We start from the raw sequence: 57023 nt of genomic DNA, 5'->3' as shown, positions 1-57023 counted from the left end.
TGCCGACCGCGTCGCGGGGCTGGCGCAGCCCGAGGTCGCGGGACCGCGGATCGTGCCGTTCCGCGGCGAGTACCTCACCGTCGCCGCGGCCAAGCAGGACCTGGTGCGGGGACTCGTCTACCCGGTGCCCGACCCTCGCTATCCCTTCCTCGGGGTCCACTTCACCCGCCGCGTCGACGGCGGCCTGGAGGTCGGGCCCAACGCCGTGCTGGCGACCCGGCGCGAGGGCTACCGGCGTCGCGACGTCAGCCCCCGCGACCTCGCCGACCTCGCCACCTCGCCGGGCTTCTGGCGCATGGCGCGGCAGCACTGGCGCACCGGCGTCACCGAGGTGCGCGGATCACTCTCGACGCGTGCCTACCTGGCCGCGGCGCAGCGCTACGTGCCCGACATCGGGCCGGCCGACGTCGCCCGCGACCGTGCCGGCGTACGCGCCCAGGCGGTGGACCGCGACGGCTCGCTGGTCGACGACTTCCGCATCACCACCGAGGACGCCGTCACCTGCGTCCGCAACGCGCCCTCGCCGGCGGCCACCTCCAGCCTCGCGATCGCCGAGCACGTCCTGGACCGCCTCGAGTGAGCGGGCCCCCGGCCGAGGGGCCGCTGGGGCCGGTGTGCCCATACTGGACGACATGGCACACGCACCGCAGCCGGGAGCCGAGGTCCTCGCCGAGCCCATGCGCTCGCGGTGGAGCCCCAGCGTCTACGACGGCGACCACCAGCTCGAGCCGGACCAGATCCGCACCCTGCTCACCGCTGCCCAGTGGTCGCCCAGCGCCGGCAACGCCCAGCCGTGGCGGTTCTTCGTCGCCGAGCGCGGCGACACCACCCACAAGGTGCTCGTGCCGCACCTGACCGAGGGCAACTCCTGGGTGCCGTACGCCTCGGTCGTCTTCCTGACCTGCGCCAAGATCGACTCCTTCGGCCGCGACGACTGGGGCGATGAGACCTACGGCTGCTACGACCTCGGCCAGGCCGCCGCCCACCTGACGCTGCAGGCCCGGGCCATGGACCTGCACGCCCACCAGTTCATGGGCTTCGACCGGGAGGCCGTGGCCGAGGAGCTCGGCCTGCCCGACCACTTCCGGATGGTCAGCGGCATCGCCGTCGGCGTCCGGGGCAACGTCGCGGACGCCTCGGAGCGCATCCGCGGCAAGGAGGAGAAGGAGCGCAAGCGCCGTCCGCTCGCCGACACCGCCTTCAGCCGCACCTGGGGCGAGGCCTGGCACGGCGTCAGCGAGCAGTAGCGGCCCGCAGCACGACGGGGTCCTCGCACGCGCGGGCCCACGCCGCGATGCGGGTGCGGATCTCGCGACCGAGCAGCCACTGCCCGATCGGCTCGGCCACCGGCCGCAGCCACCCGGGACGGATCGCGTAGGTGTACTTCCACACCGCGCGGGTGCCGGCGACGCCGTCGCGGTCCTCCGGCGTGAAGCGCCAGCCGCCGCCGAAGGAGTCGAAGAACCACGGTCCCTCGACCATCGTCATCCCCACCGAGGTCGGCGGCCGGTACGACGCGTACTGGCTGACCATTCGTGGCCCCAGTCGGGCCCGGGTGACGGTCCGGACGCCCTTCGCCGGCACCTCGGCGTCGACCAGGTGCTGGGCGCGGACGAAGGGATCCCAGCGCAGCCGCACCTCGCCGGTGGTCTGCGAGACGGCGAACGCCACCTCCGGCGCGACCGGCACCCACGCCTCTGCGACCACACGGGGCATGGGGCCGAGCCTGTCACACTGGGGCCATGACGACGCTCCACGACTTCAACGCCACCTCGATCGACGGTCAGGAGGTCGACCTGTCGGCGTACGACGGCAAGGTCGTCCTGGTCGTCAACACCGCCTCGCAGTGCGGCTTCACCCCGCAGTACGCCGGCCTGCAGGACCTCCACGAGAAGTACGCCGACCAGGGCCTGGTCGTCGTTGGCTTCCCGTGCGACCAGTTCGCCAACCAGGAGCCGGGCGGCGAGGACGAGATCGCGTCCTTCTGCGAGCGCAACTACGGCGTGACCTTCCCGATGATGGCCAAGGTCGACGTCAACGGCGACGACGCCCACCCGGTCTTCGACTGGCTGCGCAAGGAGCAGCGGGGCCTGCTCGGCGGCAAGATCAAGTGGAACTTCACCAAGTTCCTCGTCGGCCGCGACGGCACCGTGCTCAAGCGCTTCGCCCCGCAGACCAAGCCGGAGAACCTGGGCAAGGACATCGAGAAGGCCCTCGCCTGACCCACCCGGAGTGCCGAGTCGGCGTGAACTCGTCGAGTTCACGCCGACTCGGCGTCGTCTTTCCCCGAGTTGGCGCCGACTCGGCGCTCCCGGGTACGCCGGCCCTCAGGCGTGGGCGGGCTCGGACTCCCGGTCGATCACCTTGCCGGGGATCGAGTCGCGCTCCAGCGCCTCGCCCTCGACGTCGACGTTGGGCAGCAGGCGGTCCAGCCACTTCGGCAGCCACCAGGCCTTCTCGCCCATCAGGTCCAGCAAGGCCGGGATGAGCACCATCCGCACGATGAAGGCGTCGAAGATGATCGACACCGCCAGCGCGAAGCCCATCGACTTGATGATGGCGTCGTCCTCGAGGATGAAGCCGGCGAACACGGCGGTCATGATCGCCGCGGCGGCGGTCACCACGCGGGCGCTGTTGCGGAACCCGTCGACGACGGCCTCCTTGGTGGACAGGCCGTGGACGTGCGCCTCCCGCATCCGGGTCACCAGGAAGACCTGGTAGTCCATCGCGAGGCCGAAGACCACGCCGATCAGGAAGATCGGCATGAAGCTCACGATCGGCTGGCCCTCGAAGATGCCGAACGCACCCTCCTGGAAGACCGCGACCGTCGCGCCCAGGGTGGCCAGCACCGAGAGCAGGAAGCCCAGCGTCGCGGTGAGCGGCACCAGGATCGAGCGGAACACCAGCATCAGCAGGATGAACGCCAGCCCGATCACCACCGAGAGGTAGATCGGCAGTGCGCCGTTGAGCCGGTCCGACACGTCGGTGGTGATGGCGGTGAGGCCGGTGACGCCGACGTTGGTGCCGGTGGACTCCTCGACGCCCTCCTGGGTGTCGCGCAGCTCGTTGAGCAGGTCCAGCGTCGCCTCGGACTCGGGCCCGTTCTCGGGCGTGATCATCACCAGCGCGCCGGTCGCGGGACCGGTGGGCTGGCCCTGGTCGTCCAGCGGCGCGTTGGTGCCGGCGAGCTGGGCGTTGGCCACGCCCTCCTGACCCGCGGCCCACGCGACGACCTCGCCGAAGGCGGCCTGGCGGTCGTCCTCGGCCACGTCACGGGCGTCGACGACGGTCAGCATCGGCGCCTCGCGTCCCGGGCCGAAGGCCTCCGAGACCAGGTCCGAGGCCTGTCGCTGCGTGGTGTCGCTGGGTGCGGTCGAGTCGGTCGGGAACGCGAGGTACATGTCCTTCATCGGGATGGCCAGCGCACCGAGGCCGATCACCACGAGGACGACCGCGACCGCGGGGGCGCGCCCGAGCGTGCGCGCCCACCGGACACCGTTGTTGACGATGAGGCCCTGCTCGTCCCGCTTCGGGCGGTAGCGCCGGAAGCTCAGCCCGAACGCCTTGGACTTGGTCAGGCCCAGCAGGGCGGGCAGCAGCGTCAGCGCGACCATGACGGCGATGAAGACCGTCGCGGCGGCCGCGAGACCCATCGCGGTCAGGAACGGGATCTGCACCACGGCGAGCGCGGACAGCGCGATGAGCACCGTCAGGCCGGCGAAGACCACGGCCGAGCCCGCCGTACCGACGGCGATGCCGGCGGCGTGCCGGCGGTCGTCGGTGTGCTGGAGCTCGCTGCGGTAGCGAGCGAGGATGAACAGCGTGTAGTCGATGCCGACCGCGAGACCGATCATCGTGGCGAGCATCGGCGTACTGGTGCCGATGTTCATGAACGCCGTCATGGCGGTGATGCCGCCCATGCCCAGGCCGACACCGAAGATCGCGTTGAGGATCGGCATGCCGCCGGCCACCAGCGACCCGAAGGTCACCAGCAGTACGACGAGTGCCAGGCCCAGGCCGATCAGCTCGGCCGTGCCGCCGGGAGCGGTCATGGCGGTCATGCCCTGGCCGTTGGCCTCGACGACGAGCTCGTCGGAGTCCTGCTCGGCGATGAGCTCCTCCATCGCCTCGATGGTGGAGGTCTCCACGTCGGTGACGGTGTCGACGTCCCACTCGAACTCCATGAGTCCCACGCGGCCGTCCTCCGACAGCGGCGAGACCGCGGCGGCGTTGGCCTCGGCCTGCGCGACGTCGCCGCCGGACTGCTGGGCGCCCTGCACCAGCTGCTGCTCCTGGGCCGCAGCGCGCTCGACGGGGTCGGCGAGGCCCGGGTTGGCGGCCGGGTCGTCGGCCATCTGCGGCAGCTGGTTGATCTCGCCGATCAGGGCGTCGATCTCCTGCTGGACCGCGGGGTCGCTGAGCTGCTGGCCCTCGGGGGCCGCGACGACGACCTTCACCGTCGCGTCGTCGAAGGCGTCGCCGGACTGCGGGAAGAGCTCGGACTGCAGGTCCGCGGCCTCCTCCGACGGGATGCCGGGGATGGTGAACTCGTCCTGCATCGGCTTGGAGAAGGCGGCGGCGACGGCGCCGATGAGCACGGCGAGCAGCAGCCAGCCGGCGACGAAGTAGGGCCACCGCCGGTAGGCGGTCGAGCCGAGGCGGTACAAGAGGCGGGCCATGGGATCTCCTGGGTCCTGGTGGTGCCGGGTCGGGCGTGGGTGGGTCAGTCGGTGAGCACCGAGCGCGCGTCGTCGACGGCCTCGGCGAAGAGCTCGGAGAACGGGCGGGTGGGCTCGGTGCGGAGCCGGTCGACGGCGGTGTCGAAGACGCTCATCAGGAGCCGGATCAACAGCCGCGCCCGGTCGGCGTCGTACGACGTGCCCTCGCGTTGCTGGACGTAGTCGACGAACCGCTCGGTGACGGACTCGAACCGGTCGTGGACGAGCGTGACCAGCTGCGGGTCCTGGATGATCACCCGGCGGTGCAGCGCCACCGTGTCCGGGTCGGGTGCGTGGTCGGCGAAGACCTCGTCGGCGAGCACCAGGATGTCGGAGAGCAGGCGGCCGGTCGGTCCCTGCGCGACGAAGGTGTCGCGGGCGGCGTCACTGACGTCGGGCTCGGGACCGAGCACGACGGCGGCCTTGCCGTCGAAGTAGTTGAACACGGTGCGGCGCGAGACCTCGGCGCGTTCGGCGAGGTCGTCGAGCGTCCAGCCGTCGAAGCCGTGCTCGTCGCACAGCTCCAGGGCGCACCGCATCAGTCGCCGGGAGGTCTCCAGGCGCCGTGAGGCACGGGTCGGCTTGCAGGTCAACACAGGTGAATGATTGCACTATGAAGCAAGAAAGTGCAAAAATGTGATGCCGGTCACGACCGCGTGAGGCCGTGGTCGTAGGCGTAGACGATCGCCGCGGCACGGTCGCGCAGGTCGAGCTTGGTGAAGATGCGGCCGATGTGGCTCTTCACGGTGAGCTCGGAGATGACCAGGTGGTCGGCGATCTCGCCGTTGGTCAGGCCGGCCGCGACCGCCTGCAGCACCTCGAGCTCGCGCGCGGTCAGTGCTGCGACCGCGGCAGCGCCGTCGCCGGCCGGGGCGCCGGCTGCCGACCGGTAGGTCGCCAGCACCCGGCCCGTCACCCCCGGGTCGAGCCAGCTGTGCCCGGCCGCGACCGTGCGCACCGCCCGGATCAGGTCGTCGGCGGGGGAGTCCTTGAGCAGGAACCCCGCCGCTCCGGCACGCAGCGCGCCGGAGAGCAGCTCGTCGTCGTCGAACGTCGTCAGCACCAGCACCGGCGGCGGGTCGCACCGGCGCGCGACCTCCGCTGTGGCGGCGATGCCGTCCACCCGCCGCATCCGCAGGTCCATCAGCACCACGTCGACCAGCGGGCCGTGCTCGTCGAGCACCGCGGCCACCTCGTCGCCGTCGCCGCACTCGGCGAGGATCTCGAAGCCGTCGCGGCGCCGCAGGATGCGCCGCAGCCCCGACCGCACCAGCTCCTGGTCGTCCACCAGCACCACGCGCACCGGCTCGCGGTCGCTCATCGGCGTACCTCCGGACGGGCCGGGGCGGGCGCGACGGTGCGGGCCGGCAGTCGCAGGTCGACGACCCAGTCGCGTCCCTCGGGGCCGCTGGTGAGGGTGCCCCCGAGCTGCCGGGCGCGCGTGGCCATGCCCGCGAGGCCCGAGCCCTCGCCCACCGAGATGCGTCCCAGCAGCGGGTCGGCGCCCACGAGCTCGTTGCGCACGACCATGCGGGCGCCGCGGCCGGTGACGCGCACCTCGACCGAGGCGGCGGCCGTGGCGGCGTGCTTGGCGACGTTGGCCAGTGACTCCTGCGCGATGCGGTAGAGGCCGAGCCCGGCGACCGGGGGCAGCGAGCCCACCGGCCCGGATCCGTCGTAGGTCACGCGCATCCCGGCATCGCGCATCTGCTGCACCAGGCCCTCGATGCCCTCGGCGCCGGGCAGCGGGTGGGTCTCGGCCGGCCCGTCGGCCAGGGCGCCCACGGTGCGGCGGATGTCGGCGATCGCCTGGCGGCCGATCTGCTCGGCGTCGCCGAGGGCCGCGTCGACCTCCGCCACCGTCCCGTCCCCGTCACCGGCCCCGGGACTGGCTCCGTCACCGGCACCGGCGAGGTCGCGCAGCGCGTGGCGGGCCCCGGTGAGGTGGAGCAGGGTGACCGATAGCGAGTGGGCGACGAGGTCGTGGATCTCGCGCGCGATGCGCTGCCGCTCCGCCAGCGTCGCCTGCTGCCACGCCCGCTCGCGCGCCGCCCGTTCGGCCGCCAGCGCGCGCATCTGCCACAGCAGCATCGCGCCGACGACGTGGCCGAGCAGCACCGTCAGGAGGTGGACCCCGACGCCCGCGAGGTCGCCGTACGCCGCGGCGACGGCGAGCAGCGCCGCCGACACCGCGCCGACCACGCCGCCCTGGCGGATCCCGTCGCGCGCGGTGGACTCGGCGGTGGCGAACATCAGCAGTGCCGGCGCGGCGTCGAGCGCGCTCAGCTCCCCGGCGACGGGCGTCGCGAGCAGCAGCCCGGCGGCCAGCAGCGACCCGAGCGGGTCGAGGTACCACGGCAGCCACCGGCCGAAGCCGAGCTGCACCACCGGCGTCACCGCCACCAGCAGCAACGTCAGGTGCAGCGGACCCAGCGGCCACAGCGCGTCGCGCAGCCCGAGCGCGAGCAGCACGCACACGACCTGGGCGATGAACGAGATGAGCGGCACCCACCACGGATAGAGCAGGCCGCGTCCCGCGCACTCCTCGTCGATGCGTCGCCGCAGCCGGGCCATCATGGCGATCAGCCTAGGCAGCGGCGCCGACCGCGTCATCCGACCTCGGTCGCGGGCCGTCTCCTACTACAGTCGCAGGCGAAGTGGGTGCCGTGGCCCGATGGCTCCGTGCGTCGTGGTGCCTAGCGTCGGGACCACCGACACCGAGGATGTGATGGCGATGGGGTGGACCGACACCCGACGACGTTGGCAGGTGCTGCGCGAGGTCGAGGCCGAGCTCGCGGACGGCGCGACCACCCTGCCGTGGCACGAGGAGTACGCCGCCCTGTTCGGCGACCGTGACGGACTGCTGGCGATGCTGCGCTACCGCGAGCGGCTCAGCTACGACGCGCAGGTCGACCCGACGCTCACCGAGCCGGTGCTGGAGGAGCAGCGCCGGCGGCTGGACCGTCGCTTCGCCGGCGTACGCCGCCTGCTCGCCGGGACTCGCGGGGGCGGTGCCGATGTCGCCGCGTGAGCAGGTGCTCGAGCCGCCGCGGGCGTGGCTGACCTGGCTGCTGAGCTACGGCGTGCAGCGGCAGTCGCTGCGGCTGGCCGCCCGGCGGGGCGACCTGATCGCCCGGCTCTCGACCGACCCGGAGCTGGTCGCGGACCCGTTCGCGGGCTATGAGGAGCTGCGCGCCCGCGGCACCTTCGCCAGCAACGGCCTGGTGCGGGCGACGGTGGACCACGCGGCGTGCAACGAGATCCTGCGCAGTGACGACTTCGGCACCGCGGCCGGCCACGCCGAGCTGCCGCCGGTGCTGCGCGGCCTGCTCGGCCGGCTCCAGGACCCCGACTCGCTGGGGCCGGTCGACCCGCCGTCGATGCTGGTCGTCGACCCGCCCGAGCACACCCGCTACCGCAAGCAGGTGGCGCGGGCCTTCACCGCCCGCAAGGTGGGGCGGATGGCCGACCGGGTGGAGTCGGTCGCGGAGCGGCTGCTGGACGACCTCGCCGACTCCGGCCGGGCCGGCGGTGGCGACCCCGTGGACCTGGTCGACCGCTACGCCGCCCAGCTGCCCGTCGCCGTCATCGCCGACCTGCTCGGCGTGCCCGAGGACGAGCGCGACCAGGTGCTGGCGTGGGGCAACGAGGCGGCGGTGACGCTGGACCCAGACCTGTCGTGGCGGCGCTACCGGCAGGCGGACCGGGCGCTGCGGGAGATGCACCGCTGGTTCCATGGCCACGTGCAGCGGCTGCGGCGCGACCCGGGCGAGGACCTGCTCAGCCAGGTCATCCTCGCCGACGGGGACGGCGACGACCCGCTCACCGACACCGAGCTGCACCAGGTGGGACTGCTGGTCCTGGGCGCGGGTTTCGAGACCACGGTCAACCTGATCGGCAACGGCGTGGCCCAGCTCGATGCGCACCCTGACCAGCTCCGGTGGCTGCAGCAGCACCCCGACGGCTGGGGCAACGCGGTCGAGGAGGTGCTGCGCTACGACTCGCCGGTCCAGCTCACGCTGCGGGCGGCCCACCGCGACGTCGAGGTGGCCGGCGTACCCATCGCCGCGGGGGACGGCATCCTCACCATGCTCGGCGGGGCCAACCGTGACCCGGCGGTGTTCGCCGATGCCCAGTCCTTCGACGTGACGCGGTCCAACGCCGCCGACCACGTCGCCTTCTCCGCCGGCGCGCACTACTGCCTGGGGGCGAGCCTGGCGCGACTGGAGGCGACGGTCGCGCTGCGCCAGCTCTACGAGCGGTTCCCCGACCTCAGCGTCGCGGGGCGGCCCGAGCGCCGCGACACCCGGGTGCTGCGCGGCTACGAGCACCTCCCGGTCGCCACCGGGGCCCGCGCGGCTGCCTGAACCGGGGGCCGGGGGAGCGCCCAGCGCCTACGATCAAGCCATGTGCTCCCGCCTGCTGGCCACGGCGCTGGCTGCGCTGCTGCTCGCCACCGGATGCGGTGGGGGGCAGGAGGCGTCCGCCCCGACACCGGCCGAGCCGAGTTCGACGACCGCCTCCGCCTCGGCACCGAGCGAGCTGGACTCGGCCGCGGCCGAGGACCTGGGTGACCGGGCGGAGGAGATCGCCGGTGGCGAGGCGTCCGGTACGCCGTCGACCTCGGCGCCCGGCCGGTCGGCCAGCCCGACGCGCGAGCCCGAGCGGGCGCCGCAGGTGGTGGCGATCTCGATCGACGGCCTGCGCGCGTCCGCGATCGACGACCGGACGACGCCGACGCTGCGGCGACTCCTCGCCCGCGGCGCGGGCACGCTCAACGCCCGCACCGCGGTCGAGCAGACCGAGACCATGCCCAACCACGTCTGCATGGTCACCGGCCGCCCCATCGGCGGTCCCGCTGGCCACGGCGTGACGTGGAACGTCGACACCGAGCAGACCGTGCGCGACGGGGTGCAGTCGGTCTTCAACGTCGTCGCCGGCAACGGCGGCTCCAGTGCGGTCGTGGTGGGCAAGTCCAAGCTCGACATCCTGCGTGACTCCTGGCCCCCGGCGGTGGCCGACTTCCGGATCGAGGCACGCCCCGACGCCGCGGCCTCGGCGGTGCTGGACCGGGTGCGGTCCGGACGAGACCTGGTGTTCTGGCACCTGCCGGGGCCCGACAAGGCCGGCCACGCGGCGGGCTTCGGGTCGGGCAGCTACCGCACCGCGGTCGCCCGTGCCGACGCCGCGGTCGGTGCCCTGGTCGACGCGATCACGGGCACACCCGCGCTCGCCCGCAGCGTGTCGCTGGTGCTGACCAGTGACCACGGCGGCACGGCGGGCGCACGCGGCCACAACGCCGCCGACTCGGCCCAGAACTTCACCGTCCCGTTCGTGGTCTGGGGTCCCGACGTGGCCGCGGGTGACCTCTACGGCCTCAACCCGGCCTACGCCGACCCGGCGGGCGGGCGGCCGTCGTACGCCGGGGCGCAGCCGGTGCGCAACTGCGACCTGGCCAACGCCGTGACCGGCCTGCTGGGACTCCCCGACGTCCCGGGCAGCCGCATCGGCGCCGGCGGCCGACTCCGCACCGCCGACGACTGATCGGGCACTCACCCAACTTTACAACTACTGGCCTCTTGTCAAACGGATTGACAGATCCTATGGTTCTGTCAACCGCACGGAGGTGAGTTCGATGACTGCCGAGACCAACTCGCAGGAGCAGATCCCGAACAGCACGGTGCCCGAAGGGTCCACCGCGACCTGGCAGGACAAGAAGCGCTACCTGTGGATGCTGGGCCTGGTGATCCCCAGCCTGGGGGTGCTGATGACCGGCACCTACCTGATCCTGGGCTGGAGCTGGGCGCTGTGGGGCGGCCCGATCCTGATCCTGGGCATCATCCCCGCGATCGACCTCATCGCCGGCCTGGACCGGTCCAACCCGCCCGACGACGTGATCGAGGCGTTGGAGGAGGACCGCTACTACCGCTGGATCACCTACCTCTACCTGCCGATCCAGTACGTCGGCTTCGTCGCGGCGTTCGCGATGATCGCCGACATCAACCCCTTCGCCGTCGTGGCTGACGCCGCCGGCATCCAGGTGTGGGTGGCCGACAACGTCAGCTCCGGCCTCGTCGCCGACCTCTCGATGCCGTGGTGGGACAAGCTCGCCATCGCCGTCTCCATCGGCTGCATCGGCGGCATCGGCATCAACACCGCCCACGAGCTCGGCCACAAGCGGGAGGCCAACGAGCGCTGGTTGTCCAAGATCGCGCTCGCGCAGAGCTTCTACGGCCACTTCTACATCGAGCACAACCGCGGCCACCACGTCCGCGTCGCCACGCCCGAGGACCCCGCGAGCTCGCGACTGGGTGAGAACTTCTACCAGTTCTGGCCCCGCACCGTCTGGGGCTCGCTGAAGAGCGCCTGGGCGCTGGAGAAGAAGCGCTACGCCCGCAAGAAGACCCACCCGTTCCACCTGGGCAACGACGTGCTCAACGCCTGGCTGATGTCGGCGGTGCTGTTCGGCGCGGTCATCGCGATCTTCGGGTGGCAGGTGACGCCGTACCTCCTCGTGCAGGCCGTCGTCGGCTTCTCGCTGCTCGAGGTCGTCAACTACATGGAGCACTACGGGATGCTGCGCGAGCAGGTCGGTGGCGCCAAGAAGGTGCGCTACGAGCGGGTCAACCCGTCGCACTCGTGGAACTCCAACAACATCGCCACCAACGTGCTGCTCTACCACCTGCAGCGCCACAGCGACCACCACGCCAACCCGACCCGGCGCTACCAGGCGCTGCGCGACTTCAAGGAGTCGCCGGTGCTGCCGACCGGGTACGCCGGGATGATCGTGCTGGCGATCGTGCCCGCGATCTGGCGGCGGGTCATGGACCGCCGGGTGCTCGAGCACTTCGACGGCGACATCAGCCGCGCCAACATCATGCCGCGCAAGCGCGACAAGTACATCGCGAAGTACGCCGCCTACCAGCGTGCGACCGAGGAGGCCGCCGTCGCCGAGGCCGCCAACGAGGCCGCCGCGGCCGCCGCCCGGCAGGACGACCAGCCCGGCAAGGTCCACGAGGACGAGGTCCTCGCCGCCCGGTGCCCGGGCTGCGGCTACACCTACGAGGTCGAGGCCGGCAACGAGCTCGAGGGCTTCGCCGCCGGCACCGCGTGGTCGGAGATCCCCGACGACTGGTGCTGCCCCGACTGCGGCGTGCGGGAGAAGGTCGACTTCGTCCCCGTCGAGACCATCGACGCCTGAGCACGCCGCCCGTGACGCCACCGGCTCCCGGTCGGCCCCCCAAACCGGGGGCCGGTGGTCCCACTCCCCCGACCAGGAGGTCGCCATGAAGATCGTCGTGGACTACGACAAGTGCGAGGGACTCGGCATGTGCGAGTCCATGGCCGATGACTACTTCGAGGTCGACGACGACACCGACCAGGTCGTCGTCCACGACGACTCCCCGGAGGAGTCCGACCGCGGCCACGTGTACGCCGCCGTCCAGGCCTGCCCGGTGCTGGCCCTGGAGCTGCGGGACTGAGGATGGGCTCGCGCGGTCATGCCTTGGCTACCCTCGAGGCCATGACAGTTCCCTCCGCCGCGTCCACGGCACCGGTCGCCATCCGCGACCGCGTCCTGGACGCCGCCGAGTCGGTGCTGACCCAGCAGGGATGGGGTGCGGTCACCATGGCGCGGATGGCCGCGGCCGCCGGCGTGAGTCGGCAGACCGTCTACAACGAGATCGGCACCAAGAACGACCTCGCCGAGGCGATGATCCTGCGCGAGCTCGACCGCTTCCTCGCCGGCGTGGTGCGCTCCTTCGACGAGAACCCCGACGACCTGATCGGCGCGATCCGCGACTCGGTCCGGCGGGTGCTGAAGTACGCCGAGAACAACGCGCTGCTGCACGCCGTCGTCTCCGCGACCCACGGCGCCGACACCGAGCTGCTGCCGCTGCTGACGACCCACTCGGAGTCGCTCATCGCCGGCGCGCGACTGGTCCTCGGCGAGCGGGTCGCGGCGTACGGCCTCGGGCTGGAGCGCAGCCGGCTCGACGCCGTCATCGACATGGTCGTCCGGGTCGTGCTCAGCCACGTCATGCAGCCCTCCGCCTCCCCGGCCGAGACCGCTGACGACATCGCCTGGGTCGCCGAGCACGTCCTTTCCCGAGACTCCGCTGCGACGGCTTAGGTCGGCGTCTACCCTCTGAGGTGGAGGGAGTTCGCGTGATGGATGCTGCCCGTGTGCGTGGCCTGGTGATGGCGGCGATGGCCGCCTCACTGCTGCTCGCTGCCTGCGGCTCCTCCGAGACCGGCACCGACGGTCCTGCGGCCGACGGCACCACCGCCGCCTCCGCGCCGGCCTCGCCCAGCGGTGACGCGACCGCGGACACGGCGAGTGACCAGCCGTCCTACGATGTACCGACCGTGGACGAGCCGCCGAAGGACCCGGGGCGACTGGTCGGCGACGACATGCTCGTCGTCGGGCGCGAGACGCTCGCCGACGACCTGGTGGCCGAGCTGGAGCAGATCACCGTCAAGGGCAAGAAGGCCGTCGACGCCACCGAGCGGATGAGCATCGGCCAGATCTCCGCCGAGGGCGAGGTGTACGACGTCGCCGCGGTCGACCTCGCCGGCTACCGCCGCTTCACCCAGCGCGAGACGGTGCAGTTCACCGACCAGTGGCAACGGCTCGCGGGCGGTGAGTTCGCCGCTGCTGCCGACCTCGAGGGGCAGCTGCCGCTGGACGAGAAGGGCTACCTGGCGGCCGGCTCGGGCGAGGACGTCCACCAGATCCACGCGGGCGCGTGGGCGCCGCAGGCCGCGGGCGTGGACATCGTGGTCAACGAGGGGTGGGGCGAGGAACTCGGCCTCGTCCCCGACAACGCAGTCCTGATCTCCACCGGCGCGCTGGCACCCCAGGCGGTGCGGCAGAAGGTCAAGAAGGTCGTCGGCAAGGGCTACTCGATCCAGGACCTCGACATCGTCAAGGAGGCCGGGCTCGACCCCGACGCCGCGCAGATCGCGAACGTCGTCGGCACCTTCGGCGACGCGGTCGGGACGTTCCGCTACCGCCCCATCGGCGGCGGCCGGATCGCCCCCGACCCGGCCTGGGTGAGCGCCAACATCGTGACCGAACAGGTCCCGATCCTGGGCAAGCTCACCTGCAACAAGTCGATGATGCCCCAGCTCAAGGCCGCACTCCGCGAGGTCATCGAGAGCGACCTCGCCGACGAGATCAACTACCACGTGGGCTGCTACTACCCGCGCTTCATCGCCGGCTCCACGAAGCTGTCCAACCACTCCTTCGGGCTGGCGATCGACATCAACTCCCGGGAGAACCAGCGCGGCACCGTCGGCCAGATGCACCGCGGCGTGGTGGCGATCTTCAAGCGCTGGGGGTTCGCCTGGGGCGGCGACTGGAGCTACACCGACCCGATGCACTTCGAGCTGTCCCAGATCAAGCAGCCGGGCTGACGCCGTACGCCGCGGACCGTGACAGCAGTGGTGTCACGGTTGTGCGATGATCGGCGCCATGACGTACGCACTCGGACACGGCACCGGTCCGCTGGCCGGCATCAAGGTCGTCGAGATCGCGGGCATCGGCCCGTCGCCGCACGCCTGCACGATCCTCGCCGACCTGGGCGCGGACGTGGTCCGCATCGAGCGGCCCGGCGGCCAGATGCTCACCGGCGGGTCGCACGACCTGCTCAACCGCGGACGTCCGAGCGTGGCGCTCAACCTCAAGGACCCCGAGGCCGTCGCGACCGTGCTCGACCTGGTCGAGGGCGCCAACGTACTCGTCGAGGGCATGCGCCCCGGCGTCGCCGAGCGGCTCGGGTTCGGCCCCGAGGACTGCAAGGCCCGCAACCCCAAGCTGGTCTACGGCCGCATGACCGGGTGGGGCCAGGACGGCCCGTGGGCGCAGGCCGCCGGCCACGACATGAACTACATCGCCATCACGGGCACGCTGCACGGGCTCGGGCAGGTCAAGGAGAAGCCGCAGTTCCCGGCCAACCTCGTCGGTGACTTCGGCGGCGGGTCGACCTACCTGGTCATCGGCATCCTCTCCGCGCTCCTGGAGGCGCAGCGCTCCGGCGAGGGCCAGGTCGTCGACGCCGCCATCGTCGACGGCACCGCCCACCTCAACGTGATGACGTCGGCCTTCCTCGCCGGCGGCGGCTTCGTCGAGGAGCGCGCCAGCAACATGCTCGACGGCGGGGCGCCCTACTACGACGTCTACGAGACCGCCGACGGCGAGCACATGTCGGTCGGCCCGCTCGAGCCGCAGTTCTACGAGGAGTTCCTCACCCTGCTCGGCATCAAGGACACCGCGCCGGACCGCTTCGACCCGAGCAGGGCCGACGAGCTGCGCGCACAGATCACCGACGCCTTCAGGGCCCGCACCCGGGACGAGTGGTGCGAGGTCTTCGACGCCACCGACGCCTGCGTCGCCCCCATCCTGCGGATGACCGAGGCCCCCGACCACCCCCACCTCAAGGCCCGCGAGACCTTCGTCGAGCACGAGGGCATCGTCCAGCCGCAGCCCGCCCCCCGCTTCTCCCGCACCCGCGCCACCCTCGGCATGCCGCCCGCCCCCGGCGCCGGTGCCCACACCCGCGAGGCCCTCACCGCCTGGGGCATCGCCGACGTCGACGGCCTCATCGAGCGGGGCGCGGCGGTGCAGGCCGACTGACGGGGGGAGCGATCCCCGGCCGACCGGGGATCGCCCACCTTGTCGGGCACTGCAATGCCCGACAACGTAGGTGAACACCGGACAACCCCCGGCCCCGACGCGCATCACACCCCCGCCGATGCGGCGGACGTCGTACGCCGCCACTAGACTGAACATCAACGGTCCGGCCGGTCTTGCCCCGGGCCACGCGGCGTACGCCGCGCCCCTCGTTGCGGAGTCACCGAGGCCTGCTTCCACTTCCCGTCGCCGACGGGACAGCACGGCGAGACGCCGACCAGGCCCGCGTGCGCGGGCCGAGAGAGACCACCTGTGACCACCACCTTCGCCGACCTCGGCGTGCCCACCGACCTGCTCGCCGTCCTCGACGCCGACCAGATCACCGTCCCCACCCCGATCCAGGCCGCGACGCTGCCCGACTCGCTCGCCGGCCGCGACGTGCTCGGCCGCGGCCGCACCGGCTCGGGCAAGACCTACGCCTTCGGGCTGCCACTCGTCGCGCGGCTGCAAGCCTCCGGCACTCGTCCGGCTGCGCGCCGCCCCCGCGCCCTCGTCCTCGCGCCGACGCGCGAGCTCGCCACCCAGATCAACGCGACCGTGGCGCCGCTGGCGCAGGCCGCCGGACTGCGCACCGCGACCGTCTTCGGCGGCGTCGGCCAGAACCCCCAGGTCACCGCGCTGCGCAAGGGCGTCGACGTACTCATCGCCTGCCCCGGTCGGCTGGAGGACCTCATCGGCCAGGGGCACTGCAGCCTCGCTGACGTCGAGGTCACCGTACTGGACGAGGCCGACCACATGGCCGACCTCGGCTTCCTCCCCTCGGTGCGCCGTCTGCTGGACCAGACCCCGAAGGGCGGCCAGCGGATGCTGTTCTCGGCGACCCTGGACAACGCGATCGACGTGCTCGTACGCCGCTACCTCGACCGCCCCGCCGTCCACGAGGCCGACTCCGCGCAGTCGCCGGTGACCCAGATGGACCACCACGTGCTGCAGATCGAGCGCGACCTGCGGCTGGCGGTGCTGGTCGACCTGGCCAGCGCACCGGGACGCACGGTCGTCTTCACCCGCACCAAGCACGGCGCGAAGGCACTCGCGCGCCAGCTCAACCGCAACGGCGTACCCAGCGTCGACCTGCACGGCAACCTCAGCCAGAACGCCCGCACCCGCAACATGGACGCCTTCCACAGCGGGCGCGCCACCACCCTGGTCGCCACCGACATCGCCGCGCGCGGCATCCACGTCGACGAGGTGGCGCTGGTCGTGCACGCCGACCCGCCGGCCGAGCACAAGGCCTACCTGCACCGCTCCGGCCGTACGGCGCGAGCTGGCGCGGCCGGCACCGTCGTCACGCTGATGACCGCCGACCAGCGCAAGGACGTCAAGGCGCTGACCCGCGCCGCGGGCATCTCCCCGACGACGACCCGCGTCGGCGGCACGGACCACCCGGTTCTGCAGGACCTCGCCCCCGGCGAGCGGTCACTGCCCGGCGGCCTGACCATCACCACGCCCGGCAGCAACGGCGGCGGCAACGGTGGCGGCGGGAATGGCAACGCCAGCAAGCGAGGAGGCTCCGGCGGTGGCCGCCGGCGCGGCGGCAGCAACCGCCGCGGTGGCTCCCGCAACCGTTCGGGCAACGGCGGCAAGGCCAAGGGCAACGGCCCCGGCTCGAGCCAGGGCAACCGTGACGGCCAGGCCAAGGGCGGCTCCCGCCCCGGCTCCGGTGGCGGTCGCAACCGTCGTCGCCGCGGCGGCTCGGGCGGCTCCGGCGGCCACAGCGCGGCCGCGTTCAGCGCCGGTCGCCGCTGAACGGGATCCCCGGTTGACCGGGGATCCCCTGACTTCCATGGGGTTGCAATCCCATGGAAGTACCAGAATCCCCGGTTAACCGGGGATTCTCGAGGTCACCCGCCCCACGGCGTCGTCGGCTGCAGCACGGCCTCCGCGAGCGCCTCGGTGCGCAGGTGGGTGATGGCGCGGTAGTCGGGGTCGCGGACCATGTCGGCGAAGGCCTGCCGGCTGGGGTAGTGGACGACGAGGACGGCGTCCCAGGCCTGGCCGTCCTCGGCGACGAGGGGGGTGTCGCCGTCGCCGGAGTGGAGGACGGTGCCGCCGTACTCACGCACGAAGCGGCCGGCGGCCTCGGCATAGGCGTCGTACGACGCGCGTCCGTCGGGCTTGAAGCGCAGCAGGTTGAGCATCACCACGGGACCACCGGGGTCCTCGGCGAGCAGTCGTTGCAGGTCGGCAGCGGTGGGGTCGACGGCCATGGCCGCACGGTAGCGGTCCGGCGGCGGCGTACGCCGTCAGTCGCCGGTGCGGCGGGAGACCTCGCGGCGGCGGGTCTCGTCCATCGCCGCTTCGTACGCCGACACGAGACTGGCCACGGAGAGCGGCTTGATCTGCTCGACCATGACCCGCAGGACCTCCGGCGGGGTGCCGGCCTGCTTGTACTTGGGCCACACCATGGTCCGGAAGAGCTCCTGCAGCTCCTCGGCGATCTGGCGACCGTGCTCGCGATAGACCTTGGCGGCGGCCTCGGCCGCGTCGGCGGGGAATCCGATGTCGAGCAGCCGCAGGGCCACCGACAGCTGGCTGGCCGCGACGGCGTACCGCCCGTCAGCTTCCCGGGTCAGCACGCCGAGGGCGTGCAGCGTGTGCAGCTCGTCGTCGTCGAGCTCACGGTCGGCGCGGCGGCACAGCTCCTCATAGGTGAGGTACGCCGGCCGGTCGGCCTGCCAGGGCGCGAGCATGCTGCGCCGCAGCGCGATGTCCTCGGTGCTGGCGTCGATGGGGATGCCGGCGACGTACTTCTCGATGGCCGCGAGGGTGAAGCCGTGGCTCTGCAGCTCCTGCACCAGTTCGAGGCGGGCGACGTGGTCGGTGGTGTAGAAGCCGGAGCGGCCGCGGCGGATCGGCGGCGGCACGAGGCCCTTGGTGGTGTAGAAGCGGATGGTCCGCACGCTCATGCCGACGCGTTGGGTGAGGTCGTCGAGGGTGATGAGGTCGCCGTCTCCCTCGTGACCGACGTCACTCGTCTCGGTCCACGGATCTGGACCCTCGCTCTTGACCATGACAGTAATAGTGTCACAATCAGTGGTGGAGACACCACGCGCGGCGCCGACGCGCCGCGCCCCAGACCACCGCACCCCCGAAGGACGGTCATGGCAGAAGCATTCGTTTACGACCACCTGCGCACCCCGCGCGGCAAGGGCAAGGCCAACGGTTCGCTGCACGAGGTGAAGCCGGTCGACCTGGCCGTCACGCTCCTGGACGCGATCAAGGAGCGCAACCCCGGCCTGGACACCGAGCGGGTCGACGACGTCGTCATGGGCGTCGTCTCGCCGCTGGGCGACCAGGGTGGCGACATCGCCAAGACCGCGGCGCTGGCCGCCGGCTACCCCGACACCGTCGCGGGCGTGCAGCTCAACCGCTTCTGCGCCTCCGGCCTGGAGGCCGTCAACCAGGCCGCCTCCCGCGTGCGCGGTGGCTTCGAGGACCTCATCATCGCCGGTGGCGTGGAGTCGATGAGCCGCGTGCCGATGGGCTCCGACGGCGGCGCCTGGGCGACCGACCCGGCCACCGCCCTGGAGACCGGCTTCGTCCCGCAGGGCATCGGCGCCGACCTCATCGCCACCCTGGAGGGCTGGAACCGTGAGGACGTCGACGGCTTCGCCGCCGAGTCCCACCACCGGGCCGCCAAGGCCTGGGCCAACGGCTACTTCTCGGGCGCGATCGTGCCGGTCACCGACATCAACGGCCTGCCGATCCTCGAGACCGACGAGACCATCCGCCCCGACACCTCCGTGGAGGGCCTGGCCGGCCTCAAGCCGAGCTTCGCGCAGATCGGGCAGGACGCCGGCTTCGACAACGTGGCGCTGGAGAAGTACCACTGGGTGGAGAAGATCGACCACGTCCACCACGCCGGCAACTCCTCGGGCATCGTCGACGGCGCCGCGCTGACGCTGATCGGCTCCGAGCAGGTCGGCAAGGACCTCGGCCTCACCCCGCGCGCCCGCGTCCTCGCGACCGCGGTCTCCGGTGCGGACCCGACGATCATGCTCACCGGTCCCGCCCCGGCGTCCCGCAAGGCGCTGGCCAAGGCCGGCCTGACCGTGGACGACATCGACCTGTTCGAGATCAACGAGGCCTTCGCGGCCGTCGCGATGCGCTTCATGCGCGACATGGGCGTCAGCCACGAGGTCACCAACGTCAACGGTGGCGCGATCGCGATGGGTCACCCGCTCGGTGCGACCGGCGCGATGATCCTCGGCACGCTGATCGACGAGCTGGAGCGCCGCGAGCTGCGCCGCGGCCTGGCCACGCTCTGCGTCGGCGGCGGCATGGGCATCGCCACCGTCGTCGAGCTCGTCTGATCGATCCCGCTCTCGAGACTGATCCAAGGAACAAGGACCACATGACCACTGACACCCAGACCGCTGTGCGCTACGAGCGGGACGCCGACGGCATCGTCACCCTGACGATGGACGACCCGACCGCCAGCGCCAACACGATGAACGAGCTCTACATCGACTCGATGAAGGCCGCCATCGACCGGCTCTACGACGAGCAGGACGACGTGACCGGCGTCGTCATCGCCAGCGCCAAGAAGACCTTCTTCGCCGGCGGCAACCTCAACGGCATGGTCAAGGCGACCAAGGACGACGCCGCGTCGGTGTTCGCCATGGCCGAGGGCGTGAAGGCCCCGCTGCGCCGCCTGGAGCTCTTCCCCAAGCCGGTCGTGGCCGCCATCAACGGCGCCGCGCTCGGTGGCGGGTACGAGATCTGCATGGCCACCAACCACCGCATCGCCCTCAACGACCGCAGCGTCAAGATCGGTCTCCCCGAGGCGACCCTGGGCCTGCTGCCCGGTGGCGGCGGCGTCACCCGCGCCGTACGCAAGTTCGGCCTCCAGGACGCGCTGATGACGGTGCTGCTCCAGGGCACCCAGTTCACCCCGGAGAAGGCGCAGGCGGCCGGCCTGGTCGAGGACCTGGTGGACTCCAGGGACGAGCTGGTCCCCGCCGCCAAGGCGTGGATCAAGGCCAACCCCGAGGCGAGCCACAACCCGTGGGACGAGCCGGGCTACAAGATGCCGGGCGGTACGCCGGCCTCGCCGAAGCTGGCCGCGTTCCTGCCGGCGTTCCCCGCGATGCTGCGCACGCAGCTCAAGGGCGCTGACTTCCCCGCCCAGGAGGCGATCCTGTCCGCGGCGGTCGAGGGCGCGCAGGTCGACTTCGACACGGCCTCGCGGATCGAGTCGCGCTACCTGACCAACCTGGTCGTCAACCAGGACTCGAAGAACATGATCCAGGCGTTCTTCTTCGACCTGCAGGCCATCAACGCCGGTGCGCTGCGCCCCGACGGCATCGAGCCCTACAAGGCTGCCAAGGTCGGCGTCCTCGGCGCCGGCATGATGGGCGCGGGCATCGCCTACGTGTGCGCCCGTGCCGGCATGGACGTCGTGCTCAAGGACGTCGAGCAGGGCAACGCGGACAAGGGCAAGGCCTACAGCCAGACGATCAACGAGAAGGCGATCGCCAAGGGCAAGCTCACCGAGGAGAAGTCCGCCGAGCTGCTCGACCGGATCACCCCGACCGCGGCCCCCGAGGACCTCGCCGGCTGCGACCTGGTCATCGAGGCGGTCTTCGAGGACCCGGCGCTGAAGCACAAGGTCTTCGCCGAGATCCTGCCGCACGTCAAGGACGACGCACTGCTGTGCTCGAACACCTCGACGCTGCCGATCACCGAGCTCGCCGAGGGTGCCGACCGGCCGGCCGACTTCATCGGGCTGCACTTCTTCTCGCCGGTGGACAAGATGCCGCTGGTCGAGATCATCAAGGGTGCGCAGACCTCCGACGTGGCGCTGGCCAAGGCCTACGACGTGGTCCAGCAGATCAAGAAGACCCCGATCGTGGTCAACGACAGCCGCGGCTTTTACACCTCGCGCGTCATCGGCCTGATGGTCAACGAGGGCCTGGCCATGCTCGGCGAGGGCGTCGCCCCGTGGAGCATCGAGCGCGGCACCACCTCGGCCGGCTACCCGGCCCCGGTGCTGCAGCTGACCGACGAGCTCAACATGGAGCTGATGGGCAAGATCGCCAAGGCCACCGCGGACGCCGCCGAGCGCGACGGCACGCCGTACGAGCCCCACCCGGGCACCACGGTGGTCGAGAAGATGCTGGAACTGGAGCGTCCGGGCCGCCTGCGCGGCGCGGGCTTCTACGAGTACGCCGACGGCAAGCGCGGCTCGCTGTGGGACGGCCTGGCCGAGCACTTCCCGGTCGCCGACGAGCAGCCGCCGATCCAGGACATCCGCGACCGGATGATGGTCGCGGAGGCGCTGGAGACCGCGAAGTGCTTCGAGGAGGGCGTGATCGAGTCCGCGGCCGCGGCCAACATCGGCTCGATCATGGGCATCGGCTTCCCGCCCAACACCGGCGGTGCGGCCCAGTACATGCAGGGCTTCGAGCACCCCGAGACCGGCGAGATCGGTCTCGGTGCGTTCATCCAGCGTGCCGAGGAGCTGGCCGCGAAGTACGGCGACCGGTTCCAGCCGACGCAGTACCTGCGTGACCTCGCGGCGAAGGGCGAGGGCTTCCCCGCCTGATCCAGCTCGGCGCGAGCTCGCCCTCGTTGGTCGAGCCTGTCGAGACCACGACGGACCCGGTACGACGCGCGTCGTACCGGGTCCGCGTGCGTCCGGGGTGCTGCGTAGGGTGCCGCCGTGGGTCTCGTCCTCCTCGTCCGTCACGGCCAGGCATCCTTCGGTGCCGACGACTACGACGTGCTCTCCGACGTCGGCTGGCAGCAGGGACGACTGCTGGGGGCCTGGCTGGCCGCGCAGGGCGTGACGCCGGCCCGCGTCGTCCGCGGCGACATGCGCCGCCATCGCGAGACCGCCGAGGCGATGGCCGAGGGCGCCGGATGGGGCGGCGTACCCACCGAGGTCGCGGCCGACTGGGACGAGTTCGACCACCTCAGTGTCGTGGCGGCCGACCCGGACCACCCCGGCGGGGAACTGTCGCGGCGGGAGTTCCAGCAGGTCTTCGAGCGTGCGACCGCCCGGTGGACCGCCGGCGAGGGCGAGGGGTACGCCGAGACCTACGCCGGCTTCTGCGCCCGGGTCAGGCGCGGGCTCGAGTCAGCGGCCGGCGCGTCGGGCACCACGGTCGTGGTCAGCTCCGGCGGACCGATCGCGGTGGCCGCCGCCGACCTGGCCGACCCCGCGGCGGAGCCGCCGGTGCACGCCCGGCTGTGGCAGCGGTTCAACACCGTCGTGGTGAACTCCTCGGTCACCCGCGTCATCGTCGGCGCCACCGGCACCCGCCTGCTCACCTTCAACGAGCACGCCCACCTCACCCCGGACGTGCTCACCTACCGCTGACTCCCCAGGTCGCCGGCTCCCTCGCCGTGTGTCCGAGAAGGAATGGTGTCCCGGGGCGGGCGACCGCACCCGTCCACCGCAGTTGCGATGCGTGGATCATCCGCTCGAGTCGTCAGCGAGGCGTCCCAGGGGTCTTGCTGCGACGGCGTCGACGTCATCGACCGGCAACAGTCCGCGGCCGGCCAATGTCTCCAGCGCCAGGCGGCGATCGGCCAGCAGCGCCTCGACCGACGCCCGCGGCAGGTCGTCGAGGTCGCCGGTGGACGCTTGCTCGCGCGCGTTGCGCAGCACCAGTCCGGCCTGCCACTCTTCCGCGTCCTCATCGGTCCAGGGCCGCGAAATCGCGTTCCGCGCCAGGACGGCGACGGCGAGCAGGATCGTTGCCGTGGCGGGCGTCAACAGCAGGACGGCGTTGACCGTGGCATCGTCGGCCTGATTTCGTCCGAGCCACACTCCTGCTGCGCCACAGGCGAGCAGGCTGCCGCCGAGGCCGTAGGTGAACCGGTCTCGGCCTCCGCTCCGCTCGGCCAGCACGGCGACCAAGAGGGCGGCGGTGAAGGTGAAGCACGCGGCACTGGTCCAGAACGAGGTGTCGGTTGAGAAGTCGTAGTCGAGGTAGAGCGCACCGGATCGGTCGAAGAACACGGCGACGCCGCCGACGGCACCGAACAGTCCGCCCAGACAGAGGACGGCGGTCACCAGTTCCCGTGCACGCGACCCGGGGCCCGATCGACGCCGTGGCTCGTGGCCGGAACGCGCCAGGACGCGGTCCTCGACCTCTCGCAGGCTCACCGGCTCGTCCTGCTCGAGATCGGCTGCCCAATCAGCGGCACTGCTCACGGGACGTCCGTGGTCGGGGTGGCCATGGACCTTTCGGTGTGGTCCGTGATCGTGGGTCCGGTGCTTGGCTTCATGTCACACACCGAGTCAGATGAGGCGCTTGAAGACCGGCAGCGGGGCGTGCTTCATCACCGGCGCGAGCACCGACCACGGCAGCGGCGGCACGCAGGCGTCGGCGACCTCCTTCTCGACCGCGGCGACCATCGCCGCCACGCCCTTCTCCGTGGAGGCCATCAGCGGGGTCGCCTGCTCGACCTTGTCGTTCATCTCCGAGCGGATGTAGCCGGGGTAGAGGACGGTGACGGCGACCTTCTTCTGCAGCGGGGTGCCGTAGAGCTCGGTGCGCACGCCCTCGGCGAGGTGCGCGACGCCGGCCTTGGTGGCGGCGTAGGTGGTGATCGAGCCGGGCATGCCGCGCATCGCACCCATCGAGGAGACCATCACCAGGTGGCCGGCCTGCTGGTCGCGGAAGATCTCCATCGCGGCCTCGGTCTGCGCCAGGGCGCCGATGAAGTTGGTCTGCGCGGTCTCGAGGTTCGCCGCGAATTTCCCGGTGCCGAGCTTGCCGCCCTTGCCCAGGCCGGCGTTGACCACGACGCGGTCGAGGTGGCCGAGCTCCTCGCGCAGCTCGCCGAAGACGGTGAAGACGGCGTCGTGGTCGTTGACGTCGAGCGCGCGGACGGCGACCCGGCGCCCGGGGTGGGCGGCGAGGATCTCGCTGCGGAGCTCCTCGAGCCGGTCCGTACGTCGGGCGCACAGCCCCACGTCGTACCCCTTCGCCGCGAACTGGCGGGCCATCTCCGCGCCGAGTCCGCTCGATGCCCCCGTGATCAGGATCGTCTGCGTCATGGCGCCGAGTCTCCCATCACGTTGAGTCTGCACTTGTTCCGGTCGAGTCAGCAGTTGTCGACGCTCGTGGTCCGGGCCGGCGCCAACAACTGCCCACTCGACCGAAACAAGCCACGACTCGACGGAAAGAAGTGAGCAATCAACATACCGACAGGCTTGACTGTTTGTTTGTCTCTCGCCAGACTGTGCGCGTGACCACGACCCGGGTGCCCCAGGAGGAGCGGACGCGTGCGATGCGGCTGCGCCTGATGGAGGCCACCGTGGACCTGCTGGTCGAGAAGGGCTTCGCCGGTACGACGACCACCCAGGTCTCCGAGCGCGCCGGCGTCAGCCGCGGGGCGCAGCTCCACCACTTCCCGACCAAGAACGACCTGGTCGTCGCCGCGGTCGAGCACCTCACCGAGAAGCGCGGCGCCGACCTCGCCGGGGCCGCCGCCGACCTGCCCCGCGGCGAGCACCGCACCCGCGCCGTCGTCGGGATGCTCGGCGACCACTTCGCCTCCCCGGTCTTCACCGCCGCCCTCGAGCTGTGGGTCGCCGCCCGCACCGACCCCGACCTGCTCGCTGCCGTCGGCCCGCTGGAGCAGCGCGTCGGCCGCGAGACCCACCGCCTGACGGTGGACCTGCTGGGTGCGGACGAGTCCGTGCCCGGCGTACGCGAGCTGGTGCAGGCCACGCTCGACCTCGTCCGTGGCCTCGGACTCGCCGACACCATCTCCGACGACGCCAAGCGGCGCCAGCGGATCCTCGACGAATGGGCCGACACCCTCGACGCCGCCCTCGGGTCCCGAGGCTCGGCCGCTCGCACCTCAACCACCGAGGAGACACCGTGAGTGACGTACTGGACGGCGTGCTCGCCGACCTCGCCACCGAGAGCGACCAGCTGCGCGCAGCGGTCCTCGCCGCCGACGCCTGGGACACTGCCACCCCGGCCGAGGGGTGGACCGTCGCCACCCAGGTGGCCCACCTGTTGTGGACCGACGAGGTCGCCACGCTGGCGGCCCACGCCGACACCCCCGAGGGCAAGGAGGCCTGGGACGCCGTCGTGCTCCAGGCGTTGGAGGACCCCACCGGCTTCGTCGACGCCAGCGCCCACGAGGTCGCCGCGCTTGCCCCGGGCGACCTGGTCGCACGGTGGGACGCCGCCCACGCCGGGCTCGTCGAGGCCCTGCGCAGCCGGCCCGCCGGCACCAAGATGCCGTGGTTCGGGCCGCCGATGTCGCCGACCTCGATGGCCACCGCCCGCTTCATGGAGACCTGGGCCCACGCCCTGGACGTCTACGAGGCGCTGGTCGCCACGGGCTCCATCGAGGCGCTGCCCGCACCGACGGACCGGATCCAGCACGTGGCCCACATCGGTGTCCGGACCCGCGACTTCGCGTTCGTGACCAACGAGCTCGACCCGCCGGCCGAGGAGTTCCGCATCGAGCTCACCGCGCCCGGCGGTGACACCTGGACCTGGGGCCCCGACGACGCCAGCCAACGCGTGAGCGGCCCGGCCCACGACTTCTGCGCCCTGGTCACCCAGCGCGTCCACCGCGACGACACCGACCTGGTCGCCACCGGCGCCGACGCCGAGCAGTGGCTGGCCATCGCCCAGTGCTTCGCCGGACCGCCCGGAGGCGGCCGGGTCTCGATGAGCTCGACCACCGAGGGGGAGGACGCATGAGGGATCCCATCCGGATCGGCAACTGCTCGGGGTTCTACGGCGACCGCCTCTCGGCGATGCGCGAGCTCCTCGAGGGCGGCGGCGTCGACGTCATCACCGGCGACTACCTCGCCGAGCTGACCATGCTCATCCTCGGCAAGGACACCATGAAGGACGCCGAGCTGGGCTACGCCCGGACCTTCCTCACCCAGCTCGAGGACTGCCTCGCGCTCGCGGTGGACAAGGGCGTCACGATCGTCAGCAACGCCGGCGGCCTCAACCCCGCCGGGCTCGCCGCCAAGGTGCGCGAGATCGCCGCCGCCCAGGGCCTGTCGGTCTCGGTGGCCCACGTCGAGGGCGACGACCTGCGCGGCAGCGGCCTGTACGACGGCGCGCTCACCGCCAACGCCTACCTCGGCGCCTTCGGCATCGCCCGCGCCCTGGAGGAGGGCGCCGACGTCGTCGTCACCGGCCGCACCACCGACGCCAGCGTCGTCCTCGGCCCCGCGATGGCCCACCACGGGTGGCGGCCCACCGACTACGACCAGCTGGCCGGCGCCGTCGTCGCGGGCCACGTGATCGAGTGCGGCACCCAGGCGTGCGGCGGCAACTTCTCCGGCTTCCGACAGCTGATCCGCGACGGGGCGCCGATGGACCGGCCTCTCGGCTTCCCGATCGCCGAGATCGCCGCCGACGGCTCGAGCGTCATCACCAAGCACGAGGGCACCGGTGGCGCGGTCACCGTCGACACCGTGACCGCCCAGCTGCTCTACGAGGTCCAGACCACGCGCTACCTCAACCCCGACGTCACCGCGCGCCTCGACAGCATCCGGCTCAGCGAGGAGGGTCCGGACCGCGTCGGCATCAACGACGTCACCGGCACCGCACCCCCGCGGCAGCTCAAGGTCGCCACCAACCACCTGGGCGGGTTCCGCAACCAGATGGAGTTCGTCATCACCGGCCTCGACATCGAGGAGAAGGCCGCCTGGCTGCGCAGCCAGCTCGAGCCGCACCTGACGGCGAGCAGCGTCACGTGGAGCCAGACGCCGCTGCGTGAGGCCGACGCCGACACCGAGGAGGGCGCCTCGGTCCTGCTGCGCTGCATCGTGATGGATCCGGAGGCGGGGCCCGTCAGCAAGGCCTTCACCGGCCCGGCCGTCGAACTCGCCCTCGCCTCCTACCCGGGCTTCACGATGACCGCACCCCCGGGCAAGCCGTCGCCGTACGGCATCTACCGGCCGGCGTACGTCGATCGTGACCGCGTCGAGCACACGGTGGTCCACGCCGACGGCACCCGCGAGGTGGTCGCCGACCCGAGCGAGTTCGTCGAGGACGTCGCGCCCGAGGAGCTCGACCCGGACCTCGGCCGCCGCCCCTCGCCCTACCCCGGCAGGCCGGACTCGATGACGCGCCGCATGCCCCTGGGGGCCTTCGTGCACGCGCGGTCGGGCGACAAGGGCGGCAACGCCAACCTCGGCCTGTGGGTCGAGCACGACGGGTCACCCAAGTACGACGACCGTGTGCGCTGGCTGACCAAGCTGATGAGCCACAAGAAGATCGACGAGCTCATCCCCGAGGCGAAGGGCCTCGATGTCGACGTCTACCTGCTGCCCAACCTGGGCGCGGTCAACGTGCTGATCCACGGCCTGCTCGGCGAGGGCGTCGCGGCGTCGACCCGGTTCGACCCGCAGGCGAAGGCGCTCGGCGAGTGGATCCGGGGTCGCAAGGTGAGCATCCAGGAAGACTTGGTGTGAGCGCGAGGAGCCCCCACGGAGGTGGGGCGAGGGACGAGTCCCGCCGGAGTGAGGCACCGCAGGGCTCACCCAGTGAGAGAAGGGTCTAGGAGCCGTCATGCAGTGGAACGAGGAGCGTGCGGCGCTCCGTGAGGTGGCGGCGGAGTTCACCCGCCGCGAGGTGATCCCGCACCTGCAGGAGTGGGAGGACGCCGGCGAGCTGCCCCGCAGCCTGCACCAGGCGGCGGCCAAGCAGGGCCTGCTCGCGGTCGGCTATCCGGAGGAGGTCGGCGGCGAGGGGGGAGACCTGCTCGACGTGTGTGCCGCGCAGGAGGGTTTCCTGGCCGCCGGGGCGTCCGGGGGCCTGATGGCGAGCCTGTTCACCCACGGGATCGCGTTGCCGCACCTCATCGCCCAGGGCTCACCGGAGCTGGTCGACCGCTACGTGCGACCCACGCTCGCCGGTGACCTGATCGGGTCGCTGGGCATCACCGAGCCCGGCGGCGGCTCCGACGTCGCCCGCATCACCACCCGCGCCGAGCGCGACGGCGACCACTACGTGATCAACGGCGCCAAGACCTTCATCACCTCGGCGGTCCGCGCGGACTTCGTGACCACCGCGGTCCGCACCGGTGGCGAGGGCCACGGCGGTGTGTCGCTCGTCGTCGTGGACAAGGACACGCCCGGCCTCACCGTCGACCGGCGCCTGCACAAGATGGGCTGGCACTGCTCCGACACCGCCGAGCTGTCCTACGTCGACGTCCGGGTGCCGGTGACCAACCTGGTCGGCGAGGAGAACCACGGCTTCTACTACATCGCCGAGCAGTTCGTGGTCGAGCGGATCTTTCTGGCGTTGATGGGCTACGGGCACGCCGCCCGCTGCCTGGAGCTCGCCGCGCAGTACTGCCGCGACCGGGAGACCTTCGGCAAGCCGCTGGTCGCCAACCAGGTCGTGCGGGCCAAGCTCGTCGAGATGCACCGCCAGGTGGAGGTCGCGCGCACCTACACCCTCGACGTGGCCCGGCGCCACGTCGCCGGGGAGACGGTGATCGCCGAGGCCTGCCTGGCCAAGCAGACCGCCGTCGACACCGCCGTCGACGTGAGCAACGAGGCGGTGCAGCTCTTCGGCGGCACCGGCTACATGCACGGCACCGAGGTCGAGCGGCACTACCGCGACGCCCGGCTGCTGCCGATCGGCGGGGGAGCGACCGAGGTGCTCACCGACCTCGCCGCCCGACTGTTGGGCTACGCCTCATGAGCCGCCGCCGTACGACGAACACGGGAGTTGCGAGATGACCACCGAAGCACCCGAGCAGGCACGCCGGGAGGCGATGCTGGCCAAGATCGACGAGCTGCGCGCCGAGTGCGCGAAGGCCGTCGAGGGCGGCGGCGAGAAGTACGTCGCCCGCCACAAGGAGCGCGGCAAGCTCACCGCGCGCGAGCGGATCGAGCTGCTCGTCGACGAGGGGTCGGCGTTCCTGGAGCTGATGCCGCTGGCCGGCTGGGGCAGCGACTTCAAGGTCGGCGCCAGCCTCGTCACCGGCATCGGCGTCGTCGAGGGCGTGGAGTGCCTGATCGTGGCCAACGACCCCACGGTCAAGGGCGGCGCGCTCAACCCGTGGTCGCTGAAGAAGTCCTTCCGGGCGGCGGAGATCGCGGAGAAGAACGGCCTCCCCACGATCAACCTCACCGAGTCCGGTGGCGCCGACCTGCCCACGCAGAGCGAGATCTTCATCCCCGGCGGCCGCGGCTTCCGCGACCTGACCCGCGCGAGCGCTGCCAAGCGCTCCACCATCTCGGTGGTCTTCGGCAACTCCACGGCCGGCGGTGCCTACGTGCCGGGCATGAGCGACTACGTGATCATGGTCAAGGAGCAGGCCAAGGTCTTCCTGGCCGGTCCGCCGCTGGTCAAGATGGCCACCGGTGAGGAGAGCGATGACGAGACGCTCGGCGGCGCGGAGATGCACTCGCGCACCTCGGGGTCCTCGGACTTCCTCGCGATCGACGAGTACGACGCGCTGCGCCAGGCCCGCCGGGTCGTGGCCCGCCTCAACTGGCACAAGCAGGGCCACGTCCCCGCGGCGTCGTACGCCGACCCGGACCTGGACCCCGACGGCCTGCTGGACCTCATCCCGACCGACCTGAAGGAGCCCTTCGACCCGCGCGAGGCGATCCTGCGCATCGTCGACGGGGTCTCGCCGAGCTCGACCACCGGCGGGGGCAACGCGGTCGCCTTCGACGAGTTCAAGCCGCTCTACGGGTCCGCGCTCGTCACCGGCTGGGCGACGCTGCACGGTCACGAGATCGGCATCCTCGCCAACGCCCGCGGCGTGTTGATGAGTGAGGAGGCGCAGAAGGCGGCGCAGTTCATCCAGCTGGCCAACCAGAAGGACACGCCGCTGCTGTTCCTGCACAACACGACCGGCTACATGGTCGGCGCGGAGTACGAGCAGGGCGGCATCATCAAGCACGGCGCGCAGATGATCAACGCGGTCAGCAACTCCACCGTGCCGCACCTGACGGTGGTCATGGGCGCCTCCTACGGCGCCGGCAACTACGGCATGAACGGCCGCGCCTACGACCCGCGGTTCCTCTTCACCTGGCCCTCGGCCAAGTCGGCGGTGATGGGGCCGCAGCAGCTGGCCGGCGTCCTGGAGATCGTGGCGCGCCAGTCGGCGGAGTCCAAGGGCAAGCCGTTCGACGCCGCGGAGTTCCAGGGCGTGAAGGACATGGTCGAGCAGACCATCGAGGAGCAGTCGCTGCCGTTCTTCCTCTCCGGCCTCGTGTACGACGACGGCGTGATCGACCCGCGTGACACGCGTGACGTGCTGGGCATCTGCCTGTCGGTGATCAACAACCAGCGGGTGGAGGGCGCCATGAACTTCGGCGTCTTCCGCCTCTGAGTGGGAGTGACGATGATCAACAAGGTTCTGGTCGCCAACCGTGGCGAGATCGCGCGGCGGGTCTTCGCGACCTGTCGCCGGCTGGGCATCGAGACGGTGGCGGTGCACTCCGACGCCGACGCGGGCCTGCCGTTCGTCGCCGAGGCCGACACCGCGGTCCGGCTGCCGGGCAACACCCCGGCCGAGACCTACCTGCGGTCCGACCTGGTGCTGGAGGCGGCGCGGCGTACCGGCGCGGACGCGGTCCACCCCGGTTACGGCTTCCTGTCCGAGAACGCCGACTTCGCGCGCGAGGTCGCCGCGGCCGGGCTGACGTGGATCGGGCCGTCGCCGACCTCGATCGAGCAGATGGGCTCCAAGATCGAGTCCAAGAAGCTGATGGAGGCCGCGGGCGTGCCGGTGCTGGGCAACCTCACGCCCGACACCGCGACCGAGGCGGACCTGCCGCTGCTGGTGAAGGCGTCGGCGGGTGGCGGTGGCCGCGGCATGCGGGTGGTGCGTGAGCTGTCGGCGCTGGCCGACGAGGTCGCCACGGCCTCCTCGGAGGCGGAGTCCGCCTTCGGTGACGGCACCGTCTTCGTCGAGCCCTACGTGCAGCGGGGCCGCCACGTCGAGGTCCAGGTGGTCGGCGACGGCGAGGCGGCCGTCGTGTTCGGCACCCGCGACTGCTCGTTGCAGCGGCGCCACCAGAAGGTCGTGGAGGAGGCGCCCGCGCCGGCCATCCCCGAGGTGACCCGCGAGGAGATCCACGAGGCCGCCCGGGCCGCCGCGACGTCGGTGGGCTACGTCGGTGCCGGCACGGTGGAGTTCCTCTACGACGCCGACACCGACCGGTTCTACTTCCTGGAGATGAACACCCGCCTCCAGGTGGAGCACCCCGTCACCGAGGCGATCCACGGCGTCGACCTGGTCGCGCTGCAGGTCGCGGTCGCCGAGGGGCGTCCCCTCCCCGAGGTCGCGCCGCCGCAGGGCCACGCGATCGAGGTGCGGCTCTACGCCGAGGACCCGGCGGCCGACTACGCGCCGCAGACCGGCCTGCTGCTGGACTTCGACATCGACCACGACGACGAGTTCGCGCTCGACGGGTACGGCGTCCGGCTCGATGCCGGGTTCGGGGCCGGCAACGAGGTCGGCACCTTCTACGACGCCATGCTCGCCAAGGTGGTCGCGTGGGCGCCGACCCGCGAGCAGGCGGCCCGTCTCCTCGCGCGCCGGCTGGAGACGGCCGCCCTGCACGGGGTGGTGACCAACCGCGACCAGCTGGTCGCCTCGCTGCGGCACCCGGAGTTCCTCAGCGGCGCGATGACCACCTCGTTCTACGACGACCACCCCGAGGCCTGCGGTCGCGTCGCGCCGGACGACCTCGCGCCGTTCGTGGCCGCGGTCGCGCTCGCCGAGCACCGGCGCCGGCGTCGGCCGGTGCAGTCGCGCATCCCGTCGGGGTTCCGCAACGTCACCGCGATGCCGCAGGTGACGACGTTCGAGCTGGAGGGCGAGTCCGTCGAGGCCCGGTGGTACGGCGGCCGCGACGGGTTCCGCCCCGCCGACGTGGCCGAGGACCGTCCGGTGACGGTGGTCGGGGTCTCGACAGGCTCGACCAACGACACCTCGGTGGTCCTCGACGTGGCCGGCACCGAGCGGCGCTATGACGTACAGGTGGTCGCCACGGGCTCGGCCAACGGTCAGGCGGTGCTGGTCGACGGGCCCGACGGCGGGATCACGCTGCGGGTGCCGCCCCGGTTCCTGGACCCGGCCGACAAGGTCGCCGAGGGGTCGCTGCTCGCGCCGATGCCGGGCAGCGTGATCGACGTCCGTGCCGCCGCCGGCGACCGGGTGAGCCAGGGCCAGCCCATCGTGGTGATGGAGGCCATGAAGATGCAGCACACCGTGGCGGCGCCGTACGACGGCGTGGTGGCCGAGGTGCCCGCCACGTCCGGCGACCAGGTCGAGGCGGGCGCCGTGCTCGCCGTGGTCGACCCCGCAGACGACGAAGGAGCAGATGCATGACCGTGTCCACGATGTTCACCGAGCCCGAGGAGCGGGTCGCGCTGCGCGAGGCCGTCGCGAAGCTGGCCGCGAGCTACGGCCGCGAGTACGTCGAGAAGCAGGCCCGCGCCGACGGCAAGATGACCGAGATGTGGCTGGAGATGGGCCGCCACGGGTTCCTCGGCGTCAACCTCCCCGAGGAGTACGGCGGCGGGGGCGGCGGCATGGCCGACCTCGCGGCGGTGCTGGAGGAGGCCGCTGCCGCGGGGGCGCCGCTGCTGATGATGGTGGTCAGCCCCGCGATCTGCGGCTCGATCATCGCCCGCTGCGGCACCGAGGAGCAGAAGCGTCAGTGGCTGCCGAGCATCGCCGACGGCTCGCACCTGATGGCGTTCGGCATCACCGAGGCCGACGCCGGGTCCAACTCCCACCAGATCACCACCACCGCCACGCGTGACGGCGACGAGTGGGTGCTGAAGGGGCAGAAGACCTTCATTTCCGGCGTCGACGAGGCCCAGTCGGTGCTGATCGTGGCGCGCACCGCGGACGAGAGGACCGGCAAGCTCAAGCCGGCGCTCTTCGTCGTCCCGACCGACGCCACCGGCTTCGACCGGCAGGTCATCCCGATGGCCTGGGAGGCGCCGGAGAAGCAGTTCACGCTGTTCCTCGACGACGTCCGCGTCCCGGACGACGCCCTCGTCGGGGGCTCGGACAACACCGACGCCGGGCTGTGGCAGCTCTTCGCCGGCCTCAACCCCGAGCGCATCATGGGCGGCGCGATGTCGTGCGGCACGGCCCGCTACGCGTTGTCCCGCGCCGTCGAGTACGCCAACCAGCGCTCGGTCTGGAAGGACCAGCCGATCGGCTCCCACCAGGCCATCGCCCACCCGCTGGCCAAGGTCAAGATCGAGCTCGAGCAGGCGCGGATGCTGTGGCAGAAGGCGGCCGCGCTCTACGACGCCGGCGACGACTTCACTGCCGGCGAGTACGCCAACATGGCCAAGTACGCCGGCGGCGAGATCGCCTGCAACGCCACCGACGCCGCGGTCCACACCCACGGCGGCAACGGGCTGACGCAGGAGTACGGCCTGGCCAACATGATGGTCGCGGCCCGCCTGGGCCGGATCGCGCCGGTGAGCCGGGAGATGATCCTCAACTTCGTCGCGATGCACTCCCTGGGCCTGCCCAAGTCCTACTGAGCAGGGTCAGGCGCGGACGACCTCGCAGTCGGTGCCGGCTCCCGTGCCGGCACCGACGGCCGCGTCGGTGACCCACGTCCACGGGCCGGGCATCGCGGTCCACGACGGCGCGGTGGCTCCCCACTTGGTGGCGTCCGCGACCACCACGCAACGTTGGGCGACCCGTGCGACCTGCTCCTTGAGGACCGTCTCGTCCAGCGTGGGCTCACCGATGCCGCGTTCGGGATCGACGGCGTCGGCGCCGAGGAAGGCGACGTCGAACGCCATGCGCTCCAGGGTCAGGGAGGCTGCCGGCCCGACGAGCCCGTGGCTGAGCCGTCGGAGCCGGCCGCCGAGCAGGTGCACGTCGACGTGTGCGGAGTCGGCCAGCACCACCGCCGTCTCGAGGCCGCGCGTCACCACCGTGAGCGGGCCGAGCGAGTCGTCGGCGGCGATCAACCGGGCGAGGGCCGCGCACGTGGTGCCGGCGTCGAGGAAGACCGACCCCTGCGGGGTGAGCAGCTCGCCCGCCCGCCGGGCGATGGCCGCCTTGGCGTCGGTCCGGTGGCGGGCGCTGTCGCCGATCGGGCGCTCGTGGAACGGCGGCGCCACCATCGCGCCGCCGTACGTGCGAGCGACCGCGCCCTGCTCCCGCAGCCGCGCCAGGTCGCGGCGGACGGTGGAGGGCGACACTCCGGCCGCGCGGGCGAGGTCGTCGACCGAGGTGAGGCCCTCGCCGAGCAGGCGGAGCAGCTCGGCGTGGCGGGCGCGGGTGCCGGCGCGGACAGTCCCCATGGTCACGAACCGTAGGCGCTCCGCATCCGGGGCACGAACGGGGCGTACTCCACCGCCGCCAGGTACGCCGACCGCATCGTCGCGTGGTCCGCGCGCCCGGAGCCGGCGATGTCGAAGGCCGTGCCGTGGTCGACCGAGGTCCGCAGGATCGGGAGACCGACGGTGACCGAGATGGTGCCGTCGAAGTCGTAGGTCTTCGCCGCGATGTGGCCCTGGTCGTGGTACTGCGAGAGCACGCCGTCGAAGCGGCCGGCGAGGCCCTGGTGGAAGACCGAGTCCGCCGGGATCGGACCGTGCACGGGGAGTCCCTCCCGGCGGAGCTGTTCACAGGCGGGGACGACCTCGTCGAGCTCCTCGGTGCCGAAGGCGCCGTTCTCCCCGCCGTGCGGGTTGATCGCCGCGACGGCGAGGGTCGGCTCGGCCACGCCGTACACCTCCAGCGCCTGGAGTGCGCGGCGGATGGAGTCCACCTGGCGCTCGCGGGTGAGCTGGTCCAGCGCGGTGCGCAGCGAGACGTGCCGGGTCGCGAAGAAGATCTGCAGCCGGTGGTCGGGTGCGTGCCGTGACGCGACGACGAACATGGTGTCCTGCTGGGTGACACCGGTGAGCTCGCCGAGCATCTCGGTGTGACCCAGGTGCTCGCTCCCGCTCGCCCAGATCGCCTCCTTGTTGATGGGGCCGGTCACCACCCCGTCCACCGTGCCGGCCATGGCGGCGCGGGTGGCGACCTCGATCGCGGTCACGGCTGACCGTCCCGCTGTGGCGTCGACCTCGCCCCACGCCAGCTCCTTGCCCTCCAGGACTCCGATGTCCAGGACGTCGATGACACCGGCGCCGGCCGGCGCGGTGTCGAACCCGCTGACCTCCCGCACCTCCAGGTCCAGGCCGGTCGCCGCCACTGCACGTCGGACGGCGACGGCATCGCCGACCGCGACCCCGTGGTGGGTCTCGTCGTCGGCGTACTCGGCCAGCGTGCGGACCGTGATCTCGGGGCCGATGCCGACCGGGTCGCCGAGGGTCAGTGCGAGCACGGGGGGCGTGGCGGGTGCGGGCATGGCTTCCTCCAGGGGGTGTCAGTGGGTGGGGCGGGGACGGGCGGGCTGGACGTTGCGCCGGATGGCGGCGGCGGTCCGCTCGAGGAACGCGAGGCAGGCGACGGCGGTGTCGTCGTCGCCGACGAGGCCGCCCTTGGTGACCACCGGGAGGCCGGACCAGGGACCGCCCACGAGGGTGCCGGCGACGGCGAGGGGGGCCACCTCGTCGGCGACGTCGAGCCCGTCGGCGGCGAGCTCGCCCAGACAGGCGGCCGCGAGGTCGCCGCCGGTGAGGTAGAGCCCCTCGACGGCCTGCGCACGGAGCGCGTCCCGGGTGCTCCTGGCCAACGCCGCCGGGATCCGGTGCCGGGCCTCGTGGGGGAGCAGCTCGTCCTCCCCCAGGGCCGAGGCGAGCAGCACGACCTCCTCGCCGCCGGCGCCGGCGATCGCCTCCGTCAGGGCGGCGGTGGTGGCATCGGGGTCGGGCAGGCCGTCGTCGTCGAGCACGACGCGGACCACGTGGACCTCCCGCGCCGAGGAGAGGCGTGCGAGCTGGCGTCGCGTCAGTCCCGTCGCCGAGCCGCTGACGGCGAGGTACGGCGCCCGGGGTGCGGTCTCGCCGAGTCCGAGGGCGCGGGCCAGGGCGACCGTTGCGGGACCGGGGTCGACGCTGAGCCACGTGATGTCGGGGAGGGCGGCGGCAACCTCCGCCGTGCGCTGCACGTGCTCGTTGGTGACGGCGTCGACGATCACGATGCCGACACCGTCGGCCACGGCCTCCGCCAGTGCGGTCGCGAGGTCCTCGCTGGGGCCGGTGACGGTCTCGAGGGGGATCGACCGCGTGGGCAGGTCGGTCTGCTCGGCCATGAGTGCCGCGACCTCGGAACGGCGCATCGGTGACCGCGGGTCGTGGGCGAGCTCGGTCTCCTCGAGCCGGTGCCCGCGCAGCAGCTGCACCCCGCCCACGGTGTGGCGGTCCGCGTCGGGATGCGCCGGGATGCACAACGCCACGACGTCCTCCCCGTGCGCCCGCAGTCCGGTCACCAGCGCGGCCGTGGTGGCACCGATGTTGCCCCGCAGCGTGGAGTCGATCCGGTTGGACACCAGTGCGGCCGGCCACCCTGCCTCGAGGACCCGTCGGGCGGCGGCCGCCGACTCCTGCGGCGTGGTGTGCCGGTTGTTGGTCGAGACCACGACGGCGTCGAAGCGTGAGGCGAACTCGGCGATCGTCTCGGTGCGCTCCTCACCGGTGACCGTCACGGCCCGCAGGCGGGCCCGGGCGAGACCGGCGGCGGTCGCGTTCGCACCGGTGAGGTCGTCGGCGACCACCAGCGCGTGTCGCCCCGGCGCGTGGGTCACAGCAGCCAACCGGCCACCAGCACCAGGGGGATCGATCCCGCCCACGCGGCCGTGGTGATGCCGGACCACCCCTTGAGCGCAGCGGTGCCGTCCAGCCCGGCGAACCGGGTGACCACCCAGAAGTAGGAGTCGTTGTAGTAGCTGAACACCATCGACCCGGCACAGCAGGCGAGTGCCGCCGCGAGGGCGGAGATGCCGAGTCCGCCCACCACGGGGGCCGCGACCGAGGCGGCGGTGATCATCGCGACGGTGCCCGATCCCTGCGCGATCCGGACCAGCGTCGCGATCAGGAACGGCACCAGCACGCCCGGGAGGTTCGTGTCGGCGATCGCGTCGGCCAGTGCGTCACCCACGCCCGAGTCGCGCAGCACCTGGCCGAGGGCACCGCCCGCGCCGGTGATGAGCAGGATCAGGCCGGCCGCCGCCGCGGCCTCGGCCAGCCATCCGCTCACGGTGGCGCGCGGGGTCCACCGCGGCAGCAGCACGTACACGGCGAGCACCAGGCCCACCAGCAGCGCCACCACCGGGTTGCCGATGAAGGCGAGCGTGTCGGCGTACGCCGCGGGGTCGTAGTCGTCCTCCGGGCCCAGGACGCCCTGGTTGGCCCGGTCGATCGCGGTGGCCGCGGTGTTGGCCACGATCAGCAGCAGCGGGACGACCAGGGGCAGCGACGCCAGGCCGGCGCTCAACCGGGGGTTCCGGTACTGCTGGTCGCCGGCATCGTCGCCGGAGCCCGCGGTGGCGTGGCCGGTGTCCGCGGAGCCACGGCTGCTCGCTGCGCCGCCCCCCGCGCCGGCGACCGCCGGTTCGTAGACCGCCCGCCGCACGGTGTCGGTGACCTCCGACTCCAGCCGTGGACCGATCCACCGTGCGTAGAGCACCACCACCGGGAGCAGGACCAGCGCGAAGGCCAGGCCCACCAGGATGAGGCCACCGAGGTCGGCGCCGAGGATGCCGGCCACGCCCAACGGCCCGGGGGTGGGAGGGACCAGGTGGTGCGTCAGCGTCATTCCGCATCCCAGCGCGAGGGCGAGCGTGACGTAGCCGCCCTGCTTGATCCGTGCGATCGACCGGGCCAGCGGGTTCATGATGACGTAGCCGGAGTCGCAGAACACCGGGATGGAGACCAGGGCCCCGGTCGAGCCCATGGCCCAGGGTTCGCGTCCCTTGCCGAACGCGCGCAGGAACGCCTGGGCGAGGGCGTCGGCACCGCCGGACACCTCGAGGATCTTGCCGACCGCGACGCCGAGACCGATGACGATCCCGATGCTGCCCAGGGTGGAGCCGAAGCCGGCGACGATCGAGTCGATGGTGTCGGTCGGGGCCGACCCGGCGATCGACCCGGTGACGAGCGCCGCGATGAGGAGGGCGGCGAAGGCGTCCAGGCGGGTGCGCAGGACGAGGACGATGATCGTGGCGATGCCCAGGACGAGGGCGAGGAGGAGTTGCAGGTCCATGGGTGCTCCTTCGGGCTGTGACCACCGTCACCATGCCACCCGTGAGTTGCGCAGTGCAAGCAATTGAGCGCAGCCAATTGCGCAAAGTGCGCCACAACGGTGGCGGTGCGCTGCCGGAACGGGTTCCGTATGGTTGAGGGGTGGGAGCAGCCGGGAAGGTCGACCGCTTCCAGCGGCGGGTCCCCGTGCTCGGGGTGCCGCTGGCGGTCATCTACAAGTACTTCGACGACCAGGGCAACTACCTGGCCGCGATGCTGGCGTTCTACGCCTTCATCGCGATCTTCCCGCTGCTGCTGCTCGCCACCTCCATCCTGGGCTTCCTGCTGCAGGGGTTCCCCGACCTGGAGCGCGCGACCCTGGACTCGGCACTGGCGCAGTTCCCGATCATCGGTGACGAGCTCGGTCGGCCGGGCCGGCTGCGCGGTTCGGTCAGCGCCATCGTCGTCGGTGGCTTCGGCGCGCTCTACGGTGCGCTCGGCCTCGGCCTCGGCCTGCAGAACGCACAGGCCCAGGCGTGGGGCGTGCCGCGCAACAGCCGCCCGCACCCCGTGCTGACCCGGCTCACCAGCCTGCTGCTGCTCGTCGTCGCCGGCTCCGCGATCCTCACCGTCTCGGTCTTCTCGGCGGTGCTCACCGGCACCGAGCTGGTCGGCACGCTCGCCCAGGTCGGCTGGTTCCGCTGGGCGGTCCGCCTGGTCACCGTCATCATCCTCGCGCTGATGCTCACCGTGCTGCTGCGCATGGCCTCCGCCCGGGCCTCGGCCCACACCATCCGCCGGGCCTTCCCGGGCGCGGTCACGATGGCCGTCCTCTGGCAGCTGCTGCAGTACCTCGGCACCGTCTACGTCGCCCGCGTCCTCGGCGCCACCGACGGCATGGATGCCACCTTCGCGCTGGTCCTCGGACTGATGGGCATGCTCTACATCGGCGCCATCATGGGCGTCCTGGGCATCGAGGTGAACGTCGTGCTCGCCCGCAACCTGTGGCCCCGCGCGCTCGCCACGCCCTTCACCGACCGGGTCGACCTCACCGACGCCGACCGGCGCGCCTACGCGATGTACGCCCAGACCCAGCGCCACAAGGGCTTCGAGACCGTCACCGTCCGCTTCGACGGCCGCGACGGCGACACCCACGAGATCCTGCTCGACCCCACCACCGAGGAGGAGATCCGCCAGCGCATCCCCTCCGCCCCGCCGTTCTCCTGGCAGGACCCCGCGGGTCGCGACGAGTCCGACGGGAGCGACAGCTCACCCACCGACCGCCGCGGCTGAGGCGCGGCGGCGTACGCCGTCAGGAGCGCAGCAGGCTCCGCAGCCGGTCGAGCGTGGTCTCCTCCAGGCCGAGCCCGTCGCGCAGGTAGGCGTCGAGGCCGCCATAGGCGCGGTCCACGGCGGACCGGGCGGTGCGCAGGTAGCCGACGTCGGCGATCAGGGTCGGCTCCAGCACGTGGACGAAGTCCTCGCCCTGGGCCTCGGCGATGAGGTTCTCCACGCGGCCGCGACTGCCGGCGGCCATGGCGTTGGTGAGCAGGTAGTCGCTCTCGATCGTCGCGTCGTCCACGCCGGCCACGTGCAGCAGGAGCGCCGCTGCCCACCCGGTGCGATCCTTGCCGGCACTGCAGTGGAACAGCTGCGGGCCGCCCGAGGACAGCTGCCGGAGGAGCTGGCCGAACTCCGTGCGCGAGTGCTCGCTCTCGACGAAGCTGGCGTAGACGCGGTGCATGACCGCCACCGCGTCCTCGCGGGTCTGCAGCCCCCACACCTCCTCCATCGGGATCCCGATGACGTCGAAGTGGTGCCAGGCCGCGCCCGGGATCTCGTGGTCGGGGTGGCGCTCGACCTCCGGGTGGGACCGCAGGTCGAGCACGGCCCGCAGGCCCAGGTCCACCAGCGACTGCGTCTCGTCGTCGGTGAGCCGCAGCTCGTTGGAGCGGTAGAACACGCCGCGGGCGACGGTGTGCCCGTCGCGGGTGGCATAGCCCCGCGCGCCCATCCCCGCCAGGTCGCGGAAGTTGTCGGCCGAGGCCAGCCGAAGGACGTCGTCGTGCTCGCTCACGTCACCGATCCTAGGGACCGCGTGCGCGTCGACGTCCTCCGCACCGGCCGCGGTCACCGGGTCTCCTGCTCCAGGGTGTCGCGAATGATCTTCTCCCGGTCCTGCTGCGGCACCGACCGCCGGGCACGCGGTGCGGCCGTGTCGAGCTGCCGCATGCCCGGGACGCCGTCCTCGACGAGGAACGAGGCCCGCGTGAAGGCCGCCGCGCCCGGCTCGCTCACCCGCGGCAGGCACCGGAAGTCGGTGCGGAACTCGGTCGGCGTGATGCGGGTGGAGACGTAGCCGCGCAGGTTGGTCCAGAACCTCAGGTGCGGGTTCTGGTCCGCCCACGGGTGCCGGCCCTGCGGGTCGTCGTACCCGTCGCCACCGGAGGTGATGGAGGAGGTCACGAACTCCGCGCCCACCACGGGTGCGTCGGGGTCGTCGAAGTCGCCGGCGATGTCGGAGGCCCAGTGGGCGTGGACGTCGCCGGTCAGCACCACCGGGTTGCGCACCCCGGCGTCGAGCCAGCCCTGCGTGATGCGGCGCCGCGAGGCGGGGTAGCCGTCCCAGGCGTCCATCGACACCCGGTTGGTCGACGGGTCCGCCGTGCTGTCGCGGCGGGAGAAGAACACCTGCTGGCCGAGCACGTCCCACCGCTGCCGCGACCGCGCGAAGCCGTCGAGCAGCCACCGCTCCTGCTCGGCCCCCGTCAGCGTGCGGCGGGGATCGGCGGCGTCGGGGCAGTCGTCGTACCCGTCGCCGCAGGCCTGGTCGTCGCGGTACTGCCGGGTGTCGAGCATGTGGAAGGTCGCCAGCCGTCCCCACGCGACGCGACGGAAGAGCTGGAGGTCGATGCCGCGGGGGACCGACGTACGCCGCAACGGCATGTTCTCGTAGAACGCCCGGAACGCCGCGGCCCGACGGTCCAGGAACCGTGGCTGGGGGATCTCGGGCTTCTCGGGCACCTCGTCGGCCCAGTTGTTGTCGACCTCGTGGTCGTCCCACACCACCAGCCACGGCGCCGCCGCGTGGGCGGCCTGCAGGTCGGCGTCGGTCTTGTACTGGGCGTGGCGCTGGCGGTAGTTCGCGAGCGTCTCGGTCTCCGGGCCGCGGTGGTCGCGGACGTTGCCCCCGTCGACGACGTAGGTGTCCTTGGCGTACTCGTACTGGTAGTCGCCCAGGTGCAGCACCAGGTCCGGCTCGTCCTCGGCCAGGCGACGGTAGGCGGTGAAGAAGCCGTGCTCGAACTGCGAGCACGACGCGAAGGCCATCGTCAGCGCCGACGGCATCGCGTCGGGGGCCGGCGCCGTGCGGGCGCGGCCGACGGGGGAGAGCCACCGCCCCACACGGAAGCGGTACCAGTACTCCCCGCCGGGCCGGAGCCCCTCGACCTCGACGTGCACGGCGTGGGCGGTGTCGGGGCGCGCGCCGGCGACACCGGAGCGGACGACGCGGCGGAACCGCTCGTCGGTGGCGACCTGCCACAGCACGGGGTAGCGGCGGCTCGGCATCCCGCCCAGCCCGTCCTCGGCCAACGGGGCCGGGGCGAGGCGGGTCCAGATGACGAAGCCGTCCGGGAGCGGGTCGCCGGAGGCGACGCCGAGGGTGAACGGGGTGGCCCGCAGGGGACGGGCCGCCGCCGTGGCGCGGACGTCGGCCACACCGGGCGCGGCGCCCGCGGCGGGCAGGGAGAGGGCGGAGCCGGCGGCGAGACCGGCACCGGCGCTGACGACGAGGGACCTCCGAGAAATGGTCATGGCCGCGAGCCTGACCACCCCCGGTGACGTGCGGCTGACCCGCGGATGACCACCGCGTGGCGGTTGTCCCGCTCAGGCGCCCTTCGGTGCCCGTGGCGGCAACGGCACGAACATCGACGTACGACGTGCGTACTCACGGTAGGCGGGCCGCTGCATCATCGACTCCTCCAGCAGGCGCGCGCCGGTGGCCCAGACCAGGAAGTAGGTCATCGCGAGCGGTGCCACCACGGTCGCGAGACCGACCCACGGCCCGCTGGCCAGGCCGCCGACCAGCCAGATGCCCCACCACACGCAGGCGTCGCCGAAGTAGTTCGGGTGGCGCGTGTAGCGCCACAGCCCGGTGTCGAGCACCGGCCGACGCTCCCCCCGTGGCTGCGCCCGGTACGCCGCCAACTGGGCGTCCCCGACGGTCTCGAACAGCGTGCCCACCAGCCACGCTGCGACGCCGACGGCGACCACCGGCCAGGCCAGGACGTCGCGGACGGCGCTCACCGTCACGGGCGCGGCGACGAGCACCATCGCCGCGCCCTGGACGGCGAACACCTTCCGCACGGCGCGCCCCATGCCCACGTCGGCCAGGGGACCCCCGAGGACCCGCTCGTAGCGCGGGTCCTCGCCGCGGGGGTTGCGGCGGTGGATGTGCCAGGCCAGGCGGGCGCCCCAGAACGCCAACATGACCGCTGCCAGCACCGCACGACGGGTGTCACCGTGATCGGTGAGGACGGCGACCACCACGGCAGCCGCCCCGATCGCCACGAACCCCAGCCCCCAGGCGACGTCGACGACCGCCACCCGTCCCTGCCGCCACGCCACGAACGCGGTGAGCGTCATCACCACGGCCGCCACGGCCGCGGAGACGACGATGCTCGACAGCGTCACCATGTCGTGATCACCAGGTCAGGGAGCAGGACGTCGGGGAGCAGGACGACGGGGTCACCACGGGAGGATCACCAGGACCGGACCGGGGGCAGGGAGTGGGGTGCGCCCGGCCGCACCAGCAGGATCTGGTCGACGCCCATGCGTCCGTCGCGGAAGGACATCGAGCCACCGACGAGGTAGAGGCGCCACACGCGCATCATCTCGGGGCCGACCATGGCCTCGAGCTCGTCGTGGTTCTGCTCGAACCGCTCGATCCAGCCGGCGACGGTCTGCACGTAGTGCTCGCGCAGCGCGTGCACGTCGCGGACCTCGAGCCCGGCCGCCTCGAGCATGCCGACGGTCTCGCCGACCGGCCGCATGTGCATGTCGGGGGCGATGAAGGACTCGATGAACGGTCCGCCGCCGGGCCACTTGCCGCCACGCGACATCTGCTGCACCAGCACGTGGCCGCCGGGCCTGACCGCGGAGCGCAGGACGCCGGCGTACGTGCCGTAGTTGGCCTGGCCGACGTGCTCGCCCATCTCCAGCGAGGCGACGGCGTCGTACTCCTGACCGGCAGCGGGGACGGCGTCGCGGTAGTCGCAGATGCGGAAGTCCACCCGGTCGCTGAGCCCGCGCCGCTCGGCCGCTGCCTGTGCGAAGCGCTGCTGCTCGGTGGAGATCGTGACGCCCACGACGTCGACGCCGAAGTGCTCGGCGGCGTGCAGCGACAGCGCGCCCCAGCCACAGCCGACGTCGAGCAGGCGCATGCCCGGCTTGAGCCCGAGCTTGAGGCAGACCAGGTCCAGCTTCGCGTGCTGGGCCTCCTCCAGCGACACGGTGGCGTCACGGTGGTAGCCGCACGAGTAGGCCATCGCCGGGTCCAGGATGAGCTCGTAGAACGCGCTCGGTACGTCGTAGTGGTGGCTGATGGCGGACCGGTCACGGCGCTTGCTGTGCAGTCGTCCCTTCACCCGTGCCTGCGTCGCCGGCGGCGCGGGGCGGGGGCCGACCACCTTCATCTCCAGGGCCGTCCGCACCGCGGAGGCCAGCGCGCGCGCCGGGGGCCGGCCACCGCTGAGGCCGCGGTCGGCCGCCACCGAGAACGCGTGGGTCAGGGCCGCGTCGAGGTCGCCGGGCACGTCCAGCTCGCCGGTGACGTAGGCCTGCGCGGCACCGAGCTCGCCGGGGTGCCACAGCAGCCGACGCAGTGCCTCGGGGGAGCGCAGCTCCACGGCCGGGGCGTGCTCGGGCCCGGCGGCCGACCCGTCCCAGGCGACCAGTCGGACGGGGAGGTCGCCCCCGACGAAGGGCCGCAGCGCGGTCGCGAGCTGGGAGGCGACGCCTCCGGTGGTGGTCGGTTCGGTCAGCGTGGTCACCTCAGGCCTCCCGGGCCAGCGTCAGCTGGTGGTCGTCGATGTAGCCGGCGGCGAACCCGGCGCGGCAGTAGTCCAGGTAGAAGTGCCACATCCGGCAGAAGGTCTCGTCGAAGCCGAGCTCGAGGACGCGCTCCCGGGCGGCGGTGAAGGCGTCGTCCCACATCTGCAGCGTGGCGGCGTAGTGCGGGCCGATCGCGTAGGTGTCGACCACCTGTAGGGCGGTGTCCCGCGCGGTCGCCTCGTCGATCGCCTGCAGCGAGGGCAGCGCCCCGCCGGGGAAGATGTACTTGGTGATGAAGGTGTGGGTGTTGCTGGTGGCCAGCATCCGGTCGTGCGGCATCGTGATCGCCTGGATTGCGACCTTGCCGCCCGGGGCAAGCACGTGGTCGAGCGTCTGGAAGTACGTCGGCCAGTACTCCTTGCCGACCGCCTCGATCATCTCCACCGACACCACGGCGTCGTACCCCTGCGCCGGTCCGTCCAGCAGTGCGCGGTAGTCGCACAGCTCCACCTCGACCCGGTCGGCGTGCCCGGCGGCGGCGATCCGCTGGCGGGCCAGCTCCTGCTGCTCGACCGAGAGGGTGATGCTGTGGACCTCGGCGCCACGCTCGGCGGCGCGGATCGCGAGCTCTCCCCAACCGGTGCCGATCTCCAGCAGGCGGGTGCCGGCCGTGACGCCGGCCTGGTCGAGCAGCCGGTCGATCTTGCGGTGCTGCGCGGCGACGAGGTCGTCGGCCGTGGCCTCCGCGGGCTCGGTGAAGAGCGCGCTGGAGTAGGACAGCGTCGCGTCGAGGAAGCACTCGAACAGGTCGTTGGACAGGTCGTAGTGGTGGGCGACGTTGGCCTGGCTCTGCGAGCGGGAGGCCCGGTGCCCCCGCGGACGGCTGGTGACGACCAGCGCCCGCAGCCGCTGCAGCGACTGCGGCACCAGCGTCGACACCTCGGCCGCCAGCACGGTGAGGAAGGACCCGAGGTCGCCGTCGCCCTCGTCCCACGCGCCGGTCATGTAGGCCTCACCGAAGCCGATGAGCTGGTCGCGGGCGATGCGGGCGTAGAACTCCTCGGGCCGGTGGACGTGCACCACCGGTCCGCCGCGGCCCAGCGTCTCGGCGGGGCGGCCGGCGTGGGCGGCGACCTCGACGGTGACGTCCAGTCGGGCGACGGCGGAGCGGAACAGGCGCCGCGCGATGCGGGCGCGCGGCCCGAACTTCGGCGGGCTCGCCAGCTCGGGCCACGCATTGGCCTCGGCGCTGTGCCGGTCGGGGATGACGGTCATGAGGTGACTCCGTGGTCGTCGTGGAGGGGGCGGGGTTGGACGGGGAGCCCGCGCAGCCACAGCCAGCTGCCGTGGATGCGGATCAGCAGCGAGCTGCGCAGCGCGGCCAGTGCCAGGCGCGGTGCGGTGGTGCGGCGGCCGACGACGGAGGCGTCAAACCGGGCGCCGTGGTCGGGCTGCAGGCTGACCGCGACCTTGAGGCGGTCAGCGGTGGGTGCCGGTGCCGAGATCCGGTACTGGCCGTCGGTGCCGTGGAAGGGAGAGACGTACATCGCTTTCGCGACTGCTCCTTTGCCGTGCTCGTCGGTGTCGATCAGGTAGCTGTGCCGCTCGCCGTAGGTGTTGTGCACCTCGACGACCGTGGCGTCGGGGACGCCCACCCCCTCCGGGTCCTGCCAGACCCAGTGCACCGAGATCGGGTTGAAGCAGTAGCCGAACGCGCGCGGCTGGGCCGCCATCAGCGCCCGGCCGCCGCGCAGGTCGTGGCCGTGGTCGAGCAGGACGCGGTCCAGCCCGGCACGGATCGACGGGGCGGTCCCGTCGAAATGGTCGCGGCTGGCGAACTCGCCGCGGAAGAAGGCGCCCCGGGGACGCGGGGGCAGCTCGTCGAGGTCCACCACCCACAGGTGGGACCGGTGGCGGAACGTCCGCCGGAACGGCGAGCGCCGGGTGTGGCTGATCGTCGTGGCGTACGCCGTCTCCGGCTCCCTCGGCCCCGACTCGCTCGCCGGGCGGTGTCGGGACGCCTCGGGCCAGGTGAGGCCGAGCCGCTCGACCGCGGTGAGGCCCGAGCGCGCGCCGTCCTCGTGGAACCCCCAGCCGTGGTAGGCGCCCGCGAAGCGGATGCGGTCGGTGTCGATCTCGGGGAGTCGGGCCTGGGCGGCGACGGACTCCGGCGTGTAGAGCGGATGGGCGTAGTCGCGCCGGGCGATGACCGTGTCCGGGTCGATCAGGTCCTCCCCGCCCAGCGTCACCAAGTAGTGGGTGTCGGTGGGGAGGCGCTGCAGCCGGGTGAGGTCGTAGGTCACCAGGACGCCGTCGCGCCCGTCCACCGGGCGGTGGAAGTTCCACGACGCCCACGCGTTGGTGGCCTCGGGCAGCAGCGAGGTGTCGGTGTGGAGCACCGCGGGGTTGCTGGAGTAGGGCATCGCCCCCAGGACCTCGCGCTGCTGCGCGGTCGGCTGGTCCAGGCTGGCCAGTGCCTGGTCGGGGTGGGTGGCGATCACGACCGCGTCGAACGCCTCGGTGGACGTCGCGGTCCGGACCAGCACCTGCTCGGCGGTCTCGCCGATCCCCACCACGCGACTGCCGAGGTGGATCTTGCCGCCGGCCGCGCGGACGGCGTCGGCCACCCGGTCGACGTACGCGACGGAGCCGCCGGTGACGGTGCGCCACGTCGGGGAGCCGAAGACGCTCAACATCCCGTGGTGGTCGAGGAACCGGAAGAGGTACGCCGCGGGGTACCGCGCCGCGACGGCCGGGTCGCACGACCACACCGCCGCGACCAATGGCTCGGCGAAGTGGCGCCGGAAGTAGGCGTTGAAGCCGCCGGCGTCGAGGAACTCGGCCAGCGTGGTGTGCGCCGCCGTCGGGTCCCCGCCGTCGGCCTCGAGCAGGCGGCGGGCCTGGCGGTGGAAGCGCGGGATGTCGGCCAGCATCCGCAGGTGGGCGGGGTTGCGCAGGTGCGCAGACGTCGGGAAGAGGCCCCGCCGCCCGAGCGCGCCCGCCCATTCCAGGCCGCTGCCGCCGTCGCGGATCGACATCGACATCTCCGAGGCCTGCGTCGGTACGCCGAGCTCGTCGAAGAGGCGCAGCAGCACCGGGTAGGTGCGCCGGTTGTGCACGATGAAGCCGCTGTCGATCGACAGCTCGCGGCCGGTGTCCCCGTCGGGCACGCGGTGGGTGTCCGCGTGGCCGCCGAGGCGGTCATCGGCCTCAAAGAGGGTGACCTCGGCGGTGCGGGAGGCGACGTAGGCGGCGGTGAGTCCGGCGACACCGGATCCCACCACGGCGACCCGCCGTGGCGTGTGAGGGTCCATCACGCGTCCAGCGGGAGCAGCGCAATCGGCTTGGTGGTCGGGGACTCGGACCCGCCGGCCGGCTCGACGGTGATGCCGACGCCGATCGCCTGGGACGCGTCGCCGTCGAGCAGCACGGTCGCGTCGCGCTCGTCGGGCATCAGGCCCGCCCCGGCCATGCCCTTCTCGGCGTCCTGCAGCCACAGCTGGTAGTCCTTGCCGGGCGGCGCGGGCTCCATGTCCTCGGTGAGGATCACGGCGCGGCCGACCTCGCGGGACACCACGATGGTGGCGCGGGAGCCGTCGGGGAACTCTTGGCTCACGCGGCTGGCGTCATCGGCGGTGAGCACCTGCTCGGTCGCCGTCGGCGGCGCCTCGGGTGCGGTGCTCCACGGCATCGTCAGCAGGAAGCCGGCCGCGAGCACCAGGATGATCGAGGCGGCGACCAGCAGCGGGGTGCCGAAGCCCCCGACGCGGCGTCGGGCACGGCGGGCCGAGAGGGTGTCCACGGCCGGCTCGTCGACGGCGGGGCTCAGCGGCGGCAGCGGACGGACCGACTCGATGCCGGTCAGCACCTGCTCACGCAGGGCCGGCGGCGGAGCCATCGCGTCCTCGATGCCCAGCGTCGCAGCGCCCTCGCGGAGGCTGTCGACCTCGGTGCGGCACTCGGGGCAGGCCCGCAGGTGTTGTTCGAACCGGGCACGCTCGTGCTCGTCCAGAGCATCCACCGCATAGGCGCCGGACAGCGCGTGGACGTCGTCGTCCCGGTATCCGAAGCTGTGCTCGGTCATCGTCCTACTCCGATCGTGTCGCGGAGCCTGATCAGCCCGTCACGAATCCTTGTCTTTGCCGTCCCGACCGGGAGGTCGAGGAGCGAGGCCACCTCGGTGTGGGTGTAGCCACCGAAGTACGCCAGATCGATGGCCTCGCGTTGTACGTCGGTGAGGTGGTCCAGTGCCGCCCGCACCCGCCGCGCCTCCAGGGAGGCCTCGACGGTCTCGGCGGTGACGTCGTGGTCCACCACGTGGTTCTGTCGATGGTAGGTCGTGTCCCTGGTGCTGGACGCCTCCGCGCTCCGGACCCGGTCGACCGCCTTGCGGTGCGCGATGGTCATCAGCCACGCGATGCCGCTGCTGCGGTCGGGATCGAAGCGTCCGGCGGTGCGCCAGATCTCCAGGTAGACCTCTTGGGTGACTTCCTCGGCCTGGGTCCGGTCCCGGACGACGCGCACCACCAGACCGTGGATGCGGCGGGCGGTGGCGTCGTACAGGTCGGCGAAGGCATCGCGGTCGCCTCGCGCCGAGAGCCTCAGCTGCTCGGCGATCGCGTCCTTCGGTCCGCCTGACTCGGCCGGCGCACCCTGGGTGGGAACGCCGGCCGAGTCCGGGTTTCGGGGATCCATGGAGGAAATCCTTACCCCTTGGGGTGTGTGTGGGCTACCCCGGGATCACTGCTGGACGCCGGTCATGACCTTGTCGATCACGTAGACCGTGGCGTTCGCGGTCGGGATGTTGCCGCACAGCACGTTCGCGGTGACGGTGCCGTCGGAGACGGTCATGCCCGACTCGTCGCCCTCGACGGTCAGGGTGTCGCCGGCCAGGGTGTCCTGCTCGCCCGCGACGTCACCGGTCTCGAGGTTCGCGCCGACCACGTGGTGCGCGAGGATCGAGTACAGCTGGCTGTCCTGGCCCTTGTTCTGGGCCTCCTGGACCAGACCGTTGAGGTCCTCCTCGGGGATCTCGGCGAACGCGTCGTTGAACGGCGCGAACACCGTCAGCTCCGGCGCGCTGTTGAGCGTGTCGGGCAGGCCCTCGACGGAGGTCACGGCGGTGACCAGCGTGCTGAGGATCGGGTTGTTGCTCGCGGCGGTGGCCACGGGGTCCTGGACCATGCCGTCGAAGGAGCCGGGGCCGTCGGTCGGGACGGCCGAGCAGGCGTCGCCGAAGGTCTGGTCCTGGGCGCTGGCCTCCTCGGTCTCCTCGGCGGCCTCGCTCGTGGTCTCGTCGGCGCTGGACTCGTCGGTCGTCTCGGCGTCGTCGCCGCAGGCCACGAGGGAGAGCGACAGGATGACGCCCGCCCCGAGGATGCCGGTGGTGCGACGCAGTTGCTTGAGCTTCATGTCAGCTTGCCTTCCGTGTTTGGGTGCTGATGTAAGGCATTCGGAGCCGGGTCGGCCCCGGATGGGTGGATCGGGAACTTTTTTCCGGGTTTCCCGAGAACCCGGGTTCGTGGGGCCCTGCTTGGCCTTGGTGGTCGAGCCCTGCTGGCCCCGGCAGTCGAGCCGGGCCTGGCCCTGGTGGTCGAGCCGGGCCTGGCGCAGGTGGTGAGCGGAGCCTGGCCTTGGTGGTCGAGCCGGCCGAGCGCCAGCGAGGCCGTGTCAAGGCCCCTCGCTCCCGGCGCTCCGGCGACCAACACGGTGGATCAGGCGACGTTCACGATGAACTCGTGGATCCCGCTCGACCCGCTCGGGAACGGCTCGGCGCGCTCGGCGGTCTGGGTGGCGCCGTCGCCGGTGAGCGTCCGGGCCGCGATCCGGTGCGAACCGGAGTCGGCCTCCCAGCGGAAGAACCACTGGCGCCAGTAGATCTCGCCGGCGGTGGGGCCGAGCTCGGCGTCCTGCCACTCGCCACCGTCGACACGGACCTGCACCTTGTCGACACCGCCGTCGTTCTGGGCCCAGGCGACGCCGCCGACGAGGACCTCGCCGGCGTCGACGTTGGAGAGCGCCTTCGGGGTGTCGATGCGGGCCGAGGGCTTGATCGGGGCGTCGATGGCCCAGTCGCGCTCGGTCCAGTAGGCCTCGGTGTCGGCGTAGGTGGTGAGCGTGAGCCTGGTCAGCCACTTGGTGGCGCTGATGAAGCCGTAGAGGCCGGGGATGACCATGCGCACCGGGAACCCGTGGGCACGCGGCAGCTGCTCGCCGTTCATCCCGACCACGATCATCGCGTCACGGCCGTCGGTCGCCATCTCCAGCGGCGTACTGATCGTCATGCCGTCGAAGTCGGTCGACAGGATCTGGTCGGCGCGGTCGCCCACGCCGGCGAGCTCGAGCACGTCGGTGAGGCGTACGCCGAGCCAACGGGCCGCGCCGACGAACTCGCCGCCGACGCTGTTGGAGACGCACGTCATGGTGATGTCGCGCTCGATCATGGGCATCTCGAGCAGCTCGTCGAAGGTGATGGTGACCTCCTGGTCCACGTCACCGTCGATGGTCAGCGTCCAGCCAACGCTGTCCACGACGGGCGTGTCCAGGCGGGTGTCGACGCGGTAGAAGTCCTTGTTGGCGGTGCGGAAGGGCGTGATGCCCTGCACCATCCGCTCGAGCCCGCGGGGGAGCGACTTGATGGTCTCCACCGGGTCGGGGAGCGCGATGTTCTCCGGAGCGCGACGGAACCGGCCGAGCCACTCGCCCACGCCGCCACCGACGGCGGCGGTCGCGCCGAGTGCGCCCATGGCCAGCAGCACGCCGCGACGACCACCCTGCTCGGACTGGTCGGCCTCCGCCTGCTGGTGGGCGCGTACGAGCCAGGCCAGCGCGGCGACTCCGACGATGGCGGCGACCACGGTCGGGACCAGGTCGAGCACGACGAAGCCGGAGTTGGTGACGACCGCCAGCGAGGCGATGCCGATCTCGACCAGCAGCAGGCCCGCGCCGAGCGCGAACCGTCGCCGCGCGAGGATGCCGGCCACCGCGGACACCAGCAGGACGCCCGCCATCACCGAACCGATGAGGATCGGCTTGTCGGCGGTGCCGAAGGTCGCGATCGCCCACTCCTTGACCGGCGTCGGCGTCAGGTCGATGACCGCGGATCCCACCGCCAGGACGGGGGAGGAGGCCGGGTCGAGGGCAGCCGCGACCAGGTGTGCCAACCCGACCCCGACGAGGGTCGCGAGGACGCCGTACCCGGCCCAGCGCAGTTGTGTCCGCATGCAAGGCATTCGACGCCGAGGGAGATCCGGATTGGCTCGGCTCACCAGAGGCTTGTCTCTGGTTCGTGGCCACTCTAGTGTGATCTACATCACGTCGAGGGGGTGTGACATGGCGACCTTCGCCCTCATCTACACCGGTGGCATGGGCATGGAGATGGACCCCGAGGACCAGCAGAAGGTCATGGACGCCTGGGGAGCGTGGTACGCCACGATGGGTGACGCGATCATCGATGGCGGCGCCCCGTTCGGCGACTCGAAGCACCTGGCGGGCGAGGGCGTCGTCACGGACGGACCGCTCGGTCCGGATGCCCCCACGGGATACACCGTCATTGCCGCCGAATCCTTGGACGCCGCGGCGGCCGCCTGTGCCGACCACCCGCACCTCCACCACGGCGGGCAGGTCCAGGTCTTCACCTGCATCGACATGTCGGGACAGTAGGCACGGCGCGACCGCCACCGCGGGTGGTGATGGTCTCGGGCACCATGGCCCTATGACTGCATCCCCCGAGGAACTGGTCCACTACGAGGTCGCGGACGGGATCGCCACGATCACGCTGGACTCGCCGCACAACCGCAACGCCCTCTCGCGGCAGCTGGTCACCGAGCTCCACGGGCACCTGGAGACCGCGGACGCCGCCGATGACGTCACCGTCGTGGTACTGAGGTCCTCCGGCCGTGTCTTCTGCTCCGGCGCCGACCTGTCCGAGGCCACCACGGTGCCCATGAAGGACAGCGCCTGGGCGATCGTGGAGCTCCAGCGGCTCATCGTGGCCCACTCCAAGCCCGTGGTGACCGTCGTGGAGGGCGCGGTACGTGCCGGCGGCATCGGCGTCATCGCCGCCTCCGACATCGCGATCGTCGCCGAGGACGCGACCTTCGCGCTGACCGAGGTCAAGCTCGGCCTCGCCGCCGCGATGATCTCGCTCACGGTGCTGCCGCGCCTCACCTCGCGCGCCGCGGGCCTCACCGCCCTGGGTGGTGAGGTCTTCTCCGGGAGTGAGGCGGCGGCGTACGGGCTGGTGACCCGCGCAGTGCCGGCCGCGGACCTCGACGCCGCCGTCGACGAACTCGTCGGCCAGGTCGCCACGGGTGCCCAGCAGGGGCTCCGGGAGACCAAGAAGGTGCTCAACGCCGAGTTGCTCGAGCGCATCGATGCCAAGGGCGCCGAGATGGTCGAGCTCAGCTCGCGGCTCTTCGGCTCCGACGCCGCCAAGGAGGCCATGACGGCCTTCCTCAGCCGCGGCAAGGGCTGACCGCTCGCGTCCTCAGGCGGCGCGGGTGGGTGGTCGCGCTCGGGGCGGGACGTAGGTGAATCGGTCGGTGGTGTCGACCGGAGTCGGCGGCGTCCAGACGGGTCTGGCCCTGTGCGGGTCGATGCTGACCCGCCAGGGGCTGTGGTGGGCGAGCGTGTGGTGCTTGCGGCACAGCAGGGCGAGGTTGTCGAGGCTGGTGCGGCCGCCGTCCGCCCAGTGGGTGATGTGGTGGGCGTCGCAGGCCAGGGGCAGGCGGGTGCAGCCGGGGAAGGTGCAGTGCTGGTCGCGCAGCACGAGTGCGTGCCAGATCGCGGTGGTGACGAGCCGCTGCAGGCGTCCGACGTCGAGGATCTGGCCCTCGCCACCGAGGACGGCCGGCAGCACCTCCGCGTCGCAGGCCAGGCGGCGTACCGCGGCAGCGGAGATCGTGTCACCGGAGGGCAGCAGGCCGTCGCCCGAGCTGGCCAGGTCCCGGCGGAGGTCGTCGACGTTGGTGGTGACCATGAGTCGGGCGGTGGTGCCGTGCGCGTGGGGGAGTGCATCGGTGTCAGCGAGCCGTCCACAGGCCTCGACCAATGCGTCCCAGAGCCGTACGCCGCCCTCGCGGGGGTCGCGGCCGTCGTGGCTGCAGGTGGGGTCGGGACAGTTGGCTCCGACGGGCCGGCCGTGCTCGTCGTATCGGTGGCGGGTGTCGGGGTCGCCGCCGCAGGCTCCGGGCTCGGTGGGGCGTGGCGCGGCCAGCGGCATCAGGGTGGCCTTGACGAGCTCGGCCTCCTCGAGGGTCGCGTAGCCCTTGATCCGGACGCCACCCACGGTGTCGGGGCTGAAGGCCAGGTGGCGGGCCAGGTGTGCGCCACGCTCGGCGAGCTCCTTGCCGCGGTCGTCGCCGAGCAGGGTGCCGTCGGGATCGAGTCGCGTGACCACGTCGCGGAAGCCGCGGTCGAGGTCGGTCGCGTCCGACCCGTGGTCGCGGACCTGGTCGAGCATCATGGTCGCGGCCTGCTGGCGCAGCTCGGGGGCGTTGGGCAGCGTGCTCACCCGCTGCCCGATCGCACTGGCCTGGGCGAAGGAGACCTCACCCGCCATCAGGGCAGCGCGCACCTCAGGGGTCCCCGCGGTCTGCTTGGCGACCCGCACGATGCTGCCGCCGGCACCCTTGCGGCCGCCGAGGGCGTGGGTGAGGAAGTCCTTCGTCGAGGCCCATCCCGCCAGGTCGGCTGCGTCGGCGGCCTCGATCCGCTCGGCCAGTGCGGTGAGCGCGCCGTCGGCGATCGACCGGACCCGGCCGACCTCCACGGTCGCGGCCAACGCCTCCGCGTCGCCGAGCTCGTCCCAGTCGAGGTCGGCCAGCCGCGCCACCGCGTCGACCGCTTCCGCGATCCCCTCGGCTGGAGCTGTCCTCGTCATGCCCCCACGCTAGGCGGGACCACCGACACTCCCGCGCCGCTGGAGGGCGTCCCGACCGGCCGGTCACCGCTGGAGAATTGCGAGGATGACTGGCATGGACACGGCCACGTTTCACGAGGCTGCCGCGCTGGATCACGAGCTGCGTGGATGGCTGCGCGGACAGGAGTCCCTCCTGGTCGAGATGACACTCACTCGTCACGGGTATGGACTGAGGCTGGGTTTCGATCTGGCTCGGCTCTCGGATGGCGTGCTGCGCCCTGACCTCGACACACGCGAGCAGCGTTTGACCATCGAGATGGAGGGCGTGCAGCGACTGCTGATGGAGGGCGGCCTGACTACCTCGATGGTTCGCCACCCGGAGGCCATCGACTGGGGCCTCTCCGAAGTGGCGGTGCTTCGTGCTCAGCCGTGCACGGCTGGGATCCAGTTCCAGGTGCTCTGGGAGGGCGAGCGACGCATTGTGGTCGACGCGCATTCCGCACGTGTCGCAGGACCGGCGGACGCCTTACCCCGGCGCTGAGTGTCCCTTCGGGTCGAGACGGCGACGCGACTCGAACCGGGGAGGTAGCCAGCAGTGCCGCTGCCGACTCGCTGCGTTGGTGGGGTCCTGACCACCGCAGCGTCCATACCTGTCTCGATCCGCGGCCTCGGCTGAGTCCGCCATGATCGCGCGGAACAACGCGTGAACGAGTAAAGTTGTGCTCTTGCCGCGCCGGGGCGCGGCACGGACACAGCAGCGAGGACGGCGGGAGAACAGTCGGGTGTCTGAGGAACTCGTCGATCGGGAGGTCGCTGCCGAGCAGGCCTTCGTCGACCGTGTCTACGCCCAGTTGGAGCGGGCCGGCGACGCCGCGCAGCGACTCGCCAAGGAGGGCCACTCACGGGGCAGCTTGGAGCACGAGGGCGGGCTCGTCGAGCGCGACGCCATGGTCTTCCAGGCCGCGCGACGCATGGCCCAGCTCGACGCCGCCCACGAGGGGCTCGTCTTCGGCCGGCTCGACCTCACCGACCGGGTCGACGGCGAGCCGCGGTACGTCGGCCGCATCGGCCTGCGCGACGACGACTGGGACACGCTCCTCATCGACTGGCGCGCACCGGCGGCCGCCGTGTTCTACCAGGCCACCGCCGCGACACCGCAGGACGTGATCCGCCGCCGCGTGCTGCGTTGCGCCGGCAGCGACGTCGTCGGGGTCGAGGACGAGCTGCTCGACGCCGACGCCCAGGCCGAGGCCGAGGAGGCCGGACGTGACCTCCCCATCGTCGGCGAGGGCGCCCTGATGGCGCAGCTCCAGCGGGCCCGCGACCGGTCGATGCACTCCATCGTCGCCACCATCCAGGCCGAGCAGGACAAGGCCATCCGCGCCCCCAGCAAGGGCGTGGTGTCGATCTCCGGCGGCCCCGGCACCGGCAAGACGGTCGTCGCGCTGCACCGCGCGGCGTACCTCCTCTACACCGACCGGCGGCGCTACGAGACCGGCGGCGTCCTCATCGTCGGCCCCTCCGGCGTCTTCATGCGCTACATCGAGCGCGTGCTGCCCTCGTTGGGTGAGACCGCCGTCGCGCTGCGCTCCCTCGGCGAGGTCGTCGACGGGGTCCGCACGACCCGCCACGACGACCCCGCGGTCGCCGACCTCAAGGGGGCCAGTCGCATGGCCGAGGTCATGCGGCGTACGGCGCGCCAGCAGGCGCCGGGCAGCCCGACGGAGTACCGCGTTTTCTACCGCGACGACGTGCTGGTGCTCGACCGCGGCACGCTGGGCCGGATCCGGCGCAACCTGATGTCCCACGGGCAGCGCAACAAGCAGCTGCCCAAGGTCGCCAACGCCCTGCTGGAGGCGCTGTGGCGCCAGGTCCGCAGCGAGCGCGGCATCGAGCGGGGACGCGAGGAGTTCGACGACGAGATGCTGGGGCGGGCCGACTTCGTCGACTTCGTCGCCGGCTGGTGGCCGGCCGTGGACGCCACGACGGTGCTGGGCTGGCTGCGCGACCACGAGTTCCTCGCCCGCGTCAGCGAGGGCGTGCTCGACCACGAGGAGCAGCGGCTGCTGCACAAGTCCTGGGGCGAGGACCTCAGCGTCGAGGACGTGCCGCTGCTGGACGAGCTGCGCTACGCATTGGGTGACGTGCCCGAGCGCACCGACGACGACCGCGACGACCCGTTCGCGCTGATCGAGGGCGCGGTCGACATCCAGGAGCTGATGACGGCCGCCGACCGGGAGTTCGCGACCGGCCCCGGCTGGCGCCCGCCCACCCACAGCATCGAGGACGACGGCTACGCCCACGTCCTCATCGACGAGGCGCAGGACCTCTCCCCGATGCAGTGGCGCATGGTGGGCCGACGCGGCCGCACCGCCTCGTGGACCATCGTCGGCGACCCGGCGCAGTCGTCCTGGCCGGTGCCCGAGGAGGCCGCAGCCGCCCGCGCCGAGGCGCTGGAGCGCAAGGCGGTCCACGAGTTCCACCTCTCGACCAACTACCGCAACTCGGCCGAGATCTACTCCTACGCCGCCGACTACGCCCGCCAGGTGGGCCTGGACGCCGACCTGCCCGACGCCGTACGCCGCACCGGCACCGAGCCGCGCGAGCTCACC

At 72.1% G+C, this 57023-nt stretch carries 51 protein-coding genes (2 of these 51 only partly in view); 27 read left to right on the top strand and 24 right to left on the bottom strand.

What is annotated here, in order from left to right; all coding sequences use genetic code 11:
• Both lhgO and KUV85_RS12820 read left to right on the top strand, forming a co-directional pair.
• Positions 1–580: the final stretch of an L-2-hydroxyglutarate oxidase gene (gene lhgO / locus KUV85_RS12825; RefSeq protein WP_425299349.1), read on the top strand. The gene continues 620 nt to the left of window position 1, outside the view; only the last 580 of its 1200 coding nucleotides appear in the window; its start codon lies beyond the left edge, outside the window; it ends in the stop codon at positions 578–580.
• Between the two features lie 52 nt (positions 581–632).
• A complete protein-coding gene (locus KUV85_RS12820) occupies positions 633–1247 on the top strand; it encodes a nitroreductase family protein (RefSeq protein WP_219960288.1) in 615 nt (204 codons plus the stop codon).
• On the opposite strand, the gene KUV85_RS12815 is transcribed toward KUV85_RS12820, so the two are convergent.
• Positions 1234–1716 (bottom strand): SRPBCC family protein, encoded by a 483-nt coding sequence (locus KUV85_RS12815; RefSeq protein ID WP_219960287.1) that lies wholly within the window; start codon positions 1714–1716, stop codon positions 1234–1236. The genes KUV85_RS12820 and KUV85_RS12815 overlap by 14 nt on opposite strands.
• Positions 1717–1742: 26 nt before the next feature.
• Here KUV85_RS12815 and KUV85_RS12810 point away from each other — a divergent pair, with 26 nt between their 5' ends.
• On the top strand, positions 1743–2222 hold the full coding sequence (locus KUV85_RS12810) for a glutathione peroxidase (RefSeq protein ID WP_219960286.1): 480 nt from the start codon (positions 1743–1745) through the stop codon (positions 2220–2222).
• 105 nt (positions 2223–2327) lie between these two features.
• Here KUV85_RS12810 and KUV85_RS12805 read toward each other — a convergent pair whose 3' ends face one another.
• Genes KUV85_RS12805 through KUV85_RS12790 form a run of 4 tightly spaced genes read right to left on the bottom strand, consistent with a single transcriptional unit; the run spans position 2328 to position 7295 of the window.
• Positions 2328–4679 (bottom strand): MMPL family transporter, encoded by a 2352-nt coding sequence (locus tag KUV85_RS12805; protein WP_219960285.1) that lies wholly within the window; start codon positions 4677–4679, stop codon positions 2328–2330.
• 44 nt (positions 4680–4723) lie between these two features.
• On the bottom strand, positions 4724–5314 hold the full coding sequence (locus tag KUV85_RS12800; protein ID WP_219960284.1) for a TetR family transcriptional regulator: 591 nt from the start codon (positions 5312–5314) through the stop codon (positions 4724–4726).
• Between the two features lie 50 nt (positions 5315–5364).
• Positions 5365–6039, bottom strand: coding sequence for a response regulator transcription factor (locus KUV85_RS12795; RefSeq protein ID WP_219960283.1), 675 nt, complete (start codon positions 6037–6039; stop codon positions 5365–5367).
• Complete coding sequence (locus KUV85_RS12790; protein WP_219960282.1) at positions 6036–7295, bottom strand: sensor histidine kinase; 1260 nt, start codon at positions 7293–7295, stop codon at positions 6036–6038. The genes KUV85_RS12795 and KUV85_RS12790 overlap by 4 nt, the downstream gene beginning before the upstream one ends.
• Positions 7296–7452: 157 nt before the next feature.
• Here KUV85_RS12790 and KUV85_RS12785 point away from each other — a divergent pair, with 157 nt between their 5' ends.
• The 9 genes from KUV85_RS12785 (at position 7453) to KUV85_RS12745 (ending at position 17157) form a co-directional block, all read left to right on the top strand.
• Positions 7453–7749, top strand: coding sequence for a hypothetical protein (locus KUV85_RS12785; RefSeq protein WP_219960281.1), 297 nt, complete (start codon positions 7453–7455; stop codon positions 7747–7749).
• Entirely contained in the window at positions 7736–9085 is a 1350-nt protein-coding gene (locus KUV85_RS12780) for a cytochrome P450 (protein ID WP_219960280.1), read from the top strand. Before KUV85_RS12785 ends, KUV85_RS12780 begins: the two co-directional genes overlap by 14 nt.
• 40 nt (positions 9086–9125) lie before the next feature.
• A complete protein-coding gene (locus KUV85_RS12775; protein ID WP_219960279.1) occupies positions 9126–10262 on the top strand; it encodes an alkaline phosphatase family protein in 1137 nt (378 codons plus the stop codon).
• Between the two features lie 91 nt (positions 10263–10353).
• The gene (locus KUV85_RS12770; protein WP_237690136.1) at positions 10354–11919 is read left to right on the top strand and encodes a fatty acid desaturase; all 1566 of its coding nucleotides are present in this window, start codon (positions 10354–10356) and stop codon (positions 11917–11919) included.
• Between the two features lie 85 nt (positions 11920–12004).
• The gene (locus KUV85_RS12765; RefSeq protein WP_219960278.1) at positions 12005–12199 is read left to right on the top strand and encodes a ferredoxin; all 195 of its coding nucleotides are present in this window, start codon (positions 12005–12007) and stop codon (positions 12197–12199) included.
• 41 nt (positions 12200–12240) lie between these two features.
• Positions 12241–12849 carry a TetR/AcrR family transcriptional regulator gene (locus KUV85_RS12760; protein ID WP_219960277.1) on the top strand — a complete coding sequence of 203 codons (609 nt, stop codon included), beginning with the start codon at positions 12241–12243 and terminating at the stop codon, positions 12847–12849.
• A gap of 38 nt (positions 12850–12887) precedes the next feature.
• Complete coding sequence (locus KUV85_RS12755; protein WP_219960276.1) at positions 12888–14135, top strand: M15 family metallopeptidase; 1248 nt, start codon at positions 12888–12890, stop codon at positions 14133–14135.
• A gap of 58 nt (positions 14136–14193) precedes the next feature.
• Complete coding sequence (locus tag KUV85_RS12750) at positions 14194–15354, top strand: CaiB/BaiF CoA transferase family protein (protein WP_219960275.1); 1161 nt, start codon at positions 14194–14196, stop codon at positions 15352–15354.
• 309 nt (positions 15355–15663) lie between these two features.
• On the top strand, positions 15664–17157 hold the full coding sequence (locus KUV85_RS12745; protein ID WP_219960274.1) for a DEAD/DEAH box helicase: 1494 nt from the start codon (positions 15664–15666) through the stop codon (positions 17155–17157).
• 95 nt (positions 17158–17252) lie between these two features.
• Here the strand turns inward: KUV85_RS12745 and KUV85_RS12740 are convergent, their stop codons facing one another.
• Together KUV85_RS12740 and KUV85_RS12735 are read right to left on the bottom strand one after the other, a co-directional pair.
• Positions 17253–17618, bottom strand: coding sequence for a DUF1330 domain-containing protein (locus tag KUV85_RS12740; protein WP_219960273.1), 366 nt, complete (start codon positions 17616–17618; stop codon positions 17253–17255).
• A 36-nt stretch (positions 17619–17654) separates the two neighbouring features.
• Positions 17655–18422 carry a MerR family transcriptional regulator gene (locus tag KUV85_RS12735; protein ID WP_219960272.1) on the bottom strand — a complete coding sequence of 256 codons (768 nt, stop codon included), beginning with the start codon at positions 18420–18422 and terminating at the stop codon, positions 17655–17657.
• A gap of 90 nt (positions 18423–18512) precedes the next feature.
• Between KUV85_RS12735 and KUV85_RS12730 the strand changes: the two genes are divergently transcribed.
• The 3 genes from KUV85_RS12730 (at position 18513) to KUV85_RS12720 (ending at position 22735) form a co-directional block, all read left to right on the top strand.
• Positions 18513–19724: an acetyl-CoA C-acetyltransferase gene (locus tag KUV85_RS12730; RefSeq protein WP_219960271.1), complete on the top strand. Its 1212-nt coding sequence runs from the start codon at positions 18513–18515 to the stop codon at positions 19722–19724.
• Positions 19725–19765: 41 nt separating this feature from the next.
• On the top strand, positions 19766–21958 hold the full coding sequence (locus tag KUV85_RS12725; protein ID WP_219960270.1) for a 3-hydroxyacyl-CoA dehydrogenase NAD-binding domain-containing protein: 2193 nt from the start codon (positions 19766–19768) through the stop codon (positions 21956–21958).
• Between the two features lie 117 nt (positions 21959–22075).
• Positions 22076–22735: a histidine phosphatase family protein gene (locus tag KUV85_RS12720; RefSeq protein WP_219960269.1), complete on the top strand. Its 660-nt coding sequence runs from the start codon at positions 22076–22078 to the stop codon at positions 22733–22735.
• A gap of 96 nt (positions 22736–22831) precedes the next feature.
• Here the strand turns inward: KUV85_RS12720 and KUV85_RS12715 are convergent, their stop codons facing one another.
• Both KUV85_RS12715 and KUV85_RS12710 read right to left on the bottom strand, forming a co-directional pair.
• Complete coding sequence (locus KUV85_RS12715; protein ID WP_219960268.1) at positions 22832–23434, bottom strand: hypothetical protein; 603 nt, start codon at positions 23432–23434, stop codon at positions 22832–22834.
• Positions 23435–23662: 228 nt separating this feature from the next.
• Positions 23663–24424 (bottom strand): SDR family oxidoreductase, encoded by a 762-nt coding sequence (locus KUV85_RS12710; protein WP_219960267.1) that lies wholly within the window; start codon positions 24422–24424, stop codon positions 23663–23665.
• Between the two features lie 191 nt (positions 24425–24615).
• Between KUV85_RS12710 and KUV85_RS12705 the strand changes: the two genes are divergently transcribed.
• From KUV85_RS12705 to KUV85_RS12675, 7 genes are all read left to right on the top strand, one after another.
• A complete protein-coding gene (locus tag KUV85_RS12705; RefSeq protein ID WP_219960266.1) occupies positions 24616–25257 on the top strand; it encodes a TetR/AcrR family transcriptional regulator in 642 nt (213 codons plus the stop codon).
• A complete protein-coding gene (locus KUV85_RS12700) occupies positions 25254–26093 on the top strand; it encodes a TIGR03084 family metal-binding protein (RefSeq protein WP_219960265.1) in 840 nt (279 codons plus the stop codon). The genes KUV85_RS12705 and KUV85_RS12700 overlap by 4 nt, the downstream gene beginning before the upstream one ends.
• Complete coding sequence (locus tag KUV85_RS12695) at positions 26090–27826, top strand: acyclic terpene utilization AtuA family protein (protein WP_219960264.1); 1737 nt, start codon at positions 26090–26092, stop codon at positions 27824–27826. Before KUV85_RS12700 ends, KUV85_RS12695 begins: the two co-directional genes overlap by 4 nt.
• 97 nt (positions 27827–27923) lie before the next feature.
• On the top strand, positions 27924–29063 hold the full coding sequence (locus KUV85_RS12690) for an acyl-CoA dehydrogenase family protein (protein WP_219960263.1): 1140 nt from the start codon (positions 27924–27926) through the stop codon (positions 29061–29063).
• Between the two features lie 34 nt (positions 29064–29097).
• Positions 29098–30708 carry an acyl-CoA carboxylase subunit beta gene (locus KUV85_RS12685; protein WP_219960262.1) on the top strand — a complete coding sequence of 537 codons (1611 nt, stop codon included), beginning with the start codon at positions 29098–29100 and terminating at the stop codon, positions 30706–30708.
• Between the two features lie 12 nt (positions 30709–30720).
• Entirely contained in the window at positions 30721–32715 is a 1995-nt protein-coding gene (locus KUV85_RS12680; protein ID WP_219960261.1) for an acetyl/propionyl/methylcrotonyl-CoA carboxylase subunit alpha, read from the top strand.
• Positions 32712–33893, top strand: coding sequence for an acyl-CoA dehydrogenase family protein (locus KUV85_RS12675; RefSeq protein WP_219960260.1), 1182 nt, complete (start codon positions 32712–32714; stop codon positions 33891–33893). The genes KUV85_RS12680 and KUV85_RS12675 overlap by 4 nt, the downstream gene beginning before the upstream one ends.
• A 6-nt stretch (positions 33894–33899) precedes the next feature.
• Here the strand turns inward: KUV85_RS12675 and KUV85_RS12670 are convergent, their stop codons facing one another.
• The 4 genes from KUV85_RS12670 to KUV85_RS12655 are packed head-to-tail and all read right to left on the bottom strand — an operon-like array spanning position 33900 to position 38517.
• Positions 33900–34667 (bottom strand): DeoR/GlpR family DNA-binding transcription regulator, encoded by a 768-nt coding sequence (locus KUV85_RS12670; protein WP_219960259.1) that lies wholly within the window; start codon positions 34665–34667, stop codon positions 33900–33902.
• Between the two features lie 2 nt (positions 34668–34669).
• Positions 34670–35722: a 4-hydroxythreonine-4-phosphate dehydrogenase PdxA gene (gene pdxA, locus KUV85_RS12665; RefSeq protein ID WP_219960258.1), complete on the bottom strand. Its 1053-nt coding sequence runs from the start codon at positions 35720–35722 to the stop codon at positions 34670–34672.
• Positions 35723–35740: 18 nt separating this feature from the next.
• Positions 35741–37060, bottom strand: a complete 1320-nt coding sequence (locus KUV85_RS12660) for a four-carbon acid sugar kinase family protein (protein WP_219960257.1) — start codon at positions 37058–37060, stop codon at positions 35741–35743.
• Positions 37057–38517, bottom strand: coding sequence for a GntP family permease (locus KUV85_RS12655; protein WP_219960256.1), 1461 nt, complete (start codon positions 38515–38517; stop codon positions 37057–37059). Before KUV85_RS12655 ends, KUV85_RS12660 begins: the two co-directional genes overlap by 4 nt.
• A gap of 140 nt (positions 38518–38657) precedes the next feature.
• Between KUV85_RS12655 and KUV85_RS12650 the strand changes: the two genes are divergently transcribed.
• Positions 38658–39788, top strand: coding sequence for a YihY/virulence factor BrkB family protein (locus KUV85_RS12650; protein ID WP_219960255.1), 1131 nt, complete (start codon positions 38658–38660; stop codon positions 39786–39788).
• A 19-nt stretch (positions 39789–39807) separates the two neighbouring features.
• Here KUV85_RS12650 and KUV85_RS12645 read toward each other — a convergent pair whose 3' ends face one another.
• The 10 genes from KUV85_RS12645 to KUV85_RS12600 form a co-directional block, all read right to left on the bottom strand.
• The gene (locus KUV85_RS12645) at positions 39808–40572 is read right to left on the bottom strand and encodes a tyrosine-protein phosphatase (protein ID WP_219960254.1); all 765 of its coding nucleotides are present in this window, start codon (positions 40570–40572) and stop codon (positions 39808–39810) included.
• 53 nt (positions 40573–40625) lie between these two features.
• The gene (locus KUV85_RS12640; RefSeq protein ID WP_219960253.1) at positions 40626–42311 is read right to left on the bottom strand and encodes an alkaline phosphatase D family protein; all 1686 of its coding nucleotides are present in this window, start codon (positions 42309–42311) and stop codon (positions 40626–40628) included.
• Positions 42312–42383: 72 nt separating this feature from the next.
• Entirely contained in the window at positions 42384–43193 is an 810-nt protein-coding gene (locus KUV85_RS12635) for a DUF1295 domain-containing protein (RefSeq protein WP_219960252.1), read from the bottom strand.
• Between the two features lie 65 nt (positions 43194–43258).
• Positions 43259–44548: an SAM-dependent methyltransferase gene (locus KUV85_RS12630; protein ID WP_219960251.1), complete on the bottom strand. Its 1290-nt coding sequence runs from the start codon at positions 44546–44548 to the stop codon at positions 43259–43261.
• Between the two features lies 1 nt (position 44549).
• Positions 44550–45824, bottom strand: coding sequence for a class I SAM-dependent methyltransferase (locus KUV85_RS12625; protein ID WP_219960250.1), 1275 nt, complete (start codon positions 45822–45824; stop codon positions 44550–44552).
• Positions 45821–47863, bottom strand: coding sequence for an FAD-dependent oxidoreductase (locus KUV85_RS12620; RefSeq protein ID WP_219960249.1), 2043 nt, complete (start codon positions 47861–47863; stop codon positions 45821–45823). Before KUV85_RS12620 ends, KUV85_RS12625 begins: the two co-directional genes overlap by 4 nt.
• Positions 47863–48633 carry an anti-sigma factor gene (locus KUV85_RS12615; RefSeq protein WP_219960248.1) on the bottom strand — a complete coding sequence of 257 codons (771 nt, stop codon included), beginning with the start codon at positions 48631–48633 and terminating at the stop codon, positions 47863–47865. The genes KUV85_RS12620 and KUV85_RS12615 overlap by 1 nt, the downstream gene beginning before the upstream one ends.
• A complete protein-coding gene (gene sigK / locus KUV85_RS12610; protein WP_219960247.1) occupies positions 48630–49244 on the bottom strand; it encodes an ECF RNA polymerase sigma factor SigK in 615 nt (204 codons plus the stop codon). Before sigK ends, KUV85_RS12615 begins: the two co-directional genes overlap by 4 nt.
• A 45-nt stretch (positions 49245–49289) precedes the next feature.
• The gene (locus KUV85_RS12605; RefSeq protein ID WP_219960246.1) at positions 49290–49961 is read right to left on the bottom strand and encodes a fasciclin domain-containing protein; all 672 of its coding nucleotides are present in this window, start codon (positions 49959–49961) and stop codon (positions 49290–49292) included.
• Positions 49962–50263: 302 nt separating this feature from the next.
• Positions 50264–51772, bottom strand: a complete 1509-nt coding sequence (locus KUV85_RS12600; protein ID WP_219960245.1) for a molybdopterin-dependent oxidoreductase — start codon at positions 51770–51772, stop codon at positions 50264–50266.
• A 109-nt stretch (positions 51773–51881) separates the two neighbouring features.
• On the opposite strand from KUV85_RS12600, the gene KUV85_RS12595 reads away from it, so the two are divergent.
• Both KUV85_RS12595 and KUV85_RS12590 read left to right on the top strand, forming a co-directional pair.
• The gene (locus KUV85_RS12595) at positions 51882–52211 is read left to right on the top strand and encodes a hypothetical protein (protein WP_219960244.1); all 330 of its coding nucleotides are present in this window, start codon (positions 51882–51884) and stop codon (positions 52209–52211) included.
• A 52-nt stretch (positions 52212–52263) separates the two neighbouring features.
• The gene (locus KUV85_RS12590; RefSeq protein ID WP_219960243.1) at positions 52264–53025 is read left to right on the top strand and encodes an enoyl-CoA hydratase-related protein; all 762 of its coding nucleotides are present in this window, start codon (positions 52264–52266) and stop codon (positions 53023–53025) included.
• Positions 53026–53037: 12 nt separating this feature from the next.
• Here the strand turns inward: KUV85_RS12590 and KUV85_RS12585 are convergent, their stop codons facing one another.
• On the bottom strand, positions 53038–54432 hold the full coding sequence (locus KUV85_RS12585; protein WP_219960242.1) for an HNH endonuclease signature motif containing protein: 1395 nt from the start codon (positions 54430–54432) through the stop codon (positions 53038–53040).
• A 94-nt stretch (positions 54433–54526) separates the two neighbouring features.
• On the opposite strand from KUV85_RS12585, the gene KUV85_RS12580 reads away from it, so the two are divergent.
• Positions 54527–54952 carry a hypothetical protein gene (locus KUV85_RS12580; RefSeq protein WP_219960241.1) on the top strand — a complete coding sequence of 142 codons (426 nt, stop codon included), beginning with the start codon at positions 54527–54529 and terminating at the stop codon, positions 54950–54952.
• A gap of 241 nt (positions 54953–55193) precedes the next feature.
• A protein-coding gene (locus KUV85_RS12575; protein WP_219960240.1) for a HelD family protein crosses the window boundary here: on the top strand, positions 55194–57023 show its 5' portion. 363 nt of this gene lie beyond the right edge of the window; only the first 1830 of its 2193 coding nucleotides appear in the window; its start codon is at positions 55194–55196; its stop codon lies off the right edge, out of view.

This window comes from Nocardioides panacisoli, from assembly GCF_019448235.1.
Classification (GTDB): domain Bacteria; phylum Actinomycetota; class Actinomycetes; order Propionibacteriales; family Nocardioidaceae; genus Nocardioides; species Nocardioides panacisoli_A.
The sequence above is the reverse complement of the archived record's forward strand: the minus strand, read 5'-3'. Positions and strand labels throughout refer to the sequence as shown.

Bases quoted from the DNA above. Each gene is read 5' to 3' on its own strand.
- KUV85_RS12820 (WP_219960288.1), top strand. From the start codon at position 633: ATGGCACACGCACCGCAGCCGGGAGCCGAGGTCCTCGCCGAGCCCATG.
- KUV85_RS12815 (WP_219960287.1), bottom strand. From the start codon at position 1,716: ATGCCCCGTGTGGTCGCAGAGGCGTGGGTGCCGGTCGCGCCGGAGGTG.
- KUV85_RS12810 (WP_219960286.1), top strand. From the start codon at position 1,743: ATGACGACGCTCCACGACTTCAACGCCACCTCGATCGACGGTCAGGAG.
- KUV85_RS12805 (WP_219960285.1), bottom strand. From the start codon at position 4,679: ATGGCCCGCCTCTTGTACCGCCTCGGCTCGACCGCCTACCGGCGGTGG.
- KUV85_RS12795 (WP_219960283.1), bottom strand. From the start codon at position 6,039: ATGAGCGACCGCGAGCCGGTGCGCGTGGTGCTGGTGGACGACCAGGAG.
- KUV85_RS12790 (WP_219960282.1), bottom strand. From the start codon at position 7,295: ATGATGGCCCGGCTGCGGCGACGCATCGACGAGGAGTGCGCGGGACGC.
- KUV85_RS12785 (WP_219960281.1), top strand. From the start codon at position 7,453: ATGGGGTGGACCGACACCCGACGACGTTGGCAGGTGCTGCGCGAGGTC.
- KUV85_RS12780 (WP_219960280.1), top strand. From the start codon at position 7,736: ATGTCGCCGCGTGAGCAGGTGCTCGAGCCGCCGCGGGCGTGGCTGACC.
- KUV85_RS12775 (WP_219960279.1), top strand. From the start codon at position 9,126: ATGTGCTCCCGCCTGCTGGCCACGGCGCTGGCTGCGCTGCTGCTCGCC.
- KUV85_RS12770 (WP_237690136.1), top strand. From the start codon at position 10,354: ATGACTGCCGAGACCAACTCGCAGGAGCAGATCCCGAACAGCACGGTG.
- KUV85_RS12765 (WP_219960278.1), top strand. From the start codon at position 12,005: ATGAAGATCGTCGTGGACTACGACAAGTGCGAGGGACTCGGCATGTGC.
- KUV85_RS12760 (WP_219960277.1), top strand. From the start codon at position 12,241: ATGACAGTTCCCTCCGCCGCGTCCACGGCACCGGTCGCCATCCGCGAC.
- KUV85_RS12755 (WP_219960276.1), top strand. From the start codon at position 12,888: ATGGATGCTGCCCGTGTGCGTGGCCTGGTGATGGCGGCGATGGCCGCC.
- KUV85_RS12750 (WP_219960275.1), top strand. From the start codon at position 14,194: ATGACGTACGCACTCGGACACGGCACCGGTCCGCTGGCCGGCATCAAG.
- KUV85_RS12740 (WP_219960273.1), bottom strand. From the start codon at position 17,618: ATGGCCGTCGACCCCACCGCTGCCGACCTGCAACGACTGCTCGCCGAG.
- KUV85_RS12735 (WP_219960272.1), bottom strand. From the start codon at position 18,422: ATGGTCAAGAGCGAGGGTCCAGATCCGTGGACCGAGACGAGTGACGTC.
- KUV85_RS12730 (WP_219960271.1), top strand. From the start codon at position 18,513: ATGGCAGAAGCATTCGTTTACGACCACCTGCGCACCCCGCGCGGCAAG.
- KUV85_RS12725 (WP_219960270.1), top strand. From the start codon at position 19,766: ATGACCACTGACACCCAGACCGCTGTGCGCTACGAGCGGGACGCCGAC.
- KUV85_RS12710 (WP_219960267.1), bottom strand. From the start codon at position 24,424: ATGACGCAGACGATCCTGATCACGGGGGCATCGAGCGGACTCGGCGCG.
- KUV85_RS12695 (WP_219960264.1), top strand. From the start codon at position 26,090: ATGAGGGATCCCATCCGGATCGGCAACTGCTCGGGGTTCTACGGCGAC.
- KUV85_RS12690 (WP_219960263.1), top strand. From the start codon at position 27,924: ATGCAGTGGAACGAGGAGCGTGCGGCGCTCCGTGAGGTGGCGGCGGAG.
- KUV85_RS12685 (WP_219960262.1), top strand. From the start codon at position 29,098: ATGACCACCGAAGCACCCGAGCAGGCACGCCGGGAGGCGATGCTGGCC.
- KUV85_RS12680 (WP_219960261.1), top strand. From the start codon at position 30,721: ATGATCAACAAGGTTCTGGTCGCCAACCGTGGCGAGATCGCGCGGCGG.
- KUV85_RS12675 (WP_219960260.1), top strand. From the start codon at position 32,712: ATGACCGTGTCCACGATGTTCACCGAGCCCGAGGAGCGGGTCGCGCTG.
- KUV85_RS12670 (WP_219960259.1), bottom strand. From the start codon at position 34,667: ATGGGGACTGTCCGCGCCGGCACCCGCGCCCGCCACGCCGAGCTGCTC.
- pdxA (WP_219960258.1), bottom strand. From the start codon at position 35,722: ATGCCCGCACCCGCCACGCCCCCCGTGCTCGCACTGACCCTCGGCGAC.
- KUV85_RS12655 (WP_219960256.1), bottom strand. From the start codon at position 38,517: ATGGACCTGCAACTCCTCCTCGCCCTCGTCCTGGGCATCGCCACGATC.
- KUV85_RS12640 (WP_219960253.1), bottom strand. From the start codon at position 42,311: ATGACCATTTCTCGGAGGTCCCTCGTCGTCAGCGCCGGTGCCGGTCTC.
- KUV85_RS12635 (WP_219960252.1), bottom strand. From the start codon at position 43,193: ATGGTGACGCTGTCGAGCATCGTCGTCTCCGCGGCCGTGGCGGCCGTG.
- KUV85_RS12625 (WP_219960250.1), bottom strand. From the start codon at position 45,824: ATGACCGTCATCCCCGACCGGCACAGCGCCGAGGCCAATGCGTGGCCC.
- KUV85_RS12620 (WP_219960249.1), bottom strand. From the start codon at position 47,863: ATGGACCCTCACACGCCACGGCGGGTCGCCGTGGTGGGATCCGGTGTC.
- KUV85_RS12615 (WP_219960248.1), bottom strand. From the start codon at position 48,633: ATGACCGAGCACAGCTTCGGATACCGGGACGACGACGTCCACGCGCTG.
- sigK (WP_219960247.1), bottom strand. From the start codon at position 49,244: ATGGATCCCCGAAACCCGGACTCGGCCGGCGTTCCCACCCAGGGTGCG.
- KUV85_RS12605 (WP_219960246.1), bottom strand. From the start codon at position 49,961: ATGAAGCTCAAGCAACTGCGTCGCACCACCGGCATCCTCGGGGCGGGC.
- KUV85_RS12600 (WP_219960245.1), bottom strand. From the start codon at position 51,772: ATGCGGACACAACTGCGCTGGGCCGGGTACGGCGTCCTCGCGACCCTC.
- KUV85_RS12595 (WP_219960244.1), top strand. From the start codon at position 51,882: ATGGCGACCTTCGCCCTCATCTACACCGGTGGCATGGGCATGGAGATG.
- KUV85_RS12590 (WP_219960243.1), top strand. From the start codon at position 52,264: ATGACTGCATCCCCCGAGGAACTGGTCCACTACGAGGTCGCGGACGGG.
- KUV85_RS12585 (WP_219960242.1), bottom strand. From the start codon at position 54,432: ATGACGAGGACAGCTCCAGCCGAGGGGATCGCGGAAGCGGTCGACGCG.
- KUV85_RS12580 (WP_219960241.1), top strand. From the start codon at position 54,527: ATGGACACGGCCACGTTTCACGAGGCTGCCGCGCTGGATCACGAGCTG.